This window comes from Bacillus sp. m3-13 (genome assembly GCF_000175075.1).
Classification (GTDB): Bacteria; Bacillota; Bacilli; order Bacillales; family Bacillaceae_I; genus Sutcliffiella_A; species Sutcliffiella_A horikoshii_C.
Genome location: NZ_ACPC01000012.1, coordinates 57,672 through 115,342 on the forward strand (window position 1 = coordinate 57,672; position 57,671 = coordinate 115,342).

Consider the following 57,671-nt stretch of genomic DNA (forward strand, 5'->3'; position numbering starts at 1 on the left):
AACGACAGTACGGTAGAAGGTGTCAAACATAAAGATTATCCAGTATTCACGGTCCAATACCACCCGGAAGCAAGTCCAGGACCAGAAGATGCAAACTACTTATTTGATCAATTCATGGAACTCATCAAGGAAGCGAAAAAGGAGGAACTTGTATGCCAAAACGTCTAGACATCCAATCCATCTTAGTAATCGGGTCCGGTCCAATCGTGATCGGCCAGGCAGCAGAATTTGATTATGCAGGTACGCAAGCGTGTATTGCACTTCGAGAAGAAGGGTACCGCGTTATATTAGTAAACTCCAATCCTGCAACCATCATGACAGACCAAGAGATGGCGGACAAGGTATACATGGAGCCATTAACCGTAGAATTTGTGAGTAGAATCATTCGCAAGGAACGACCTGATGCCATCCTTCCAACTCTTGGTGGTCAAACAGGTTTGAACCTTGCTGTGGAGCTGGCGGAAGCAGGGGTTTTGGAAGAGTGTAACGTTCAGATCCTTGGTACAAAACTTTCTGCAATACAAAAAGCAGAGGACCGCGACCTGTTCCGTACCTTGATGAATGAGCTGGGAGAACCGGTACCGCAAAGTGAAATCATCACAAATCTTGAAGAAGCTTATGAGTTTATAAATGAAGTAGGATACCCGGTGATCGTAAGACCTGCTTATACGCTTGGCGGTACAGGCGGAGGAATTTGTTCGGATGAAGAAGAATTGATTGAAATTGTGACTAGTGGTCTGAAAAATAGTCCGGTAACACAATGTCTATTGGAAAAAAGCATCGCAGGATTCAAGGAAATTGAATACGAAGTGATGCGTGACAGTAATGACAATGCAATTGTGGTCTGCAACATGGAGAACATCGACCCGGTTGGTGTACATACCGGAGACTCTATCGTTGTGGCGCCAAGTCAGACGCTAAGTGACAGGGAATACCAGTTGTTACGAAATGTCTCCCTGAAAATCATCCGTGCCCTGGAAATTGAAGGCGGGTGTAACGTACAGCTTGCGCTTGATCCACACAGTTTCAACTACTACATTATTGAAGTAAACCCGAGGGTAAGCCGTTCATCTGCACTTGCTTCTAAGGCAACAGGTTATCCAATTGCGAAGCTTGCAGCGAAAATCGCAGTAGGTTTGACGCTGGATGAAATGATGAACCCTGTCACAGGAAAAACATATGCATGCTTTGAGCCGGCACTTGATTATATTGTAACAAAAATCCCTAGGTTCCCATTTGATAAGTTCGAATCCGCCAACCGCCGACTTGGAACTCAAATGAAAGCAACCGGAGAAGTAATGGCAATCGGAAGAACGTTTGAGGAGTCTCTTCTTAAAGCCGTTCGTTCATTGGAATCCAACATCTCCTACCTTGAGCTTGAAGGAAGCGAAGGGTTTTCAGATGAACTAGTGGAAAAAAGAATCAGAAAAGCTGGAGATGAAAGATTGTTTTATATCGCTGAAGCAATAAGAAGGGGCGTTACCATTCAAACTATCCATGACTGGTGCGAAATAGACCTGTTTTTCCTGCAAAAGTTGCATAAAATTTTGGCGATGGAAGAGTTCATCACTAGCAATAATGGTTGCCTCTCCACGTTGATTGAAGCGAAAGAAATGGGATTCAGCGACGAGACGATCGCTAAACTATGGTCTACAACCGAAAGAGATATCTATGAACTACGTCTTCAAGAAACAATAGCACCTGTATACAAAATGGTGGATACTTGCGCGGCTGAGTTTGAATCCAGCACCCCTTACTACTATGGGACGTATGAAGATGAGAATGAGTCAGAAGTTACCGAAAAAGAAAGCATCGTCGTACTGGGCTCTGGTCCAATCCGAATCGGCCAGGGAGTTGAGTTCGACTATGCAACAGTCCATTCAGTTTGGGCCATTAAGGAAGCGGGTTATGAAGCAATCATCATCAACAACAACCCAGAAACAGTATCAACAGACTTCAGTATTTCTGACAAGCTTTATTTTGAGCCGTTAACAATCGAGGATGTCATGAATATCATCAATCTCGAAAAGCCAAAAGGAGTCGTCGTGCAATTTGGCGGCCAAACGGCAATCAACCTTGCAGCGGAATTAGAAGCAAGAGGAGTAAAGATACTTGGTACTTCATTAGAAGATTTAGATCGTGCAGAAAACCGAGATAAATTCGAACAAACTTTAAACACCCTTGAAATACCACAACCAAAAGGGAAAACAGCTATCTCTATCCCAGAGGCAATTGAAATTGCCGAAGGAATCGGCTATCCAGTGCTTGTGCGTCCATCCTATGTCCTGGGCGGTCGTGCAATGGAAATCGTCTACAAGTCGGAAGAACTTTTACACTATATGAAAAACGCGGTAAAAATTAACCCTGAACATCCTGTCCTGATTGATAAATACATGACAGGTAAAGAGATTGAAGTTGATGCGATCTCAGATGGAAAAGATGTATTCATTCCAGGAATCATGGAACATATCGAACGCGCCGGTGTTCACTCAGGTGACTCCATTGCGGTTTATCCTCCGCAAACATTGAGTGCGGCTATCAAAGAACAAATCATCGACTACACAAGAAGATTGGCACAAGGCTTGAACATAATTGGACTACTAAACATTCAATTTGTCATCTACAAAGAGGAAGTCTATGTAATCGAAGTAAACCCAAGATCAAGCCGTACCGTTCCATTCTTAAGCAAAATAACCCATGTGCCGATGGCCAAAGTAGCAACCAAAATTATCTTGGGAGAAAGTCTTGCCGCTCAGGGCTACGGTTCCGGACTTCAACCAGAAACAAAAGGAGTTTTCGTGAAAGTACCGGTGTTCTCTTTTGCAAAACTGCGAAATGTCGACATCACGCTTGGACCGGAAATGAAATCTACTGGGGAAGTCATGGGGAAAGACATTACTCTTGAAAAAGCACTATATAAAGGTCTCGTTGCATCAGGAATATCCATTAAAACATACGGCTCTGTGTTGTTCACCATTGCCGACAAAGATAAAGAAGAAGCACTTCAACTGGCAAAAAGATTCCACCGTATCGGGTATAAACTTTTGGCAACAGCCGGAACTGCCGAGTTCTTCGGCGAGTCGGACATCCCGGTAACGGTTGTTAATAAAATTGGTGGAGAATCACCGAACCTAATTGATGTCATCAGAAAAGGGCAAGCACAATTTGTCATCAACACGCTGACAAAAGGAAAGCAGCCAGCACGAGACGGATTCAGAATCCGCCGAGAGTCAGTGGAAAACGGGATCCCTTGCTTGACTTCACTTGATACAGCAAAAGCAATCCTGAGAGTACTAGAATCGATGACTTTCTCTATCGAATCGATTGAAACGTTAGAAAGCACAGAAAAAGAGGCGGTGTACAGCTAATGAAAAAAGCTTGGATGACCATCATCTCTCAAACTACTATTGCGCGTAACATCTATGAAATGACCTTAGAAGGAGAACTCGTCGATCTGATGAGTTCCCCTGGTCAGTTCGTTCATATCCGTGTGACAGAAGGATTTGACACCCTTTTAAGGCGTCCGATCAGTATCTCTTGCATCGATAAAGAGAATAGACAATGTAAGATCACCTACAGAGCTGAGGGTAAAGGAACCATGCTTTTGGCTTTGAAACAGCCCGGGGAAAAGCTGGACGTATTAGGCCCGCTCGGGAACGGTTTTACTGTGGATGAATTACAACGCGGCGATCATGCATTAATTGTTGGGGGAGGAATCGGTGTCCCTCCACTGCTAGAGCTGACCAAACAATTAAACCGCAGAGGAGTAAGTACCACCCACGTACTTGGCTTTCAATCAAAAGAAGACGTTTTTTATAAAAATGAATTTGCATACTTTGGCGACACTTATGTGGCGACGGTTGATGGGACTTACGGAACAGAAGGCTTCGTGACAAATGTGCTGGAGGAGATTCAACCACCTTTCACGACACTTTTTGCATGCGGACCAACCCCGATGCTTGGCGCACTTGAAAACTTATATCCTAATAAAAACGTCTACCTCTCTCTTGAAGAGCGGATGGGCTGTGGCATCGGCGCTTGCTTTGCATGTGTCTGCCATCTTCAAAATGATCCAGAAGGGTATTCTTACAAAAAAGTTTGTACAGATGGTCCGGTATTCCGAGCAGGGGAGGTTGTACTATGAGTTGTTTATCTATTAAATTACCAGGACTAGACTTGAAAAATCCAATTATGCCTGCATCCGGATGCTTTGGCTTTGGCAGAGAGTATGCCAAGCTCTATGACTTGAATGTACTTGGAGCAATCATGATTAAAGCTACTACTGCAGAGCCTAGATTTGGTAATCCGACCCCAAGAGTGGCCGAAACGAACGCGGGGATGCTGAATGCAATCGGCCTGCAAAACCCCGGATTAGAAAAAGTTCTTTCTGAAGAGCTACCATTCTTAGCAAACTACAATGTTCCCATCATTGCTAATGTTGCTGGTTCCTTAATTGAAGACTACGTCAAGGTGGCAAAAGAAATTTCCGCGGCCCCAAATGTCCATGCTCTGGAATTAAACATTTCCTGTCCCAACGTAAAAACAGGGGGAATCGCGTTTGGAACGGACCCTGCAGTAGCCTTTGAAGTAACGAAGGCAGTAAAGGAAGTTGCAGAAGTACCGGTTTACGTAAAATTGTCCCCAAACGTTGCAAACATTTCAGAGATTGCTGTGGCTATTGAGCAGGCTGGAGCAGATGGCTTGACGATGATCAACACATTGCTCGGAATGAGAATCGATTTGAAAACAGGACGTCCTGTATTGGCAAACAGTACAGGTGGATTATCCGGTCCTGCAATCAAGCCGGTAGCAATACGTATGATTCATGAAGTCAGCCAAAAGGTTTCCATCCCGATCATTGGTATGGGAGGGGTACAATCTGCTGAAGATGTTTTAGAGTACCTCTTTGCAGGCGCAAGTGCCGTTGCAGTCGGAACCGCAAATTTTGTGGATCCATTTATATGTCCTACCATCATCGAAGAACTTCCTTATAAAATGCACGAATTAGGATTTGAGCATATTTCAGAGTGTATCGGAAGGAGCTGGAAGCAACATGCAAAAATCGCTTATAGTCGCACTTGATTTTCCTGGTAGAGAGGAAGTATCAGGGTTTCTTGCACAATTCGATGAGGAGAAATTATATGTAAAAGTAGGAATGGAACTGTTTTACCAAGAAGGTCCTGGGATTGTTGAATATCTAGTTGCAGAAGGTCACGATGTATTTCTTGATTTGAAGCTTCACGATATTCCCCATACCGTTTATCAAGCAATGAAAGGTCTTGGTAAGCTAGGAGTGACGATGACCAATCTCCATGCTGCTGGTGGCAATGAAATGATGAAGGCCGGGTTGGAAGGTTTGATGGAGGGGGCGGGTGAACGACGCCCAAACTTGATCGCTGTCACTCAGCTTACTAGTATGACGGAAAAACGCATGCAAAAGGACCTTAAAATTAGTGCTTCGCTTGATGAAGTAGTTATGCACTATGCGCGGAATGCGTTTGAGAGCGGCTTGGATGGTGTGGTGTGTTCCTCACTAGAGGCAACTATGCTGCGTGATGCCTTGGGAGCGGAATTCAAAAAAGTGACGCCAGGGATTCGATTAAAAGAAGACAGTGTGGATGACCAGAAGCGAGTGGTTACTCCATTAGAGGCACGCCAGTTTGGTGCAACAGAAATCGTGGTAGGGCGCAGTATCACCCGTGCTACCGATCCACGCAAGGCTTATGAAGCAATCTTACAACAATGGCAGGGAGTGGAAATAGGATGAACGAGCTTATGAACAGAACAGTGGCAGAAGACTTATTGGAAATTAAAGCGGTATTTTTCCAACCAAATGACCCTTTTACATGGTCTTCAGGAATTAAATCACCGATTTATTGTGACAACCGTTTGACCATTTCTTATCCACGAGTGAGGAAAAACATTTCTGAATCTTTGTCACGTTTAATTGTTTCAAAGTTTCCAGATGTGCAGGTGGTAGCAGGCACAGCCACAGCAGGGATTCCACATGCTGCATTGGTGAGCAATGAACTGAACCTGCCGATGTGCTATGTTCGAAGCAAGGCGAAAGCACATGGAAAAGGAAATCAGATTGAAGGAAGAGTAGAAGCCGGGCAGAAGGTAGTTGTCGTGGAAGATTTAATTTCCACAGGCGGGAGTGCCATCGCGGCAGTTGACGCACTAAGAGAAGCCGGATGCGAAGTGCTTGGTGTGGTCGCCATTTTTACATACGGTCTGGAAGTAGCCGATGATAATTTATCCAATTACGAGATTGAAGCCCATGCATTGTGTGATTATCAGACTTTGATGGATGTTGCAATCGAAAAGGAATACATTGGAGAAGGTGACCGCAAGAAGCTTTCAAAGTGGGTGGAGAACCCGACAAGCGAGACTTGGATGGAGTTTTAAGGATTGTTTTTGAGGCTCCCTCAGACGGATATGGTCTGGGGGATTTTTTGTGTTGGGGTTAGATTAATGGAATAGAAGATTACTTATTTTTAAAAATTAGGTAGCTGAAGTTGCAAAAATGTAGGATATGAGAGTTTAGAGGTAGTAGGAAGGATGGGAAATGTACAAGTGGATCCGGGAAATGTAGAAGTTCACACCAAAAGTGGTAGAAGGTTGCGATTTAATTGTAGAAGGTGGATTTTTAGGAAGGGAGGTTGCTGTTGGTAACTTGGGAACCCCCTGATGTCCCAATCGTGAGGTCCCATTCCATTGCCAGAAGCTTGTCGGAGTCACCAAAAAACTAGAAGGTTACGTACTTTTGAAATTAGGTAGCTGAAAAGCAAAAGTGTAGAATATGAGAGTTTAGATGTCGAAGTGCGATTGGGAAATGTACAAGTGGTTCCGGGAAATGTAGAAAGTCACCCCAAAAGTGGTAGAAAGTTGCGATTTAACTGTAGAACCTCCACGAAAACCCCCACTTAGAAGCCCAGCCGTTTAGTAAACCCAATAATTAAAATATAAAATTCCCAAAAATCTCCAAATAAAGCAGGAAACCCACCAATAAATGTCGAAAAATGTAACTAAACCAAAAAAGAAAGGTGTGAAGTATTGAATAAACAAACATACCGTCGTTCCATCATGCAGTGTAAGCTTGATGCCTTACATAGAAGGCTGTCACCTCAACATGAAAAACCCCCCCAGATTGAGAGTGAATTAGGCAAAAGACGTTCTGGAGATTTTGGTGAAAACTCCATAGATTATTATTTGTCACAATTAAGTGGAATTCAAGATTGTATAGTAGTAAAAGGGGCAAGGCTACTCCTTAATAAACATCATTTCCAAATGGATACTCTTCTACTGTTTCCTTCATTTTTTATCATCTTAGAAACCAAACACTTAACTGGAACACTTCTTTTTGATCCTGATTACCAACAACTCATTCAAATTAAGAAGGAAGATATTAACCGTGAAATCTCTAGGCAAGACCCAATCCTCCAAGTGAAAATGCAATATAATCAATTTAAGCGGTGGTTAGAAAACCAAGGGATAGAAGGGTACCCAGGGTATTGTTTTGTAGGTGTGACAAATCCAAACGCTATAGTTAAAGCCCTATCTAACCCTGCTTTAGTGCAGGAATTCGTGGTAAGAAGCCCTGCCCTGACATTTAAAATCAACGACATTCAAGAAAACCAGCAGCACCCAAGCTCCACCCTTCATCCTCCAAGAGAGATATCCTCACTGATTACCAAACACCATGCTCCAAGAAACATAAATATCCTCAAAGAGTTCAATATAAATCCTACAGAGATAATGACAGGTGTTGCTTGTCCTGACTGCAACAAACTGGCTATGGAGAAGCACCTAAGAAAATGGAGCTGCCTTTATTGCAACCACCAATCAAAGAAAGCACACATTCAAACCCTGATTGATTATTCTTTTTTGTTTGGCACATCGATCTCCATTCGAGAGGTGTGCAGACTTTTACACATAAATAATGTACGCAGTGCAAGAAGAATGATAAAAGAGTTATCACTCAAGCAAATCGGAACTACTAACAATGCCAGATACTGCTTGAAAAGCCTCCAAGAACAACAAAACGCACCCAGTTCAGAGGGTGCGTTTGTTCACTTCATCATATTAGATTAGCTTTTCAATTTCGCTGTCTTTTTTAAGATCTTCTACAAGAGTTTGTAGTTTCTTTTGTGTTTCTTCTTGTTCAAGTTGACCGCGAATTTGGTCTTCCACTTCCGCAAGTTCTGGGAATTCGTTTGCAGGCGCTTCTTCTCCTTCAGGAGCTTCCGCTTGTTGAGCTTCATTTTGCTCTTTTGCTTGGTTATAGTATTCTTTAATCTGCTCGTCCGTTACTTTTGTTTCAGGAAATTCTTTTTCCATATATTTTTGAAGAGCTAATTCTTCAGAGATTTGAGCCTTCAAAGTTTCCATAGTCAGTGGGCTTTCTTCTAGAGCCTCTTCGAATTTTTCTTCGCTTTCGTAATTAGCTTTGATGTCCTTGATGTAATCTTCAATTTCTTTTTCGCTTGTTTTATATCCTTTGCTTTCAACTTCTTGAGAAAGGACTTTTTGATCGATTAATGCGTTCAATGTTTGGTCTTTCATCGCTTTAGCGTCTCCGCCTTGACCGAACTGCATCATCATCATTTGAGTTTGTTGAAGCATTTCATTATATTCCTGGCCTTTGATTTCCTGACCGTTAACTTTGGCCACAACTTTTTCAGGATCCACTTCTTCGACTTCAGGGGTTTGTTGTTCTTGTCCTTCTTGCGCTTCTTTGTTTTCATTTCCTTCTTTAGAAGCATTGTTCCCATCAGAACCGCATGCAGCTAATAGAACAGCTGTTAACATTGCTACTAGAAAAATCGTCAATTTCTTTTTCATGTTGTTACCCTCCATTTGAAAAACATTTGAAACTATTTTTCCATTTAAACATGGTTTTTATGAGGAAGCAAATAATTACCCTTCTTTTTGTTAAAATAAACCTGAATTGTGATTATATTTAAACTAATTTAAGAGAAAAGCACCCGCATTCTAAGCCGGTGCTCTTCCTTATTTCCTCAATCCAATAATTATTTCCTCATCCGGTGTCACATAAACAGTCTGTTGTTGTTCGTAGATGACAAAACCCGGTTTGGAGCCGGACGGTTTTTTTACATGCCTTACTTTTGTAAAATCAACCGGTACAGAACCGGAATGGCGCGCTTTACTGAAATAGGCAGCGATGGTCGCTGCTTCTTTGATGGTCTCTTCAGAAGGCTCATCACTTCTAATGACAACATGAGACCCAGGGATGTCCTTTGTATGCAGCCATACGTCATCCCTGCGTGCAACACGGTTGGTCAGGTGATCATTCTGTTTGTTGTTTTTCCCGACTAGAATCTCTGTGCCGTCACTTGCCTGGTAGGTTTCAAGTACAGGTTTTTGAGGTTTAAGTTTCTTGCGCTTTTGCTTCATGCGCAAATAGCCTTCTTCCATCAGTTCTTCCCGGATTTCCTGGATATCCTTTGGAGAAGCGGTTTCTACTTGTTGGTTCAGCATTTCAAAATATTGAATTTCCGACTTGGCTTTTTCAATTTGTTCTTGCACGATTGCTAGTGAGTTTTTCGCTTTTTGATATTTGTTAAAGTAGCGTTGTGCATTACTTGAAGGGGAACGCTGCGGATCCAGGGTAATGGAGATGGTTCCGGCATTCTCATCATAATAATTCACCACAGTTACTTCAGTATCTCCCCGTGATATTTGATAGAGGTTCGCTGTCAGAAGTTCACCGTAAAGTTGAAATTTTTCAGCGTCCCGGGCATCGTCTAACGTCTTCTCTAGTTTCACAATTTTCTTTTCATTTTTTTGAATTTCATTTGTGATAAATCTCTCCAAGTCATATGCTTGCTGTTTGACTCTGTCTCTTGAGGCTTTCCCGAAGTAGAAGCGATCAAGGGTTTCGCTGAGTGTGGAGAAAGATTTGCTTTCCCCTTTTATGTGTTCCAAATCAAGTAAGTAAAATACCTCTTTGTTTCCATCTGTTATGATTTGAGGGGAGAGGTCCAAAGCTGTTATTTTTTCCACTAAAGTCATAAAGCTCTTCGGTAAAGTGTCCCTATTGGCAAGGCCAGCTCTGAAAACAGCTTCTTTAGCAAACAAAGGAGAAATTCCGGCAAAAGTGTTTACTAACTGTTTATCAAGTCTTCCTCCGATATAATCAAGTTTTCTTTGTACGGTTTCTTCGGTAGCTTCAAGTGGATTAAGTTTATCCTGAACGGGCGGTAGTACATAGGTCTGGCCAGGTGTCAGGCTGCGATGTCTGTTTTGTGCCATTGGGACATGTTTGATGCTGTCTAAAATCATCTGTTTTTCTTTACCTACAAAAATGATGTTCGAGTGGCGTCCCATAATTTCTACAATAAGCTGCTTATAGGAAACATCCCCAATTTCATTTCGTGCTTTCACATCAAAAACGATGATTCGGTCCATTTCAATTTGGTGGATCTGGGTGATGATACTGCCCTCTAAATGCTTTCTAAGCAGCATGCAAAACATCGGTGGTTCTGAAGGATTATCATAGGATTCCTCTGTCAAATGCATTCTTGCATAGCTTGGGTGCGCACTAATTAGCAGCTTATGATTGGTTCTTCCAGAGCGAATGGTTAATATAAGCTCATTTTTATAGGGCTGATAGATTTTCGTAATTCTCCCGCTTTCTAGCTTTTCCTTCAACTCTGCGGTCATTGCATATGTAAAAATACCGTCAAAACTCATATATGTAAACTTCCCTTCTTATTACAAAACTAATAAATTTCTCTTTTATCATTATATCTTAACAATCTCGATAACACCCAAAAAGTATATCATTTTTTTGGACGAGTCCGAATAGACTTTCTTAGATAGATTTTGTGCAAAGGTTGTGAGGTGGAACAGATGAAATGGCATGAAATGAGAGCAGAAGAAGTCGAAGAACAGATCAATTCCGATTTTGAAGCGGGCTTAAGTGAATCAGAAGCAAAAAATCGTCTGTTGCAGTATGGGACGAATGAACTTCAGGAGGCGGAGAGACCGAACGCCTTTTTAGTGTTTTTAGAGCAATTTAAAGATTTTATGGTGGTGGTGTTGCTTGCTGCAACACTGATATCCGGTTTGCTAGGGGAATACATCGATGCAGTTGCCATTATTGCCATTGTGATCATTAATGCATTTTTAGGATTTTTCCAGGAACGAAAAGCAGAAAAGTCCTTACAGGCATTAAAAGAACTCTCGGCACCACAAGTAACGGTTCTTCGAGAAAAAGAATGGCGAAAAGTGGCCTCAAGAGAAATAGTGGTAGGGGATATTATCAAATTTGGGAGTGGAGACCGTATAGGGGCGGATCTTCGAATTGTACAGGCCAGTTCCCTTGAAATTGAGGAGTCTGCTTTAACAGGGGAATCCGTTCCAGCTGTAAAAAGTGATAAACCTGTACATGGCTCGGATATATCAATTGGAGATCAGGAAAACATGGCCTTTATGGGGACGCTTGTGACCCGTGGTACAGGTGTGGGTGTCGTAGTTGCAACTGGTATGAATACTGCAATGGGACAAATTGCCGACCTTTTGCAGACTGCAGAGACAACCATTACTCCGTTGCAGCGGAAATTAGAGCAGCTTGGGAAGATTCTGATTACCGTTGCGTTGATATTGACAATGTTAGTAGTTGTGGTTGGAGTTCTACAAGGCCACAGTCTATATGAAATGTTCTTGGCTGGTGTGTCATTAGCAGTCGCGGCCATACCAGAAGGATTGCCGGCTATTGTGACCGTTGCACTTTCGCTTGGGGTTCAGCGGATGATCAAAAAGAAATCCATTGTCAGAAAGCTTCCTGCAGTAGAGACTCTAGGGTGTGCTTCTGTTATTTGTTCCGACAAGACGGGAACGCTGACCCAAAACAAAATGACCGTTACGCATGTTTGGTCAGGTGGAACCACATGGAATGTGAGCGGTAATGGATATGAACCAAAAGGGGAATTTATATCAGAAGGCCCTGAAAGCAACAGTAAGAATAAATCCTTGCATCAATTGCTGACATTCGGTCTGTTATGTAATCACGCCAATATAATTCAGAAAAAAAACCAATACATCCTTGATGGAGATCCGACAGAAGGTGCGCTTGCGGTTGCAGCCATGAAGGCTGGGTTTACTCGGGATGGCTTATTAAGTGAGTTTCAGATTGTAAAAGAGTACCCGTTTGATTCGGAGAGAAAGATGATGAGTGTTGTCGTGAAAGATAAGCAAGGGAAATTGTTTGTCATCACGAAGGGTGCTCCGGATGTCATCACAAATGTGAGTGACTCTTTATTATGGGAAGGCAAGCGCGAAATGTTTTCTTCCAAATATGAAAAGGTTGTAGCTGATATGGTCCATAGCCTGGCTTCACAGGCTTTGAGAAATATCGCGGTGGCTTTTAAACCGATTACCAACTTTCACGATGGCATGCAGGAAAGAGAGATTGAAAAAGACCTTGTTTTTATTGGAATTCAAGGGATGATTGATCCACCTCGCCCAGAAGTAAAACAGGCAGTCCGTGAATGTAAAGAAGCAGGAATCAGGACAGTGATGATCACAGGGGATCATATTGTCACTGCAAAAGCGATTGCAGCCGAAATTGGCATCCTTCCAATGGGAGGAAAGGTGTTGGAAGGAAAAACACTTCAAAAAATGAGTCAAGAAGAGTTGGAAGACATGGTGGATGACGTATATGTGTTTGCAAGGGTATCTCCTCAGCACAAACTTTCCATTGTAAAAGCACTGCAGAAAAAAGGTCATATTGTCGCCATGACAGGAGATGGAGTGAATGATGCCCCTGCAATAAAAGCTTCTGACATTGGTATTGCGATGGGGATTACCGGAACGGATGTTGCCAAGGAAGCAAGTTCACTTGTATTATTGGATGACAATTTCGCCACTATTAAGTCAGCTATTAAAGAAGGGCGTAACATTTATGAGAACATAAGGAAGTTCATCCGATATTTATTGGCTTCGAATGTAGGGGAAATTCTTGTAATGCTGTTTGCGATGTTATTGGCTTTGCCGCTCCCACTTGTACCGATTCAAATCTTGTGGGTGAACCTTGTAACGGATGGCTTGCCGGCAATGGCGCTTGGACTTGATCAAGCCGAAGGGGATGTCATGAAGCGTAAGCCAAGGCATCCAAAGGAAGGTGTGTTTGCCAGAGGACTTTGGTGGAAAATTGTCTCGCGCGGTTTTCTGATTGGAATTGCCACGCTCCTTGCATTCATCATTGTATACAAACAACATCCAGATAACCTCATCTATGCGCAAACAGTGGCATTTGCAACTCTTGTCATGGCGCAGCTTATACATGTGTTTGATTGCCGAAGTGATAGATCTATTTTCCATCGTAACCCGTTTCAGAACATGTATCTTGTCGGCGCAGTAGTCTCCAGTATCATTTTAATGCTGGTCGTAATTTACTATCCACCATTACAAGGGATTTTCCACACAGTGGCACTTGCTCCGAAAGAGTGGTTATTGATTATGGGGATGGCATCGTTACCGACCTTTTTGTTGGTGGGAACCCTTTTCACGGGAAAAGTAAAAAAAAATATGGTATAATTTATTAAAGGTAGTAGAGGTGGACTCTATTGCCTTTTCTTCTTTACCCGCCAACAATAATGCCGCCTCTTAAATTTCTGTAAAAATAGCTTTCAAATTAGGGGAAACAATGCTAATATAGTGGTTGCTTAGCATCAAGAATGGCCAGTTTTCCGGCTCTTTTCTATACTTAAGAACGGAAGTGAGTATAATATGGTGAAAAGTATGACAGGCTTTGGCCGGGCAGAGGCAAAACAAGGTTCCTATCAGATTCTTGTCGAGATGAAATCTGTCAACCATCGCTTTTGTGAGATTAATATCCGGATGCCTAAGCAGTTCCTAGCAATGGAAGAGAAAATGAAAAAAGTCGTTCACTCTTATTTGCAAAGAGGAAGAATAGAAATGTTCATTACGATTGAGGGCCAAGACATACATGATAAGCATTTGAATGTGGATTGGGAGCTTCTTTCGGCATACATAGATACTATACATAAGGTAAAAGATAGATACCAAATTTCCGGTTCCATTGAGATTAATGATATACTTAAATTAGAAAATGTGTTTACCATCATGGAAACACAAACAGGGATGGAAGCAATAGAAGAAATATTGCTAGACCAAGTCCATTTAGCGTCCAAGCAATTGGTTGCCATGCGAAAGGCTGAAGGCGATCAGTTGCAAAAGGATATTATCACCCATCTAACTTTTATCGAAAACATGTCGGAGCAGCTTGCAAAACTCGGTCCGACCGTTGTGGAAGCGTATCGGTTGCGTTTGGAGAAAAAACTGAAGGAATATTTAGGTTCCCAGATCGATGAACAACGTATACTGGCAGAAGCCGCTATTTTTGCTGATAAGGCTGACATTAACGAAGAGTTAAAAAGAATTAACAGCCACCTTGGTCAATTCACTCAAACCTTGCAATCTGCAGATCCTGTAGGCAGGAAGCTTGATTTTCTTGTTCAGGAATTGAACAGGGAAGTGAATACCATCGGATCCAAGGCGAACGACGCAAATATCGCAAATCTGGTAGTCGAGATGAAAGCTTGCCTGGAAAAAATTAAAGAACAGGTGCAAAACATTGAATAATCATTGATTACTAACCTGTGAACACGGTTAGAATAGAGTTTGTAACTAGAGGTGGGAACCATGAGCATAAAGTTGATTAATATTGGCTTTGGTAATATCGTATCAGCAAATCGTATCATATCTATTGTTAGTCCTGAATCTGCTCCGATCAAAAGAATTATCCAAGATGCAAGGGATCAGGGTATGTTAATAGATGCAACCTATGGAAGACGCACAAGAGCAGTACTAATAATGGATAGCGATCATGTTATCTTATCGGCGGTGCAACCTGAAACAGTGGCACAACGCTTGGTAAATAAAGATGATATGTCTGATGAAGGGTAGGTATTTGTAAATATAATGAGAGATAGAGGATTATTGATTGTCCTTTCCGGGCCTTCCGGTGTTGGGAAAGGGACAGTAAGAAAAGCGTTATTTTCAAAAGAAGATGTCAGTTTGCATTATTCCATTTCCATGACGACACGTAACCCGCGTGAGGGGGAAGTGGACGGAACGGATTACTTCTTTAAGTCTAGAGAGGTATTTGAGCAGTTAATAGAAGAAGATAAATTTATCGAATGGGCAGAGTATGTTGGTAATTACTACGGCACTCCTGTTGATTATGTAGAACAGTGTTTAGCAGAAGGAAAGGATGTCTTCCTTGAAATTGAAGTCCAAGGTGCCATTCAAGTTAAGAGCAAATTCCCTGAAGGTGTTTTCATCTTCTTGATGCCGCCAAGCCTTTCTGAACTAAAGAATAGAATCACAACAAGAGGTACAGAGACAGAAGACTTAATCAATAACCGCATGACAGTTGCCAAAGAAGAAATCGAAATGATGGACGCTTATGACTATGTGGTAGAAAATGATCAAGTGGACCTTGCTTGTGACAGAATTAAAGCAATTGTTCAGGCAGAACATTGCAAACGTACAAGATTGCGTGAAAAATATAAGCAAATGCTGGAGGCTGAATAATATGCTATACCCATCTATTGATTCCCTAATGCAAAAATTAGATTCAAAATATACGCTTGTAACCGTGTCTGCACGACGCGCTCGTGAACTGCAACAAGTAAACGACCAAATGATTGAAAAAACGGTTTCCTACAAATTTGTCGGAAAAGCCCTTGAAGAGATTGATGCAGGCTTACTATCTGCAAAGACAATCAAAACTGCTGAAAGAAGCGAAGGCATCCTAAATCACAAGTAAAGATAACAACCTAGAAATAGGTTGTTATTTTTTTAAAAAGAAAGAAAGTCTATAGTACGGTTGATTTCATTTACTTAAGGGTTTATGAAAGGCACCTAACCGAGTTAACTGAAAATGAAGTAACCCTTCGTTAAAGTAACTTCTAGCTGTGGATTGGAGCAAAAGGCGAAGACTCCTGAGGGAGATAGCGGTAGCTTGAGACCCCGCAGTGAAGCGAGGAGGCTCAAGCACCGCCCCTAGGAAAGCGAAGCCATTTGCGGAAAGGAACAGCGGTGATTAACCAATCCGCCTAAATTTTAGAATTAAAAGGACCGGGCGGATTTTGCACGGTTTTTCTTAATGAGGCAAGTGCCTTTAGGCAAAAGATATTTATCGGGGTTAAGTGGATTTTCAAGTACATGACGGGGGTTGTGAAATGAAAAATAAAAAAATCCTATTGTGTGTGACAGGTGGAATAGCTGTCTATAAAGCGGTTGCTTTAACAAGTAAGCTCATTCAGCAAGGTGCCGAAGTGAAGGTGATTATGAGCCAGTCCGCCTGCAAATTTGTTACACCATTGTCTTTTCAAGCTTTATCAAGAAACGAAGTATTTACCGATACATTCGAAGAAAAGAATCCTGCCGTTATTTCACATATTGACCTTGCAGACTGGGCCGATGTGGTACTGGTTGCACCCGCAACTGCAAATGTAATCGGCAAGCTTGCGAACGGTATTGCAGATGATATGATCACGACAACTTTATTGGCGAGTCCCGCCCCTGTTTGGATCGCACCAGCTATGAATGTACATATGTATGACCATCCTGCGGTAAAACATAATATGGAGAGGCTAGTTACTTTCGGATATCGTTTCATTGAGCCTGGAGAAGGTTTTTTGGCATGTGGCTATGTTGGAAAAGGAAGATTGGAAGAACCTGAAACGATTGTGGAAGGACTCAAACGTTATTTCCAGAAACAAGATGAGATGACGCTTAAAGGGAAAAAGGTACTTGTAACCGCAGGCCCGACTGTTGAAAAAGTAGACCCTGTACGTTTTTTCACCAACCGTTCAACAGGAAAGATGGGGTATGCCATTGCAGAAGCAGCAGCAAGTTTAGGAGCGGATGTTATCTTGGTATCAGGCCCGACCAACCTTCCTGATCCGCCGACAGTACAAACAATCCGAGTGGAATCTGCTGAAGAAATGTTTCATGCTGTGATGGAACACTATGAAAAGACAGATGTTGTCATTAAATCAGCTGCCGTTGCCGACTATCGTCCTAAAATTGTGTCAGACATCAAGATGAAAAAACAGGACGGAGACAGTGTGCTTGAGTTAGAGCGAACGAAAGACATTTTAAAAACTCTAGGAGAAAGAAAAGAATCACCAGGTGCTCGTGGGATTTGCGGCTGAAACGAATAATGTAGAGGGATACGCCAAAGGTAAGCTTGAAAAGAAAAAACCTAGATTATGTGGTTGCAAACAATGTAACCGTTTCTGGAGCAGGATTCGGCACGGACACGAATCTGGTTACCATTTATAAAAAAGACGGTACAAGCATTTCTCTGCCGATGATGTCAAAACAAGGATGTCGCTTATGCACTTCTTGAGGAAGTTGCAATAGCCCTAGAGGAAAAAACAATGACCTACTATGCCAGTGTGATCGTTGATGTCCCTGCCAAACAAACGGACAGAGCCTTTGATTATGAGATTCCGACAAAATGGCATGGATTCATTCAACCCGGTATGAGGGTGAATGTACCTTTTGGCCCAAGACAGATTCAAGGTTTTGTAGTGGAAGTGAAAGACAATACCACCGTACCAAAGACCCGTCCCTATTACATCATTGATTGATATCCAGCCAATCCTTACACCAGAGCTTATGCGATTGGCAGACTGGCTTAGAGATCATACGCTATGTTTTACCATTTCTGCCTACCAGGCAATGTTACCGGCAGCTTTAAAGGCGAAATATGAAAAATAGGTTAATTGCCACAGACCTAGGGGGAGTCCCTGCGGAACTTCAGCCTTTTTTTCACGCATCAAACCGCGTTAAGTTTGAAGAGATGGCAGGAACAAGTCACTTTAAAACAATCAAACAGCTGATCGAAGAGGACGTGTTGGAGGTTTATTATGAAGTAAAAGATAAACTTTCCAAGAAAACGAGAAAAGTAATGGAATTACAAATGTCAAAAGAAGCCCTACTGGAAGCAAAACAGAAAATTTCTGCTCGCGCTGCCGCTCAGCATAAACTGTTGGACTTTTTTTTAGAAACAAATACGGAAAAGATCGATAAAAAAACATTGTTAGAAGAATTGCAGATTGGAACAAGTGCAATCGGGGCTTTAGTGAAACTTGGTATTTTAAAAGAAAAAGATGAAGAAATTTATAGGGATCCTTATGAAAACAGGGAGTTTAAAAAGTCTCAAGCCCTTTCATTAACTCAGCAGCAACAGGAAGCCATCATTCCCATTCTTCATTCAATCGAACAACATACACATGAAGCATTTGTTATGTTTGGCGTCACAGGGAGCGGTAAAACAGAAGTCTATATGCAGGCTGTAGATGCAGTATTAAAGCAAGGGAAAGAAGCGATTGTCCTTGTTCCTGAAATTGCCTTGACTCCACAAATGGTCAACCGTTTTAAATCAAGATTCGGTTCAGATGTGGCTGTGATGCACAGCGGGCTTGGAATGGGTGAGAAATACGATGAATGGAGAAAGATCCATCGAAAGGAAGTAAAGGTTGTTGTTGGCGCGAGGTCCGCTATCTTTGCCCCTTTTGAAAACGTAGGTATCATCATCATTGATGAGGAACATGAAACAAGCTATAAACAAGAGGACACCCCGCGTTATCATGCCCGCGATATTGCTTTAGAAAGGGGCAGATATCACCAATGCCCTGTTGTTCTTGGCAGTGCCACCCCCACACTTGAAACCTTCGCCCGAGCATCCAAAGGGGTGTATAAGCTTCTGACGATGGACAAAAGAATGAGTGAACAAGGAATGCCTTCAGTGGAAATCGTCGATATGAGAGAAGAACTGCGAGAAGGCAACAGATCGATGTTTTCCAGAAGCCTTCTTGAAAAGCTTCAAACTAGACTAGAAAGAGGAGAACAATCTGTTTTATTTTTAAATAAAAGGGGTTATTCTTCTTTTGTAATGTGTCGAGACTGTGGATATGTGGTGGAATGTCCTCATTGCGACATTTCATTAACCTACCATCGAAGCAGCAATCAAATGAAATGTCATTATTGCGGATACGAAGAACCTGTCCGCTTTACATGTCCTTCCTGTGACAGTGAACATTTCCGTTTCTTTGGCACAGGTACCCAAAAGGTAGAAGAAGAATTAACAAAGCTCCTTCCACACGCAAGAGTCATAAGGATGGATGTGGATACAACAAGCAGGAAGGGTTCTCATGAAAAACTTCTCCAGCAATTCGGGGACAGGAAAGCAGATATTCTGCTTGGCACCCAGATGATTGCCAAGGGACTTGATTTTCCGTATGTGACGCTTGTTGGAGTATTGACGGCGGATACGATGCTTAATGTTCCTGATTTCCGTTCTTCTGAAAAGACCTTCCAGCTACTCACACAAGTAAGCGGAAGAGCGGGCAGGCATGAATTGGCAGGTGAAGTGGTGGTCCAGACATACAGTCCTGAACATTACAGTGTGGAACTTGCCGGAACGCATAATTACCTGGACTTCTACCAAAAAGAAATGCAAATTAGAAAGCTGCATCAATATCCGCCATTTTACTTTTTGGCGCTTGTTACCGTGACACATCACGAATTAACGAAAGTGGTTACAGTTACAGAAAAAATCACCAATTTCTTAAACATGCAATTATCAGATGAGGCTGTTATACTTGGACCGGTTGCTTCCCCTATAGCGAGAATAAAGGACCGCTACAGGTATCAATGCATCATTAAATATAAACGAGAACCAAACTTACACGAAGCATTAAAAACGGTCATTGAAAAATACCAAACACAAATGGATCAAGAAAAGTTAGCTGTTCATATTGATCTAAATCCTTATATGCTCATGTAACTGATGGAGGAATCAAGATTGACTATATTAGATATTGTGAAATACCCAGCTCCAGTGCTGGAGCAAAACTGTGAGGCGGTTACCGTATTTGATAAAAGGCTAATTCGACTCTTATCCAATATGTATGATACGATGCTCGAGGCAGACGGGGTCGGACTTGCAGCACCCCAGATAGGCATCGCAAAAAGAATCGCTATTGTAGATATTGATGATAAACATGGAAAGATAGAACTAATCAACCCTGAAATAGTGGATGAAGAAGGGGAACAGGTCGGACCTGAAGGCTGTTTAAGTTTTCCCGATTTGTACGGGGAAGTGAAACGCGCTGATTATGTGAAGGTACGTGCTCAAAACCGAAAAGGGAAATGGTATGAGCTGGAGGCACGAGGATTCCTTGCCCGTGCTATTCAACATGAAATTGACCATTTGAACGGTGTATTGTTCACATCTAAAGTGTTAAGATATTTTGAACCAGATGAGTTGGAAGTAGAAGGGTGATAGTGATGAAAAAGAAAATTGTATTTATGGGAACGCCTGATTTTGCAGTACCTGTATTGCAACAAATTATCCAAGATGGATATGAGGTAATTGCGGTGGTAACACAGCCTGACCGTCCTAAAGGCAGAAAAAAGGTGTTAACGCCACCTCCTGTAAAAGTAGAGGCGGAAAAACATAACATCCCAGTGTATCAACCGGAAAAAATTAAAGAGGCTGCAGAGTATGAAAAAATCACTTCATTAGAGCCGGATTTAATTGTAACTGCAGCATTTGGACAAATTTTACCTAAGCCCTTGCTTGATGCACCGAAATTCGGCTGTATCAATGTCCATGCTTCTTTGCTACCAAAACTGCGAGGTGGTGCACCCATTCATTACTCTATCATCCAAGGGCATGAGAAAACTGGTGTAACCATCATGTATATGGTCGAAAAACTGGATGCAGGTGATATGTTAACACAAGTGGAAGTGAGAATAGATGAGCGTGACCATGTCGGTACCTTGCATGATAAATTAAGTGTTGCTGGATCTAAATTGCTCTCAGAAACCCTTCCGCAACTTTTTGATGAAAAGCTGCAAGCAGAAGTACAAAATCATGAAGAAGCAACATTTGCATCCAACATCAAGCGTGAACAAGAAAAAATCGACTGGACGAAGGATGGGGAGCAGATCTATAACCATATTCGCGGGTTGCACCCATGGCCGGTTGCCTATACCACCATGGAAGGGCAAGTGATGAAAGTTTGGTGGGGGGAGAAAACCCAAATTACCTATGAAGCTGTACCTGGAACCATCATTGGAATCGAGGATGATGGATTCATCGTCAAAACAGGCAATTCTACAGGGATTAAAATAACAGATTTGCAGCTGGCTGGTAAGAAGAGAATGACTGGAACGCAATATTTGAACGGCGCAGGAGCTTCATTATCAGAAGGCACAAAGCTAGGAGACTAAGATGAAAAATGTAAGAGAACTTGCTTTAGAGGCATTGTTAAATGTGGAAAAGAAGCAAGCATACAGTAACTTATTGTTAAATAACTATCTGGATTCAGGTAAGTTATCCAAAAAAGATGCCGGGCTTTTTACAGAAATTGTGTATGGTACCATTCAAAGAACGATAACCTTGGACTATTATTTGGCTTCCTATATAGAAAAACAAAAAAAGTTGCAGGATTGGGTAAAAGTCCTGTTAAAGATGACTTTGTATCAGATGTTGTATCTAGACAAAGTTCCGGCACGCGCCGCTATTTATGAAGCGGTAGAAATTGCCAAAAAAAGAAGGACACAAAGGTGTTGCATCCGTAGTCAATGGCGTGTTAAGGTCCATTCAGCGTAACGATGTCCCTGATTTAGAGAAAATAGAAAATGATGTGGAGCGCATTTCCATTTCGACAAGCCATCCTAAATGGTTAGTGGAAAAATGGATTGAACAATATGGCGTGCATGATACAGAAAGAAATGTGTGAGATGAACCTTGTCCCTCCACATCAATCAGCCAGAGCAAATACTGCAAAGGCTGATGTGGAAGAAGTTTTGCAAATGCTCACCACTCAAGGATTTAATGTGGAAAAAGGCGAGCTTGCAGAAGAAAGCATTGTCTCTTTAAAAGGAAATATGGCCTATTCTAATGCCTTTAAAAATGGCTATATGACCATTCAAGACGAGAGTTCCATGCTTGTAGCCCGAGCGCTTGGTGTAGAAAAAGACGATTTTGTTTATGATTGCTGTGCAGCTCCTGGAGGGAAAACAACACATATTGCCGAATTATTGAAAGATAGTGGTAGAGTCATTTCAACCGACCTCCATGAGCACAAGGTGAAACTTATTAAAGATCAAGCAGAACGCCTGCAACTTTCCAATATAGAAGCACAGGCCCTTGACAGCCGAAAGGCACAAGAAATTTTTAAGGAAGAACAGTTTGATAAAATTCTCGTAGACGCACCATGTTCAGGTTTTGGTGTTATCCGCAGGAAGCCAGATTTGAAATACACGAAGTCGATGCAAGATATCAAGCAACTAGCATCTATTCAATTGGCTATACTAAAGGAAGTGGCACCTCTTGTAAAAAAAGGTGGAACTTTGGTATATAGTACATGTACAATTGATAAAGAAGAAAATGCTGATGTAGTACAAGCATTTCTAGAAGCAAACAAAGAGTTTGAAATAGATTTCAACATTAAAGAATTACTGCCAGAAAAGGTAAACAGCTATGTTAAAGAAGGTATGCTCCAACTATTGCCTCACTATTTTGGTACGGATGGATTTTTTATTGTTAGACTAAAAAGGCAGGTGTAAAAAGATGGAACATAATACAAAAGAACAAATCAAACAAGAAGAAGCAACGCGTAAACCGTCCATCTATTCTCTACAATTGCACGAATTGGAAGAATGGTTACTAAGTATCGGAGAAAAAAAATTCAGAACAACACAGATCTTTGAATGGCTCTATCAAAAGCGTGTGACATCATTTGAAGAAATGTCCAATCTCTCTAAAAGCTTGAGAGACAAGTTAGAAGAGACGTATGCCTTGACAACGTTGAAAACGATTGTTCAACAAACATCTTCTGATGGAACGATGAAATTCCTATTTGAACTTCATGATGGATATTCCATTGAAACGGTCCTAATGAAGCATGAATATGGTAATTCTGTTTGTGTAACGACACAAGTAGGCTGCCGAATCGGATGTACATTCTGTGCTTCTACTCTGGGCGGATTAAAACGTAACCTTGAAGCAGGAGAAATTGTTGCGCAAGTAGTGAAGGTACAACAGGCTCTTGATGAAATGGATGAACGTGTCAGCCACGTTGTTATCATGGGGATTGGTGAACCATTCGATAATTTCGACGAGATGCTCGACTTCTTGAAAATTATTAACCATGACCAAGCGCTTAATATTGGTGCTCGTCATATTACTGTTTCCACAAGTGGCATCATCCCGAAGATTTATAAATTTGCAGATGAAAATATGCAAATTAACTTTGCTGTTTCCCTGCATGCACCAAACACAGAAATACGTTCAAGACTGATGCCTATCAATAGAGCATATAAACTTCCAGATCTAATGGAGTCGATCCGTTATTATATTAATAAAACGGGACGTCGTGTGAGTTTTGAATATGGCTTGTTCGGTGGGGTCAATGACCAGGTAGAACATGCTGAGGAATTGGCACAGCTGCTAAAAGGCATGAAGTGTCACGTGAATTTAATTCCGGTGAATTACGTTCCAGAGCGTGACTATGTGAGAACGCCAAAAGAACAAATTAACTTATTTGAAAAAACGTTGAAAAATCTTGGTGTCAATGTAACGGTTCGTCGTGAGCAAGGCCACGACATCGATGCTGCATGCGGACAGCTGCGTGCGAAGGAGCGGAAAGAAGAGACGAGGTGACAATGTTTAATGGTCTTTTTAACAGATAGAGGGAGAGTTCGTTCACATAATGAAGACAATGGGGGAATTTTTGTTAATAAAGACGGCACAAAGCTAGCAGTGGTTTGTGACGGAATGGGGGGCCATCAAGCAGGTGAAGTGGCAAGCGAAAGAGCAGTAAGCCACATCAAGGAAGTGTGGGAAGAGACAACCAACATCTCTTCCCCTGAACCTGCTGAGATCTGGTTGAAAACGTTCATTCTTCAAGCTAACCAAACACTCTTTGACCATGCAAATTCCCATGAGGAATGCAATGGAATGGGGACTACAATCGTCGCTGCCATTATTGGCGATGGTTTTGTTACCCTTGCACATGTCGGTGATAGCAGGATTTATCTTGTTTCAGAGGAAAGTGCCAAGCAATTAACGGAAGATCATACTTTTGTTAATGAACTTGTAAAAACAGGGCAAATATCAAAGGAAGATGCAGAACATCATCCTAGAAAAAATGTTATACTACAAGCTTTAGGGACAGAAAAAACAGTGAAAATAGATATAAAAACCATTACATATGATGACCCAGGGTATATTCTCCTTTGTTCAGACGGCTTGAGTGACAAAGTGAAAGACCGGGAACTGGTGGAGGTTTTAAACAACGGGAACCATGCTTTGTCTGAAAAGGCAGAGGAATTAATAAGACGCGCCAACCATTACGGTGGGGAAGATAATATCACGGTTGCCATCTTGGAATTATCTGTCTCCGAAGCTGGGAGTGGGTGAAATAGGTGTTAATAGGTAAAAGATTAAATGATCGCTACAAAATTAAGGAAGTCATTGGTGGCGGTGGAATGGCGAATGTTTACCTTGCCCATGACATGATTTTGGATCGTGACGTAGCAGTAAAAGTATTACGTTTAGATTTTGCGAATGATGAAGAATTTATTCGCCGCTTTAGAAGAGAGGCGCAATCTGCAACAAGCTTGGATCATCCGAATATAGTAAGCATTTATGATATCGGAGAAGAAGATGATATTTATTATATCGTGATGGAGCATGTGTCAGGAAAAACATTAAAACAGTACATTCAACAATATGCACCTGTGGAACAATACAATGCAGTGGAGATTATGAATCAGCTGACATCCGCTATTTCTCATGCCCATGAAAACGGTATAATCCACCGGGATATTAAACCGCAGAACATTTTGATTGATGATTACGGCACCATAAAAGTGACTGATTTTGGTATTGCCATGGCCTTGAGTTCAACAACCATCACTCAAACTAATTCCCTTTTAGGTTCTGTTCATTATTTATCTCCTGAACAGGCTAGAGGAAGTTTGGCAACAAAAAAATCTGATGTCTATGCACTAGGTATTGTGATGTTTGAATTGTTAACAGGAAGATTGCCGTTTTCCGGGGAATCTGCTGTTTCGATTGCTTTAAAACATTTGCAATCACAAACACCATCTCCAAAGCGTTGGAATCCTACTTTGCCTCAAAGTATGGAGAATGTTGTATTAAAAGCGATGGCAAAGGATCCACTTCACCGCTATGAATCTGTAGAAGAAATGCAGGCAGATGTCATGACGGCACTTGAACCAAGCCGTATGAATGAACCTAAATTTTATATTCCAGATGACGATGAAGAGGCGACAAAGGCCATTCCGATTATAAAAGGCAGCTTAAACAATCTGTCTAATGAGGATGAAACTAGAATTAGGCCACCAGAGAATAAACCTGTAAGCGAAAAGGCTGAAGAACCACCGCCTCCTAAAAAGAAGAAAAAGAAAAAATGGGTTATCGGATTGTTACTCTTACTTTTACTGCTTGTTGGTGGTGGAATTGCTGCATTTACACTATTACCTTCCATGCTTCTTCCTAAGGATGTAACAGTCCCTGATGTGTCAGGTAAAGAGTATGACGATGCTGTCAAAGACCTCATCGATTTAGGTTTTGTTTTAGAAGAACCAAAAGAGGAACCTAGTGATGAGATAGAAGAGGGTAGAGTGACGAGAACTTTCCCTGAAGCAGGAGAGGTAGTAAAAGAAGGCAAAGCTATTACCATATTCCAAAGCTTAGGAAAAGAAAAAGTTGAAATGTCTGATTACTCGGGACTTCCAGTTAATGAAGCTATCAATAGGATAAAAGCAGCCAACTATGACGACCATGATATTGAGGAAATTCATTCTGATGACGTCCCCGAAGGAGAGGTCATCAATCAAGAACCTGAAGCCGGGGAAAGTGTTGTTCCGGAAGAAACAGTTGTAAAACTTATTGTTTCTTTGGGTTCAAGTCCTATTGAACTGGCCGATTTTCAAGGATCATCCATTGAGTTTGCTCAACGACATCTTGCTAACTTAGGGTTAGAGCCAGAAGTTACAAGGGAGTATAATGATTCTGTATCTGAGGGGAATATTATAAAACAGGAGCCTGCACCGGATTCTCAAGTGAAAAAAGGGGATACCATTAAACTTATCGTTTCTGATGGGCCACAGCCCGGAGATAAGACGGAGGATATACCACTTGAAGTAACATATGACCCGGAAGAAGAAGGCGCAGAGCAGACAGTAGAATTATATATAGAAGACCTTAATAACACCATGGATGGTGAACCAAAGGAAACCTTCATAATTACGGAGGACTTAATCACCAGTTTCACGGTGACAATCGCTTATAAGCAACAGGCCAAATACAAAATTGTTGTAGATGGAAAAGAAGTAGAAACTAAAACCATCAACTATGACGATATCGAGTAATTATTAAGGAGTGAGTGTATGCCAGAAGGCAAGATTGTCAAAGCATTGAGCGGTTTTTACTATGTTTTGACGGCGGATGGCAAAATTACCCAATGTAGAGGAAGAGGGGTTTTCCGTAAAAATAAGATAACCCCTCTTGTTGGGGATTCCGTTGTATTCCAAGCGGAAAACGACCAAGAAGGATACATCATGGATGTACTTCCTCGGAAAAACGAGCTGGTTAGACCGCCAATCGCTAACATTGATCAGGCAATACTTGTGTTTTCTGCGATGGAACCTGAATTCAGTACGGTTCTTTTAGATCGATTTCTTGTGCTGATTGAATCCAAAGGGGTCAGTCCATTGATTTGTATTTCTAAAATGGACCTTCTTGATGAAGATGCCAAACTACTGGGGTTTGCCGATTATTATCGTTCCATAGGTTATGAAGTGTTGTTAACTTCCACCAAGGAACCTGAGCAGCTTAAAGAGATACTCCCATATCTGAAAGAAAAGTCCTCCGTCATTGCTGGACAATCAGGAGTTGGAAAATCATCTCTTTTAAACGTGTTACGCCCTGAACTAGAATTAAAAACAGATAATATTTCTTCCCACTTAGGACGTGGAAAGCACACAACCAGGCATGTCGAGCTGATGGAAATCAACAACGGTTTTGTTGCGGACACACCTGGTTTTAGTTCACTAGAGTTCCTTGAAATGGAAGCGGAAGACGTAAAAGATTGTTTTCCTGAATTCGTTGAAAAAAGCCATGACTGCAAGTTTAGGGGATGTACGCACCTTAGAGAACCAAAATGTGCGGTGAAAGAAGCGGTTGAAAACGAAGAGATTGCGTCATACCGCTATAAACATTACGTTTCTTTCGTTGAAGAAATAAAAGACAGAAAGCCGAGGTACTAAATATGATAAAAATCGCCCCTTCCATTCTAAGTGCGGATTTTGCCAACTTAGGAAAAGACATATTAGATGTGGAACAAGGAGGAGCAGACTATATTCATATTGATGTGATGGATGGTCATTTTGTGCCAAACATCACCATTGGCCCTCTAATCGTGGAAGCAGTTCGTCCTATCACAAAGCTGCCACTAGATGTGCATCTGATGATTGAAAACCCCGATGCCTACATTGCTGATTTTGCAAAAGCGGGTGCCGATATTATTTCCGTTCATGTGGAAGCATGTCGTCATCTTCACCGCACCATCCAGCATATTAAATCACAAGGCGTTAAAGCTGGGGTTGTTATCAATCCTGCCACACCGGTAGAAAGCATCATTCCTATTTTGAATGATGTGGATTTGGTGCTTTTAATGACAGTCAATCCTGGATTTGGCGGTCAAGCTTTCATCCATGATGTTTTGCCGAAAATTAAGCAGGTCGCATCCTTGGCGGAAGAAAGAGGATTGTCCATTGATATCGAGGTTGATGGTGGCGTGAATCCTGAAACAGCAAAGCTTTGTGTAGACGCAGGTGCAAACGTTTTGGTTGCCGGATCTGCCATCTACAACAAAGAAGACCGTAAACAGGCAATCTCCTCCATCAGAAGTAACTTGTCATAATTTTGCTTTTGTGCGGAAAGCTATTGGTAAATGGTGAGGGAGGAATTTCTAAGATGAATATTTCGAAGGATGACCAGGCAATACTTGAACAAGCGTTGCATTCCGCATTGACCAATAGCACCGATTATAACGAAATAGATATGTATGAACAGCTGCTAAAGAAATTTTCTGGAGTTGAAGTGGAAAATAAACAACTGGACGGATTCCGTTACGATTATGACGACTCCTCCAGCACGTAAAAAGTCTTCGTTAATGAAGGCTTTTTTACGTTAAAAAGAAAGGGGAGAGGCAAATTGATTATACATATTGTTGCAGGGGGACCAATTGAGCGGATACCTAAGCTGTATGATTGGCAAGCAGAAGATGTGATGTGGGTAGGCGTAGATAGAGGGGTTGCTTATTTACTTGAGCAAAATATCGTCCCAACCAAAGCTTTCGGAGACTTTGATTCCATTACAAGAGAAGAACTTTATAACATAAAAGCACAGCTCCCTCACGCAGAAGTATTTCCAAGCGAAAAAGATGAAACAGACACGGAAATTGCCGTAAACTGGGCGCTTGAACAAAATCCAGCACTCATCAGAATTTTCGGAGGAACGGGTGGAAGACTGGATCACTTTTTAGGAAACGTACAGCTTTTGTTGAAAGGGCTTGAGAGAGAGGTGTTAATTGAGATACACGATATTCAAAATAAACTTTTTGCCCATAGAGAGGGTACATACTTTATCAAGAAAGATGAGTCTTTGCCATTTATCTCCTTTATGCCCATCACCCCTGATGTAAAAGGCATCACGCTTAAGGGATTTAAATATCCTTTAGAAAAAAAGCATATTCGCTTTGGGGACACACTATGTATTAGTAATGAACTTGAAGTGGAAAGTGGTACTTTTTCATTTGATGAAGGCATATTAATGGTGATAAGGAGCCGTGATTATCATCCATTATCTTAAGACGGTCCCAGCGATCCGCTAATTTGCAACCTGATCTAATAAAAAGGTAAAAGTTCGGAGGAGGGAATGTAATGAAATTTTATACAATCAAACTACCTAGGTTCTTGGGGGGAATAATCCGGGCTATGCTTGGGTCGTTTAAAAAGGAGTAAGGCACCTCGAAAGGGTGCTTTTTTTATAAATGTATGGTGTTTTGGTTGGAAGGTTTGGCTGATTGAGGGTCGGCAACGTGGGCAAACTGGGCAAATGTCCGAAGATTTGTTGATTTTGACCGAAGTTTTTAAAAAGTTGACCGAAGATTTTGTGAAGTTGACCGAAGTTTTCAGATAAATGACCGAACCAATTTTTCAATTGTCCGAACAACACGGTGAAATTGACCAAACATTTAATTGATTTGTCCGAACCCCCTTGAAAATAGAAGTCATAATGACCGAACATGAAAAAAAATTGACCGAACCAATTTTGACATGCTAAAAAAGCACCAATAACTTAAAAATTACAACCATATTAGACTATTTTCCAATATTGTATACGGTAAAATAGTTATGTAAACATCACTACTGAAATCACATCGATCAACTTGCACCAAATCTCAACCCAAAGTAAAAAGCGACAGGGATTATCTCCCTGTCGCTTCTTTATGTGCGCAACTATTAATTAAACGCGCTCAACTTTACCTGATTTTAAAGCTCTTGCAGAAACGTATACACGCTTTGGCTTACCATCTACTAAGATGCGAACTTTTTGAAGGTTTGCACCCCAAGTACGACGAGTAGAGTTCATTGCGTGAGAACGTGCGTTTCCAGAACCAGTCTTTTTGCCTGTAATTACACATTTACGTGCCATGTTCAATTCCCTCCTAACTACAAAGAAACATCATTCAATATTTTCATTAGTAATAAGAAAGTACCTTCTTATTATTGCGAGAAGAACCATACATAAGGTCTACGTCCAAAGAAGTACCCTTCTGCATCGTTTTTCTTTACCAAAATAATCTCTTGAAAATACTTATATAATTTAACATACAACCCCACACATTGCAATAGTTCTAAGGAAAGCTTTCAAGAAAAAAACCTTGACATACATGTTTTTAGCATTCAGTATAATAATAGTATTATTAGAATAGTACCCGCCTGCTTTTAAATTGAACGTTTTTATAGTAAAATAGCGTGTAGACAAGGTGAAAAATCCAATTGAAGGGGGAACCTTTATGTCCATCGAACTAAAAACATCCTATGGTCAAATAGATATTTCTAACGATGTAGTTGCTACTATCGCTGGTGGAGCTGCAGTTGATTGTTATGGAATAGTAGGCATGGCCTCTAAAAGCCAATTGAAAGATGGGTTATCCGAAATACTTAGAAAAGAGAATTTTACAAAAGGTGTCATCGTGCGCCAAGAAGAAGATCAGTTACATATCGATATGTACATCATCGTAAGCTACGGGACAAAAATTTCCGAGGTGGCTCACAACGTACAAACGAAAGTGAAATATACCCTGAATCAAATGCTCGGTCTTTCCGTTGATTCTTTAAATATTTATGTACAGGGAGTTCGAGTTACGAACCCGTAATAAGGAGGAAATTTTAGTGTCAGTAAAAGTTCTAAATGGGAAACGTTTTGCACAAATGGTTATCCAAGGTGCAAATCATTTATCAAACAACGCCAAAACAGTAGATGCGTTGAACGTTTTTCCGGTTCCGGATGGAGATACGGGAACAAATATGAATCTTTCCATTACCTCAGGAGCGAAAGAAGTAAAAGGTAATGTTTCTGAGCATATCGGAAAGGTTGGTTCTGCTCTGGCTAAAGGCCTACTTATGGGTGCAAGAGGTAACTCAGGGGTTATTTTATCCCAATTATTCCGAGGATTCTCTAAGCATATTGAAGCTAAAGAAACAATTACAAGCAAAGACTTTGCACAAGCTTTGGAGGCAGGAGTACAAACAGCTTACAAGGCTGTTATGAAGCCTGTGGAAGGTACCATTCTTACTGTAGCGAAAGATGCTGCAAAGAAAGCTGTTGCTGTTGCGAAAAACGAAGAAGACATCATTGTTTTGATGGAAGAAACGTTAAAAGAAGCAAATGCTTCCCTTAAGCGCACACCAGACCTTCTTCCTGTCTTGAAAGAAGTAGGAGTAGTGGACAGCGGCGGACAAGGTTTAGTATATATTTATGAAGGATTCCTTGCAGAACTTAAGGGGCAAAGTATTGAGGACATCGTTCCTACTACTACGATGAACGAGCTTGTAAATGCAGAACACCATAAAAGTGTTCACTCTGCAATTAATACAGAAGATATCGAATTTGGCTACTGTACAGAGTTCATGGTCAAGTTTGAAGATGATAAAGTGAAAGCTAATCCTTTTACAGAAGAAAACTTCCGTAACGACCTGTCTGAATATGGGGATTCTCTTTTGGTTATTGCTGATGAGGAAATCGTTAAAGTTCATATTCATGCCGAGCAACCTGGTGATGTTTTGACTTATGCTCAAAAATACGGAAGCCTAATCAATATGAAGATTGAAAATATGAGAGAACAGCACAGCAACCTTCTTTTTGAAGAAGATGCTTATCCTGCTCCAAAACCTGAAGTAAACAAAAAGCGCGAGAAATTTGGAATCATCACTGTTGCAATGGGGGAAGGAATTGCCGAGCTATTCAAGAGCATCGGAGCGAAGGCAGTTATTGAAGGCGGCCAAACGATGAACCCGAGCACAGAGGATATCCTTAAAGCAATCGATGAAGTGAATGCTGATAACGTAATCATCTTGCCAAATAACAGCAACATCATTATGGCGGCAAAACAGGCCGCAGAAGTTGCGGAGCAAAATGTGGCGGTTGTTGAAAGTAAAACAGTTCCACAAGGGATGGCGGCAATTCTTGCATTCAACCCGACAGGAGAGCTTGCTGACAACGAAGCGACAATGAAAGAAGCTCTAGGTTCTGTTAAGACAGGTCAAATCACATTTGCTGTCAGAGATACAAACATCGATGGAGTTGAAATCCAGAAAGATGATTTCATGGGAATAGCTGACGGTAAGATTGTCCTTACTAACAAAGACAAAAAATCAGCTGCAAAGGAACTTCTTACATCCATGATGGACGAAGACTCCGAAATCCTTACTGTCATCTACGGTGAAGATGTATCAGAAGAAGATGTAGAAGAGCTTGTCAGTGATTTAGAAGAATCCTATCCTGACGTGGAAGTAGAAGTGCATAACGGAAAACAGCCACTATATTCCTTTATCTTTTCGATCGAGTAAGCTAATATAATATTTGAAAACAAAAGAAGGGGTAACACCCTTCTTTTGTATGTGAACAAATAAGAAAGAATACTGGGGTATGTAACAGTAAACCGACATAGGGGAGTGGGCAGGCATGAAATATAAAAGCGTATTTGATATTATTGGCCCCATTATGATAGGACCATCAAGTTCCCATACAGCTGGAGCCGCAAGAATCGGACGAGTGGCAAGAAGTCTGTTTGGCAGGCAGCCAAAGTGGGCGAACATTTCTTTTTACGGCTCGTTTGCTAAAACATATAAAGGGCACGGTACAGATGTAGCGATTGTCGGGGGGTTACTAGATTTTGATACTTTTGATGAAAGAATCAAAACCTCTCTTCAAATTGCAGATTCTTTAGGAGTTTCCGTTTCATTTCATGAAGAAGATGCCATTACAGACCACCCCAATACGGCAAAAGTGGTAATCGGTGATGACGATGGTGAATTAGAGCTTGTCGGCATTTCGATAGGCGGAGGAAAAATTGAAATTACGGAACTGAATGGTTTTGCTTTAAAGCTTTCAGGAAACCATCCGGCATTGCTTGTCGTGCATGATGACCGTTATGGTGCGATTGCAGGGGTTGCGAATGTGTTAGCGAAGTTTGCCATAAACATTGGCCATATGGAAGTTTCCCGCAAGGAAAAAGGACAAAAAGCCTTGATGACTATAGAGGTGGATCAAAATATTGATGAAGCAGTGATCCAAGAACTTTCAGCACTTCCTAACATCACGCAAGTTACAAAAATTGTGGACTAGCTTTTAGAATAATAATGATAGCGCTTTCATCTGATGTATAGCTCTTAAGGGGGAAAAATCATGTTTCGTAATGTTGCAGAACTGATTGAAATAGCACAAAGCAGTAATAAGAAGATTTCAGAGATTATGATTGAACAGGAAATGGAATTTACGGGCAGAACACGTGAGGAAATTTTCGAACAGATGGACAAAAATCTTACCATCATGGAGCAGGCTGTTGAAAGAGGTCTTGAAGGTGTGAGATCTGTTTCCGGTTTAACGGGCGGAGATGCGGTACTGTTACAAAAATATATTGAAAAAGGGAATTTCCTTACAGGGAAAAATATTTTAGATGCAGTGAGTAAAGCAGTTGCTACAAATGAAGTAAATGCTGCGATGGGTACAATCTGCGCCACCCCAACAGCCGGTTCTGCAGGGGTCGTTCCCGGAACGCTTTTTGCCGTGAAAAATGTGCTTAACCCAACAAGAGAAGAAATGATCAACTTCTTATTCACGTCAGGAGCATTCGGATTTGTTGTTGCTAATAATGCCTCTATCTCTGGTGCCGCTGGCGGATGTCAGGCTGAGGTAGGGTCTGCTTCCGGAATGGCAGCAGCTGCCATCGTGGAAATGGCTGGCGGAACTCCCGATCAATGTGCACAAGCAATGGCCATTACGCTTAAAAACATGTTAGGATTAGTATGTGACCCTGTTGCAGGGCTTGTAGAAGTACCCTGCGTAAAGCGTAATGCAATGGGTGCAGCAAATGCAATGGTCGCAGCAGACATGGCACTTGCCGGAATCACTAGCACCATTCCGTGTGATGAAGTGATCGACGCAATGTACAAAATCGGCTTGACGATGCCTACTGCACTTAAAGAAACTGCACAAGGAGGGTTGGCGGCAACACCAACTGGTCGTGAATTAGAAGCGAAAATATTTGGTGTTCCCTTACAAAAAGGTGACTAATTTATCCGAAACGACAGTAACATCCTTAAAAGGCATTGGGGAAGAAACCGCAAACTCCCTGCACGCAATGGGAATTTACTCAGTTGAAGATCTGCTGATGCATTTCCCGTACAGATATGAAGATTATCGGCTTAGAGATATATCAGAAGTAAAACATGAAGAGAAAATAACGGTTGAGGGGAAGGTTCATGGAGAGCCTTCTCTTATGTATTTTGGCAAAAAGAAATCCAGGCTTACTTTTCGTTTCTATGTTGGACGTTTTTTAGTGAAGGCAGTATGTTTCAACCGGCCATATTACAAAAACAAACTTTCCATCAACGATACCATCACCATTACTGGAAAATGGGATCAGCATCGTCAAACGATCACTGTCATGGAGATTCACTTTGGTCCATTCATGAAAGAAAGTGAAGTGGAACCAGTATATTCGGTTAAAGGGAATATTACAGTCAAACAGATGCGTAAGTTTATCGGAAACGCGCTGCAAACATATGGAAGCGCGTTGGAAAGTGCACTTCCTGTTTCTATTTTGCAAAAATACAAACTGCCATCTAAAGGTGATTCAGTTAGAGCGCTACATAATCCAGTTAATCAAGAAACGCTGAAACATGCACGACGCTATTTTGTTTACGAGGAATTTTTGCTTTTTCAACTTAAGATCCAGGCGTTAAGAAAATATAAGCGCGAGCAAACAGAAGGGCTTGTACATGAATTTCCTAAAAGCAAGCTTGAACGTTTCATCGCTACACTTCCATTTCCTCTGACAGGTGCACAAAATAGGGTATTGGGAGAAATCTTAGGTGATATGACATCACCATACCGTATGAATCGCCTGTTGCAAGGTGATGTAGGATCAGGGAAAACGGTGGTGGCGGCAATATCTCTATATGGTGCACATCTTTCCGGTTACCAAGGAGCCTTAATGGTGCCAACAGAAATACTTGCTGAACAACACGCCCATTCGTTAACAAGCCTGTTTAGTGGAACAGAGGTCAACATAGAATTGTTAACAAGTTCAGTAAAAGGCAAACGACGTAGGGAGCTCTTGGAGAGATTGGCTAATGGGAAAATTGATATTCTTGTCGGTACACACGCTCTTATTCAAGGAGAAGTGAACTTCAAAAGCCTCGGCCTTGTTATTACAGATGAGCAACATCGTTTTGGGGTCGAACAACGAAGGGTACTCCGTGAAAAAGGATCCAATCCGGATGTGCTGTTTATGACGGCGACGCCGATCCCAAGGACACTTGCTATTACAGCTTTTGGAGAAATGGATGTATCCATTATAGATGAAATGCCAGCAGGACGAAAAGCGATAGAGACATATTGGGCAAAACATCAAATGATTGACAGAGTATTGGGGTTCGTCGAAAAGGAACTTCAAAAAGGCAGGCAAGCATATGTGATCTGTCCGCTTATAGAAGAATCGGAAAAGCTTGACGTGCAAAATGCGATAGATGTTCATGATATGCTTACCCATTACTATCGTGGAAAATGGAAAATCGGGTTAATGCATGGCAGGCTGAGTTCAGATGAAAAAGAAAAAGTCATGGAAGCTTTCAGCGAAAACGAAGTGCAGCTACTTGTTTCCACAACCGTTGTGGAAGTTGGGGTCAATGTCCCGAATGCGACTATGATGGTGATTTATGATGCAGAGCGTTTTGGACTTTCACAGCTGCATCAGCTTCGCGGCCGTGTTGGCCGTGGAAGTGAACAATCTTATTGCATACTGCTTGCAGATCCCAAGTCAGAAGTCGGAAAAGAACGGATGAAAATCATGACAGAAACGAATGATGGTTTTGTGCTATCAGAGAAAGACCTGGAACTGCGGGGCCCTGGTGATTTCTTTGGGAGAAAACAAAGCGGTGTCCCGGAATTTAAAGTTGCTGATATGGTGCATGATTACAGGGCCCTTGAAGTAGCAAGGCAGGATGCTCATGATTTACTTTATTCTGACAGCTTTTGGGTGGATGAGGAGTATAAAGGATTAAGAGAAATGATCGAACACTCAGGGATTTTAGACGGTGACAAGTTGGATTAACAGAGGCAGTGTGAAGCCGTTTAACGGGCTTTCTCTGCCTTTTTGTAGCTTTATCAGGAAATTTTGTCTTGCAATATGCTTTTTATGTATATATACTACTATTAGTACCTAGTCATAATAGTTCGGATGGTGTGTAATATGAGACGAAACAAAAAGGAGCGCCAGTTATCTTTAAAGGATAAGATACAGGAAAACCCTTTTATAACAGATGAAGAACTTGCAGATTTTTTTCAAGTCAGCATCCAAACAGTCCGGTTGGATCGTCTGGAATTAAATATCCCTGAATTACGGGAGAGAATTAAAAACGTGGCTGCAAGGACTCTTGAGAAAGAAGTGAAATCTCTGCCTCTTGATGAAGTAATCGGTGAGATTATTGATCTTCAATTAGACGAGAGCGCAATTTCCATCTTTGATGTTCAAAGTGAACATGTTTTCAAACGAAATCAAATTACACGGGGGCATCACTTGTTTGCACAAGCCAATTCTTTGGCAGTGGCCGTCATCAATGATGAACTGGCGTTAACTGCAAAAGCTACCATTCGATTTACACGACCTGTTAAATTGGGCGAAAGAATTGTTGCAAAAGCCTTCGTTAGTAAAGTGGATAAAGAAAAAGGTAGAACAACTGTAGAAGTGAAAAGCTCTGTCGGAAGCGAAAAAGTATTCCATGGTGAGTTTGAAATGTTCCGCTCTACAAGTTCTTGATTAAAGGCAGGTTATAATGATGAGAATTGCCATTGATGCAATGGGTGGCGATCATGCACCAAAGTCTATTGTAGAAGGTGTCATGAAAGCTGTTGAGAAATATAATGATGTTACGTTTACCCTTGTTGGGGATGAAAATAAAATACGACCATACTTAACAAATGAAAAACAAATAACGATTTTACATACAGATGAGGTTATATCAGGAGATGAGGAGCCGGTTCGGGCTGTACGCCGTAAAAAGAACGCCTCTATGGTCTTGATGGCCAAAGAAGTAAAAGAAGGACGAGCAGATGCCTGCATTTCAGCAGGGAACACGGGTGCCTTGATGACAGCAGGACTATTGATTGTTGGCCGCATTAAAGGGATTGAACGACCTGCGCTATCACCGACTTTACCAACCGGTGACGGTAAAGGATTTGTCATGATGGATGTAGGTGCCAATGCAGATGCGAAACCAGAACATCTATTTCAATATGCCTTGATGGGATCCATCTATGCAGAAAAAGTTCGTGGTGTAAAAGCTCCTCGTGTAGGATTATTGAACGTGGGAACAGAAGATAAAAAAGGAAATGAACTGACTAAAGCTGCTTTTGAATATATCAAAGAATCTAATGCAGTTCACTTTGTCGGAAATGTAGAGGCAAGGGACCTTTTAAATGGTGTAGCAGATGTTGTGGTGACAGACGGATTTACCGGAAATATCACGTTAAAAGCAATTGAAGGAACAGCTCTTTCTGTCTTTGACATGCTAAAAGAGGCGCTGACAAGTGACTTAAAAAGCAAGCTTGCAGCTGCTGTGTTGAAACCAAAACTAAAAACGATCAAAAACAAAATGGATTACTCTGAATACGGCGGAGCTGCTTTATTTGGACTAAAGGCGCCAGTTGTTAAAGCGCATGGTTCTTCAGATGACAATGCAGTGTTCAATGCCATCCGTCAAACACGTGAAATGCTTCAAAAAGATATGGTTGGTACCATTGCAAACACTATCGAGAAAATGGAATTTGTGACTACACAAGAGAACGGAGGAGAATAATGGGGAAGGTTGCATTTGTTTTTCCAGGACAAGGTTCACAGATTGTAGGCATGGCACATGAATTAGCCACTGAATATAAAGAGGTTCAAGCGGTAATTGATCAAGCAGACGAGAAATTAGGTTACAAACTTTCATCCTTAATGTTTGAAGGGCCACAGGAAGAACTTACGCTGACTTACAATGCCCAACCTGCTCTCCTTACGTCAAGCATCGCAATCCTGCAACTGCTTAAACAATCAGGGATCAAAGCAGATTATACAGCAGGACATAGCCTTGGTGAATACTCTGCTCTTGTAGCAGCAGACGCCATCAGCTTTGAAGATGCTGTCTATACTGTACATATGCGCGGAAAGTACATGGAAGAAGCAGTTCCGGCTGGTGTTGGATCCATGGCCGCTGTACTTGGTCTTGAAGAGAGATTATTGAAAGAAGCTTGTGAAGAGTCATCTTCAGAAGCTGGACCTGTTCAACTTGCAAACTTAAATTGTCCAGGTCAGATTGTTATTTCCGGGTCAGCAAAAGGTGTGTCGCTCGCGTCTGAAAAGGCGAAGGAAAAAGGGGCCAAAAGAGTAATTCCCCTTGTAGTCAGCGGACCTTTTCATTCCAGTTTGATGAAACCTGCAGCATCCAAGCTTGAAGATACTTTGACCTCCATTTCTATTAAAGACTCAAAGATTCCTGTCATTGCAAATGTGGATGCGAATGAAATGACAAGCGCATCTGAAATTCCAGTAAAGCTAGTCGAGCAGCTTTACTCTCCTGTACGTTGGGAGCAATCTGTTGAAAAGCTGATCGAACTTGGCGTTGATACGTTTATCGAAGTTGGTCCGGGTAAAGTGTTATCAGGTCTTATTAAAAAAGTGAATCGCAGAGCAACAACGATTCCGGTATACGATAAGGAAACACTGCAAAAAGCGATTGATCACTTTAAAAGGGAGGACTCTACAAATGCTTAAAGGAAAAACAGCCGTTGTAACGGGGGCGTCGCGCGGAATTGGGCGTGCCGTTGCACTTGAACTAGCAGAACAAGGTGCAAATGTAGTAGTAAACTATTCAGGAAGCGAAGCAAAAGCCCATGAAGTAGTGGAAGCTATTAAAGAAATGGGTAGCGAGGCTATTGCTGTACGTTGTAATGTCGGGAACATGGAAGACGTTCAAGCAATGATGAAAGAAGCGCTCACTCAGTTCGGTACAATAGATATTCTTGTGAATAATGCCGGTATCACCCGTGATAACCTCCTAATGCGCATGAAGGAAGACGAGTGGGATGATGTGATCAACATCAACCTAAAAGGTGTGTTTAATTCGACAAAAGCAGTAACCCGCCAAATGATGAAACAACGATCCGGACGAATCATCAATATTGCGTCCATCGTTGGGGTAATGGGGAATGCAGGGCAAGCAAACTATGTCGCGGCAAAAGCCGGTGTCATTGGTCTTACTAAATCAACGGCACGCGAGTTAGCTTCTCGCCATATCACTGTAAATGCAATTGCCCCTGGATTCATCACAACGGATATGACGGATAAACTAACAGAAGAAGTGAAGGCGGAAATGCTCAAGCAAATCCCTCTAGCTAGATTTGGAGAAGCAAAAGACATCGCCTCTGTCGTATCTTTTCTAGCATCTGAAAAAAGTGCCTACATCACCGGCCAAACCCTCCACGTAGACGGCGGAATGGTGATGTAATGAGGATGAACTACCCAGTTGACTGAAGTGCAAGGTGTGAGACTCCAGTGGGGGAGTAACGGTTGGTTGAGACCCCGCAGGCTTGCCGAGGAGGCTCCAGCAGCGTCCCGCGGAAAGCGAAGCCATTCGCGGAAATCACCAGCGGTGTCTAAACAATATCTAAAAATCAAAGACTTTTCAGTGGTCTCGGCAGAACCGAGGAGGACCAAGCATCGTCCCGCGGAAAGCGAAGCCGTTCGCGGAAATCACCAGTGGAGTTTTATGGAACTCTCTATTGAGTAATCAGGGAGTCCCAAGATACAACTAACACTAGTTTTTTAAAGTTAAATTCACTATAATACTTGAGGGGAGGTGAAAGTTATGGCAGATGTATTAGAGCGTGTAACAAAGATCATTGTTGATCGTTTAGGTGTAGACGAGTCCGAGGTGAACCTTGACTCCAAATTCAAAGACGATTTGGGTGCTGACTCTCTTGATGTAGTTGAACTAGTAATGGAGCTTGAAGACGAGTTTGATATGGAAATTTCAGACGACGAAGCAGAAAACATTACAACAGTTGCCGACGCGGTAAACTACATAAAAGCAAACGCTTAATCTTTCTTGATTGTCCCACTAAGGTGGGACTTTTTGTTTTTATGGGCATAATAAACCTTGAAATTTAGGATAAAATTCCTTTTAGCAATAAAAGATTACGGAATATACATAATTTCAAGCAAGTTGCTATTTGTATCCTCTAAATAATTTGTTAAAATAGTAATGTTATACAACTTTCATCATCAAAAAGAAGAACGTTGCCATCTTAGTGAAAGAAGATTGTATGTTGGAGGCTCCTTTACATGACCAGAAGCAGAAGTAGAATAAATGAAATGAAAAACGAAGCAACAAAAAAGAATTTTGTTATGCTTCAAGAAAAATTAGGAGTTAAGTTTCATAATGAGAAACTTTTATATCAAGCTTTCACCCATTCATCCTATGTGAATGAGCATCGCAGAAAGCCTTACGAGGACAATGAGCGTTTGGAATTTTTGGGTGACGCTGTTTTAGAGTTGACCATCTCACAATTTTTATATAAAAAATATCCAATGATGAGTGAGGGTCAATTAACAAAACTTAGAGCGTCTATTGTATGTGAACCTTCTTTGGTTTCATTCGCCAATGATCTTTCGTTCGGACAATATGTACTGCTTGGTAAAGGAGAAGAGATAACAGGTGGAAGAGCGAGACCAGCACTGCTTGCCGATGTATTTGAGGCATTTATCGGCGCCTTGTATCTGGATCTTGGTCTAGAGACTGTTTTTCAATTCCTTGAAAAGTATGTGTATCCTAAGATTAATGAAGGTGCTTTTTCTCATGTGATGGATTTTAAAAGTCAACTGCAAGAGATGATACAAAGAAATGCACTAGGAGTAATTGAGTATGAAGTACTAGAAGAAAAAGGCCCGGCCCACAACCGTGAATTTGTGTCTAAGGTCTCCTTGAACAAAGAAGAGATGGGGATTGGAGTCGGCCGTTCTAAAAAAGAAGCAGAACAACATGCCGCTCAATTTGCTCTCCAGAAATTAAAAAAAGTCAGAAAATGAAGGTAGGCGATCCTCTGGTGTCTCAATATACCTTAAGGATCGCTTACTTTTCTGTTACATAAGGTCCGCAAAATAGTAAACACTTCTAGCTGTTAATTGGATCAAAAGGCGAAGACTCCTGAGGGAGATAGCGCTAGGTTGAGACCCCGCAGGCTTGCCGAGGAGGCTCCAGCAGCGCCCCTAGGAAAGCGAAGCCATTTGCGGAAATTAACAGCGGTGTACCATGGAATCATTATTTTATTAGGTTAAGAAACTAAACGAGGTGAGGAATATGTACCTCAAACGATTGGAAGTAGTAGGGTTTAAGTCGTTTGCTGAAAAAATATCCGTAGATTTCGTACCAGGTGTCACAGCCGTCGTAGGTCCGAATGGAAGCGGAAAAAGTAATATTATCGATGCCATCAGATGGGTGCTGGGAGAACAATCAGCCAAATCCCTTCGCGGTTCCAAAATGGAAGATATCATTTTTGCCGGCAGTGATAGCAGAAGAGCATTAAACATGGCAGAGGTTACACTGACACTTGATAACAGTAATCGCATCTTGCCGATAGATTATATGGAAGTGAGCGTTACACGAAGGGCGCTAAGGTCCGGTGACAGTGAATTCCTGATAAATAAACAAACTTGCAGATTAAAAGACATTGTTGACCTTTTCATGGATTCGGGTCTTGGGAAGGAAGCCTTTTCCATCATCAGCCAAGGTAAAGTGGAAGAAATCCTGAGCAGTAAATCAGAAGAGCGTCGAAGTATTTTTGAAGAAGCGGCCGGTGTGCTTAAATACAAATCCAGAAAAAAGAAAGCCGAGAGTAAACTTATGGATACCCAAGAGAATCTGAACCGGGTATCAGATATTTTGCACGAGCTGGAAGGACAAGTGGAGCCTTTAAAAATACAAGCATCCATTGCCAAAGATTATCTGGAGAAAAAAGAAGAGCTTGAACAAATAGAAGTAGGCGTGACGGTGCACGAAATAGAAGAACTTCATCAAAAATGGGAACAAAATTCTCTCGAAGTTAAAAACAGCACCGAAAAAGAACTTGTTCTATCTTCTGAATTGAGCCAAAAAGAAGCAACACTTGAAAAGTATAAGGACCAAGTGGCGGCGTTGGATGAATCCATTGATTCTTTGCAACAAGCCCTTTTAGTGGCGAGTTCAGAGCTGGAGAAACTTGAAGGAAGAAAAGAAGTTTTGAAGGAGCGGAAGAAGAACGCTACGACTAACCGTGCCCAATTGGAAAGTTCATCGGTGGAGCTTGCTGAATTTATTGATGGGCAAAAGAAAAGATTGGAAAGCGAAAAACTTCTTTTGGATACCCTCCGTCAAGAATTGGTATTAACAGAACAACAACTCAAGGATAAACAAGTGATCAACGAACAGTTTGACCAAAATATCGAAGGGAAAATAGACGCTTTAAAAAGTGATTATATTGAACTTCTAAATAAACAGGCAGCAATCCGTAACGAAATTTCCTACTTGGAGCAGCAAGAAAAGCAAGAAGGCATGAAAGTAACCCGTCTGGACGAGGGAAACAGGAAGTATGTCGATTTAAGGGCTAATACCCAACAGAAGAAAGATAAGGTGCTCACTGACCATAAACAGGTACAGGAAGAGTTGAATCAAACTGTTGACCGTTACAGGGCTGAGCAAGCTAATCTGGAACAATTTAAGCAGTCCTATCAGAAAAAAGAAACAACCTTGTATCAAGCGTACCAATTCTTACAGCAAACACGTGCTCGAAAAGAAATGCTAGAAACCATGCAAGGAGATTTTACAGGATTCTTTCAAGGTGTTAAAGAAATTCTGAAAGCCAGGGATGAGAATAGGCTTACTGGGATTAAAGGGGCTGTTGCAGAACTTATCCAAGTAAATCAGGATGTGGAGACAGCAATTGAGATAGCCCTTGGCAGTGCGACACAGCATATCGTGGTGGACAATGAGCAAAATGCGCGAACATCCATCCAATACCTGAAAAAGAACGGTTTTGGCCGTGCGACGTTCCTGCCAATGACGGTCATGAAACCTAGGACATTATCAGACTATCAAGTGAATCAGATTAGTCAACATGAAGCTTTTGTGGGAATAGCTGCTTCGCTTGTGGAGTACGACAAAGCTTATGAAAATATCGTCAATAACCTCTTGGGGACCATTGTCATTGCTAAAGACCTAAAAGGAGCCAACTCGTTGGCAGGCATCCTTCAGCACCGTTACCGCATCGTGACATTAGAAGGGGATGTGGTAAATCCCGGTGGATCTATGACAGGCGGAGCCGTTAAGCAAAAATCGAATTCTCTCTTGAGTCGAGGTCGTGAACTTGATTCTATTTCAGCTAAACTAGAAGAGATGGAGAATAAGACAGCCCTGCTTGAAGATCAGGTCAAGACACTTAAGAAGAAAATAGAAGAGAAAGAGTCTCAAGTTATAGAACTTAAGGGAACTGGCGAGGAACTAAGATATAAAGAACAGCAGGTTGCAAGCTTACTTCGGGAAGTGGAACTAGAAGAGAAAAACGTCAATGAACATTTAAGTTTATATGACTATGAAAAGCAACAGCTCACCATTTCCATGAAGGATGCCCTCAACAAAAAAGCAAAGTTAGATGTTGAATTGAAAACGGTGGGAATGCAGATTGCTGCTCTAGACAAAGAGATTGCCGAGCTAAACTCCTTAAGGTTGGAGCAACATGCAAACAAAGAAACCGTACAAAATGAGCTGACTCAATTAAAAGTTGATTATGCGGGTAAAAAAGAAAAGCTTACTAATCAATCAGAAAAAGTGGATACTATTGAAACAGACCTTAAACAAGCCACAGAAAGGTTGACCGACATTAAAGAAGATCTTTCTCTTTTACAAAGTGAAATGAATGATAATTCTTCAGGTGAACAAAAACTGGAAGTGGCTGCGGCTGAAAAGTTACAAGACAAAAATACCACTATGAAGCTTATAGCGGAACGTCGTGCAGAAAGGCTTTCTTACCACGAAAAGGTGGAACAAGAAGAGCTTGAATTGAAAGATTTAAAAAGACAGTATAAACAACTTTCTGAAGTCTTGAAGGCGGAAGAAGTGAAAATGAACCGCCTGGATGTGGAATTAGATAATAGACTTCACCATTTAAGGGAAGAGTATATGCTATCCTTTGAAGCGGCAAAAGCAGATTATCCACTTGAGATGGAGTTAGAAGAAGCGCGTAAAAAGTTGAAACTGATCAAGCTTGCCATCGCGGAGCTTGGCACAGTCAATATCGCTGCAATAGAGGAATATGATCGAGTAAGCGAGCGATATACATTCCTTAAGGAACAAAAGGACGATCTTCAAGAAGCAAAAGACACCTTATTCCAGGTTATCGGTGAGATGGATGAGGAAATGAAAAAACGCTTTGAGACGACCTTCACCAATATCCGTGCGCATTTTCACGATGTGTTCCGCTCTTTATTTGGAGGGGGAAGGGCAGATCTTGTGCTAACAGATCCGTCAGACATGCTGAATACTGGCGTAGATATTGTGGCACAACCTCCTGGTAAAAAACTGCAGAATCTTGGTCTTTTGTCAGGGGGAGAAAGAGCCTTAACGGCAATTGCTTTGTTATTCTCAATATTAAAAGTGAGACCTGTGCCGTTCTGCATCCTTGATGAAGTGGAAGCGGCGCTTGATGAAGCCAACGTACACCGTTTTGCCCAATATTTAAAGCAGTTCAGTCAAGAAACACAGTTCATCGTCATCACCCACCGCAAAGGAACGATGGAATTCAGTGATGTCCTTTACGGAGTAACGATGCAAGAATCCGGTGTCTCTAAATTGGTCTCTGTCCGGTTAGAAGAATCCAAAGAACTTGTTAAATAGAGAGGAAGAGAATGAGAAAATGAGTTTCTTTAAAAAGTTGAAAGAAAAGCTTACCACCCAAACAGATTCCGTAACGGAAAAATTCAGAGAAGGATTAACGAAAACTCGTGATTCCTTCTCTGGTAAAGTAAATGACCTTGTCGCTCGTTATCGCAAAGTCGATGAAGATTTCTTCGAAGAATTGGAGGAAATCTTAATCGGAGCGGATGTTGGCGTTAACACCGTGATGGAATTGATTGATGAGCTTAGAATGGAAGTAAAACGGCGCAACATCCAAGATCCCCGCGAGGTTCAAAGTGTCATTTCTGAAAAGTTGGTGGAGATCTATCAAGCAGGAGAAGACGTGTCTCCGACCATCAACTTTCAACAAGACGGCTTAACGGTTGTTCTGGTTGTAGGGGTAAACGGAGTAGGGAAAACTACGTCTATAGGAAAGATTGCTAAGAAACTGAAGCAAGAGGGAAAGAGTGTTCTTCTTGCAGCGGGAGATACATTCCGTGCCGGCGCGATCGACCAGCTTGAAGTATGGGGTGAACGTGTTGGAGTGGATGTGATCAAGCAATCAGAGGGTTCAGATCCTGCAGCTGTTATGTATGATGCACTCCAAGCGGCTAAAGCTCGTAAAGTTGACGTGCTTCTATGTGATACAGCAGGTCGACTTCAAAACAAGGTCAATTTAATGAAGGAACTGGAAAAGGTGAAGCGTGTAATTGAGCGCGAGGTTCCGGGTGCACCGCATGAAGTTCTGCTAGTACTGGATGCGACGACAGGCCAGAATGCATTAAGCCAGGCGAAAATCTTTTCTGAAGCAACGAATGTTACGGGAATCGTTTTGACGAAGCTTGACGGCACCGCAAAGGGCGGAATCGTTCTTGCTATCCGAAATGAAATGAAGATTCCGGTCAAGTTTGTCGGTTTAGGGGAAAAAGCAGAAGACTTGCAGGAGTTCAATGCAGAGCAATATGTGTACGGATTATTTGCAGATATGATGGAAAAAGAAGAAGCACAAGAAAGCTAAAAAAATATCATCACTTGCCGCCCCTCCACTCTGACGGGCGGCTTTTATATAGAGAAGAAAGTGTGGGAACCTGTTGATTTCCGTTTCGGGCGCTTTGTTTGCCTGCGGGGTCTTCCCTGTCCCTTCCTCCCGCGGGCGTCTGCGCGCCTTCCACTCCAATCAACAAGAAGGTTTCATTAATTTAAGGGTCTATGAAAAAGCATCTAACCGAGTTAACGGGATAAGCATTAACGTTACATCTACTCAATTTTCAGCTGTGGATTGGAGCAAATGGCGAAGACTCCAGGCGGGGGAGTAACGGTAGGTTGAGACCCCTGAAGCGTTGTGAGGAGGCTCAAGCACCGTCCCGCGGAAAGCGAAGCCATTTGCGGAAAGGAACAGCAGCAATTCACCAATCAACAAAAGAGATTAATAGTATTGTGGTCTTCGATCTTCGAAGATTGGTATTCTTTTTCTTACTTCCGCCACCTTATCTAAATCTATTTCAGCTGTAATGATTTCTTCCGTTTCGCCAGCTTCGGCCACAATTTCTCCCCAAGGATCGATAATCATCGAGTGTCCTGCGAAAGCATTCTTCGGATCAGCACCAGAACGGTTACATGCAATGACATAGCACTGGTTTTCAATGGCCCTCGCAATGAGAAGTGTACGCCAATGATCAACCCTAGCCAAAGGCCACTCTGCCACAACAAATATCGCTTTTGCATCTTTTGTAGTATGCGCGCGTATCCATTCAGGAAAACGGATATCATAGCAAATGAATCCTGCACAAGTTTCTCCGTCAAGCTCAAACATCCCATCCGTTTTTCCTGGCTGAAGGAAGTGATGCTCGTCCATCAAGCGAAAAAGGTGCAATTTGCTATATTCGCCGGCAACTTCGCCATCTTTATTGACGGTAATCATCGTATTATAAATTCCTTTGTTCGTTTTTTTGGCGACAGAACCACCCACAATGTGGGTTTTAAGTTCTTTTGCAGCAGATTTAAGGAATTTGGTAGTGACAAAACCGCCGGAATCTGCAATTTTATCAAGGCGTTCGAGGTCATAACCTGTGGACCAAAGTTCAGGAAGGACAATGATATCTGGTCGATCCTTACCTGACAATGTCAGTAGTTCACATGCTTTTTCTATATTTGCTTTGGGATCTCCAAAGGCTACATCAAATTGAATACAAGCTATTTTCCATTTCATAATTTTATCCCCCCGTTGAAAAAATACTTTACAAGTTGAATCTAACAATATATGATTTGTGACTAGGATTTCAAGAATTTTTTAAGTAGGTGAAAAAGGTGAAACACTTTCAACAATCTGAATTATTAAATACACTGCCTAAACAGTTCTTTGCTTCATTGGTTGAAAAAGTGGGAAAGGTTGTTGCACAAGGTCATGATGTTATTAATCTTGGACAAGGAAACCCTGACCAACCGACTCCTGAACATATTGTAAAGTCGTTACAGGAAGCAACCGAAAAACCGAATCATCATAAATATTCCCCTTTTCAGGGTCATCATTTTTTTAAAGAAGCGATCGCAACTTTTTATAAACGAGAATATGAAGTGGACATAAATCCAGAAACTGAAGTGGCCATACTCTTTGGTGGCAAAGCTGGGCTGGTAGAAATCCCCCAATGTTTATTGAATGAAGGGGATACCGTGCTTGTCCCAGACCCGGGTTATCCTGATTATTGGTCTGGTGTGGCATTGGCCAGAGCGAAAATGGAATACATGCCTTTAAAAGAAGTATATCATTTTTTACCAAACTATGAAGATATCAATCCGGAAGTCTTAAAAGCGGCTAAGCTTATGTTCCTCAATTACCCCAATAATCCGACAGGGGCTGTAGCGAATTCTGTATTTTTTAAAGAAACGGTAGACCTTGCAAATGAGCACGATATTTGCGTGGTTCATGATTTTGCATATGGTGCAATCGGATTTGATGGAAAAAAACCACTTAGCTTCTTACAAACTCCTGGTGCGAAAGATGTCGGGATTGAAATCTATACATTGTCGAAAACTTTTAATATGGCCGGATGGCGAGTGGGGTTTGCAGTGGGGAATGAAAGTGTGATCAAAGCGATCAATCTATTGCAAGACCATATGTATGTCAGTATTTTTGGCGCGATCCAAGAGGCGGCTGCCACTGCCTTGTTAGATAAACAAACCTGTGTTCAAGAATTGGTAGATTTGTATGAGGAGAGACGAAACATCCTTATTCATGGATTACAGGAAATTGGTTGGGAAGTAAAGGCGCCAAAAGGTTCTTTTTTTGCATGGTTAAAAGTTCCGGAAAGATACACATCTGAGGAGTTTGCAGACAAACTGCTTGAAGAAGCCCATGTGGTGGTGGCACCTGGTATTGGCTTTGGATCCTTTGGGGAAGGTTATGTGCGCGTCGGTTTATTAACCAGTACAGAAAGATTACAAGAAGTAGTTCAACGAATCAGAGGGTTAAAGATTTTCTGAATAGTCTGTTGACATAAACTCAAAATGATGGCATAATCTCAACTAGAATTTAGTATTTAGATAATTTGAATTTTATATATAATCCAATCTTATCAAGAGCAGGTGGAGGGACTAGCCCGATGAAACCCGGCAACCGACTTATTCAGTTAAGCACGGTGCTAAATCTTGCAGCAAAAAGCTGATAGATAAGAGGACGTTAGATAGACTAACCTCTTCTTATGGAAGGGGTTTTTTGTTTTTTTATCATCGTTAGAAAGGGTGTACATAATGTCAGAAATTCTAGCAACCTATTTGGTTCATGATCATAACGGGAATCTCGAAAAAAAAGCGGAAGGGATCGCACTTGGACTTACCATCGGGTCCTGGACTGAACTTCCGCAGCTTGAACAGGAGCAATTGAGAAAGCATAAAGGCAGAGTCGTAAGCGTGAAAGAGCTCTCGTCAAATGACAGGGTGAATTCTTATTTAGGGAATACGGTGACACGTGGCATTATCCAAATTGCTTATCCTAGTTTCAATTATAGCAATGACTTGCCGGCGATTTTTAACCACGGTATTTGGCAAGTTGTCATTAGATGGGGAAATTAAGTTGATTGATCTTGAGTTCAGCAATGACTTGAAGCTAGCATATCCTGGACCGAAATTCGGAATAGAAGGGCTTCGCTCCATTACTGGCGTACATCATAGACCATTTGTGATGAGCATTTTCAAAGGGGTGATTGGCAGGGACCTTGATTATTTAACGGATCAGTTGAAGGAACAGGCTCTAGGGGGAGTTGATTTCATCAAGGATGATGAAATATTGTTTGAAAACGACCTTACCCCTTTTGAAAAAAGGATTAACGAAGGCAAAAAGGATTCTAGAGGAAGTGAAGGAAGAGACAGGACATCGTGCAAGATATGCGGTTAATCTGACAGGTCGTACGTTAGAGCTTAAAGATAAAGCAAAAAGAAGCGGTAGAATTAGGTGCTGATTTTCTGCTATTCAATGTTTTTGCTTATGGGCTTGATACACTTCAAAGTTTGGCTGAAGACAAGGAAGTATCCATTCCGATTATGGCGCATCCGGCGGTTAGTGGGGCGGTTACCCCATCAGAATTTTATGGCGTTTCCAATGAGTTGTTGTTAGGAAAACTTTTACGCTATGCAGGTGCTGACTTTTCTTTATTCCCATCTCCTTACGGAAGTGTGGCATTGCCGAAGGAACAGGCGCTCGGTATCCGGGACGCTCTGACAGTAGCAGACAATCAGTTTAAATCGACACTGCCTGTCCCTTCAGCTGGAATACACCCTGGACTCGTACCACTACTTTATCAGGATTTTGGCAACGATGCGGTCATCAACGCAGGAGGCGGGGTGCACGGGCATAAGCTTGGTGGGGCTGCCGGAGCAAAAGCTTTTCGTCAGGCAGTAGATGCGGTAAAAGCTGGGGAATCATTGACATCATACGCACAAAAGCATCCGGAGTTAGAGGTGGCCCTCAAGCAGTGGGGAAGTGTGGAGGTTACAACATGAATGCCAATAAACAAATGATTTTTTGTGACTTTGATGGAACCATCACCAATAGTGACAATATCATTGCCATTATGAAAAAGTTTGCTCCAAAAGAATGGGACGAAATAAAAAATCAGGTATTATCTCAAGAAATCTCCATCAAAGAAGGGGTAGGGAAAATGTTTTCCTTGCTTCCTTCTAAGAAAAAGGAAGCAATTACTGAATATATACTAGGTCACGCTGAGATACGGGAAGGCTTTAATGAGTTTGTGGCTTTTACAAAAGAAGAAGGAATACCCCTTTATATTGTTTCTGGCGGTATTGACTTCTTTGTGGAACCACTTTTGGAAGGAATGATAGAAGAGGAGAACATCTATTGCAATGGCTCTGATTTTGATGGGGAAACCATAAACATCCTTTGGCCTAATGAGTGTGATGTGGACTGTGACAACGATTGTGGTTGCTGCAAGCCATCGATTATCAGAAAACTTGTCAAATCTGATACTTATAAAATTGTGATTGGCGATTCCATCACAGATTTAGAAGCGGCAAAGCTTGCGGATCAAGTGATAGCGAGGGACTTTCTGATTAAAAAGTGTGAGGAGCACTCCATTGCCTTTTCTCCGTTCGAAACGTTTTATGATGTGATGGATATCTTGAAAAAACGGAAGGTGACAGCATGAGTCATTTTTTAAAGAAATGGACAGAGCTTTCTGAGGTTAAGGAGGAGTTGGCTTCTCGGGATTGGTTCTTTGGCACCAGTGGAAACCTTTCTATTAAAGTATCAAATACCCCGTTGCAATTCTTGGTTTCCTCAAGCGGCAAGGATAAAAGAAAGATAACCTCAGAAGATTTTCTGCTTGTGGATGAACTTGGGAACGCGGTCGAAAGCACTACCTTGAAGCCTTCTGCAGAAACATTGCTACACCTCGAAGTTTACCGGAAGACGAACGCAGGTTGTTCCTTGCATGTTCATACCGTTGATAACAATGTCATCTCTGAGCTATATGGTGACTACGGCGAGATTAGATTTAAAGGACAGGAAATCATCAAAGCATTTGGTATATGGGAAGAAGATGCGGAAGTAAGCATCCCAATCATAAGAAACCATGCAGACATTCCAGCTTTGGCAGATGAATTTTCTCAATATATAGATGGAGATGCTGGCGCTGTTCTGATTAGGAATCATGGAATTACCGTTTGGGGAAGGAACGCCTTTGAGGCGAAAAAACACCTAGAGGCCTGGGAATTTCTATTCTCCTATCATTTGAAATTATTAAGTGTAAAAAACTTGGTTCAACCAAAAATATCTATTTAAATCTTATATAGAAAAGTTATTTCAATAGTTTCCCTAGCTGTTGATTGGAGGAACGGGCGAAGACTCCGGCGGGAGGTAGCGGTAGCTTGAGACCCCACAGCGGAGCGAGGAGGCTCAAGCACACGCCCCGCGGAAAGCGAAGCCCGGTACGGAAATCAACAGCGGTGTTAATAGTGATATAAAATAAGGAGGAATATAACATGGCAGAAATCAGATTACACGAAACAGATGAAAGAATCAGTGGGAAAGAACAGGTAGAAAGCTTCCTGAATGATAATGAAGTAATCTACGAAAATTGGGATATTGCAAAACTCCCTCAACATCTACAGGAAAACTTTTCTTTGACTGCTGAGAACAAGGAAGAAATTCTTACAGTTTTTAAAGATGAAATTACAGCAATTTCCTTAAAAAGAGGGTACAAGGCACAAGACGTTATCTCGTTATCTGATACAACACCGAACTTGGAGCAACTTCTACAAAATTTCAATAAAGAGCACCATCATACAGATGATGAAGTGCGTTTCATTGTCAGTGGCCATGGGATCTTCGTTATTCAAGGAAAAGATGGTTCTTTCTTTGATGTAGAGTTAGAGCCGGGCGATTTAATCTCTGTCCCTCCCAATGTGCGCCACTATTTCACCTTGATGGAGGATCGTAAAGTAGTTGCGGTTCGAATCTTTGTTACTACAGAAGGTTGGGTACCGATTTATGAAAAAGAAGAAGTAAATAACTAATAAAAACTGATGACCTTGCGCTGGCAGGGTCATTTTTTTATGAAATTTAGAAATCGTAAAATCCGGTTGATTTCCGTTCCAGGCGCTTCGCTTGCCTGCGGGCGGTCCGTGAGCCTCCTCGACTTTGTCTGCGGGGTCTCACCTGTCCCTTCCTCCCGCGGGCGTCTGCGCGCCTTCCACTTCAATCAACAAGGTTATCCCATTCATCGAAAGGTTAAAAGAAATCTATGAATTGAAATTATTAACCTTTCTTTAACACAATTTCTAGCTGTGGATTGGAGCAAATTGGCGGAGACTCCAGCGGGGGAGTAACGGTAGGTTGAGACCCCGCAACGAAGTGAGGAGGCTCAAGCACCGTCCCGCGGAAAGCGCAGCCATTTGCGGAAAGGAACAGCGGTGAATATCCAACCAACTAATTTTTTTCTTTATGTTGGATGACTAATTTATCTCTCCAGAGGGAATATAATGGTATGAAAACAGAGATAGACTTAGGAGGAAAAGGTTATGGAGCATGTGGTGATAATTGGGGGCATTGCAGGGGGAATGAGTGCGGCCTCTAAGCTAAGAAGACTAAATGAAACGATAAAAATCAGCGTATTTGAAAAAGATGAACATGTATCTTACGGAGCGTGCGGATTGCCATATTACATATCTGGTGTGACAGAATCTCATGAGGATCTGCTAGCAAGAACGGTAGAAGAATTTGAAGAACGAAACATCGCCGTCCATATTCATCATGAGGTAACAAAAGTAGATCACTCAAACAAAAGGGTAAAGGTGAAAAACCTTAAATCAGGGGAAGAAACATTTGTTCAATATGATAAACTTTTGATTGCAACAGGAGCCAAACCAATCGTGCCGCCTTTTATCCCGAAAGAGGCAAGCAATGTTCATACATTGAAGACACTGAATGATGGAATAGAAATGCGTAAGTACTACCAAGATGAAAAGATCAAAAAGGTAGGCATCATAGGTGGGGGATATATCGGGATGGAGCTTGTCGAAACCATGGTAGAGCTTGGCAAAGAGGTATTCGTCATAGAGCTGCAAAATCAGATTCTGCCAAATTATGATGAGGATATGGCTAATATTATTGCGGATTCCCTGCAAGATAGAGTGGAAATTCGAACAGGTGAAGAAGTAAAAGAATTGAAAATGTCACAAGGAAAAGTGATAAGCATTGTGACAGACAAAAATGCGTATGAAGTAGATGCGGTTATTGTAAATATAGGAATTAAACCGAACACACAATTTGTAAAAGAGTTAGGCCTAGATATGCTGGAAAACGGCGCAATCATTGTTAATTCCCATCAAGAAACAAGTATCCCATCTATTTATGCAGCGGGAGATTGTGCAACAAGCAATCACCTTCTCTTAAATAAACCTGTAAACATAGCTCTCGGAACAACAGCCAATAAACATGGGAGGGTCGCTGCTGACAATCTTGCCGGTATTCCAACTAAATTTGATGGCATTCTCGGAACAAATGTGGTGAAAATTCTAGAATGGACGGCAGCAATGACTGGAATCACAGAAAAACAAGCACAAGAGGAAAACTTGGATGTTGAAACAGTGGTGATTGAAACAAATAACCATGCCTCCTATTATCCTGAAGCAGAAAAGATTCATATAAAGCTTGTATATGAAAAAGAATCACAAAAGCTCCTGGGCGCTCAGCTGATTGGAAAAGATAAATCCATTGCGAAAAGGCTTGATGTTTATGCGACAGCTATTACTTGCGGATTGTCGACAAGCCAAATTGCCATGTTGGATTTGAGTTATGCCCCTCCGTTTGCTACAGTATGGGATGCAGTCCAAGTGGCCGCTAATGCTGCAAAATAGTTTAAACTTTTATAAATAAGTTGTGTTAATATTATGAATTTTCTTTACCTTAGAAAAGGAATATGCTACTGTTATAGTAGTTTTATAACTTACATATTCTAGAGAGAAACTGCCTAAGGAGTGAGAGAGATGAAGGTGCGTTATAATTTTGTACCAAAGCATGATGTGGAGTTTTGCGAACCAACTTACACGGTTAAACAAGCTTATGAGAAAATAAAGGATACCGGCTACAGGTGCATCCCCATTCTTAGTAATGACGGGAATACATTCTTAGGTTTGGTATATAAAGTGCATTTATTAGATTATCTTTATGAACAAAAAGGAAGTCCCGACGATTCAATAGAAGTGCTGGTAAAAAACCAAGATGCTTATATATATGAGGAGGATTCATTCTTCAAAGCATTCTTCACGATTAAACGACTGCCGTTTATCGCTGTATTGAATGAGGAAAATGAATTTCTCGGGATACTGACACATGCAAACGTCATGGATGTCCTGGCTGACTCATTTGGAATGAAAACTGGTGGGTATACCCTTACTATCGCTACCATCGAGCACAAAGGAGCGATTAAGGATCTTGTTTCTATGTTAAAGGACGTTAACATAGACGGAATGCTTACACTTGATAACGGAGAAAAATATTTACGCAGAATTATTGTCAATCTGCCGGCTGAATTGCCAGAAGAAAAACTTAACAAGTTAGTAAAAAAGCTCGGAGAAAAAGAATTCCGAGTCACACATGTGGATCAAATTGATGTGCAAAAATAAGACAGAGAGCAGCTTCCAAATTGGAGGCTGCTCTTTCCTCATGAGAATCATTAGTGGAGCAAGATTTCTTTATCAATTAGAATGTTAGACAATGTGACTATCTCCGCTTTTTCTTGCAATTTAGGGATATATTGCTTTAGCACCCCTGCAGTCTTTTCTCCAACAACACCCACATGACCAATAGCAATGATAGAATCATCCACTTCTGTCTTTTTGATGAGGTGATTGGTTTGCTTTACGATATGATTTGTTGAGTAGACTTCGTCAAAGAATAATTCATTTTCTAGAAAAGGAACACCCAATTCGGTAGCTAATTCTGCAACAACACTCTTCTTGGTTGTTTTGCTGTCTAAATAATATAGATTTCTCTCTTTGCAGATTCCTAAAATAATTCTCATGATTCGCTTGTCGGCAGTAATTTTTGATCCCATATGGTTATTTATTCCTACTGCATATGGAACAGAATCGATAGCATCATTCACTCTTTTATAGATTTCTTTATCAGTTAGATTAGAAGTAATCGCACCTGGTCCTAGCCAGCTACTTTTTCCCTTTAATGGTTCCATTGGAAGATGAAGAATAACTTCATGACCTAAGCGATGAGCCATTTCAGCGTCTTGTTCAGTGGTCGATAGAAAAGGCATGACAGCAACAGTCAACGGAACGGGTAAATGAAGAATTTCCTCGGTGCCTTTCATGTTATTGCCAAAATCATCAATGACAATAGCCACCTTATTGCTAGAATGAACTTCAGCAGAAGACTTTACAGAAGGGAGATAAAGAATAAACACGCTACTCAACAGTACAACTAGTATTACTTTCATTACTGCACCCACTTGTCTAATGATATATTCTGTGATTTCGACAAAATTTGCACCGGATAATTTTATAGAAGAGAATCAAACGCTACTCTCCCTAGATACTTTGTCCTATTTTCCGCATATTCTTAAAAAATAATTCCTTGAAAAATATGTCTAACTTTGCGATTCTATTTACATTTATAGAAATTATTGTAATAATTTCTATTGTGGAAATTGATGGAGAAGGGGCGAGTCACATTGTCTTATGAAGGGTATGTGGATCAACTGTTATTACTTATCAAAGAGAAAAGGGATACGATGATGGCAGTAGCCAATAAAACTGGTTATATAAGTGAACAAACGGTTAAATGCAGCCAGGATTTAGATAAGTTGATTTATCAATACCAAGAAATAATATACGAGAAAAAATAATACATAAAAAAAACCGCCCAAAGGGAACGGTTAGAAAATCTGTGTTAAAAAGATCATAAATAGTAGACCGACAATGAAGGAGTAGGTGGAGGTCGTTTCATTGCCATCACCATGACTTTCAGGAATCAGTTCTTTATAGATGATATAAAGCATTGCTCCTGCTGCAAAGGCAAGCCCATATGGGACAAGAGATGAGACCACCGAAGTGAGATAGAATCCTAATAAAGCCATTGGTATTTCAACTGCCCCGGTTAAGGTGGCTACAATAAATGCCTTCCATTTAGTAATCCTTTGGTTCATTAAAAATAAAGCTACCAAAAACCCCTCTGGTGCATTTTGTAAACCTATTGCAAAAGCAATTAAGTTCCCTGTGTCTGCTGCATCTGATGCATAACTTACTCCGACAGATAGTCCTTCGGGTATATTATGAAGGGTAATCGCAGAAACAATAAGCATCGCTTTTTGGTCAAAAGCAATACCTTTACGATTATGCTCCAAATCAATATGGGGAATGGACCTTTCTAAAAGGGTCAAAGTAATTACCCCCAAAAGCAATCCAATTCCTAAAGGAACAAATCCCCCATATGAAAGTGCCTCGGGTATTAAACTCATGGTAGCTGCTGCCATCATGATACCAGCAGTAAATGCAAGGAGTGTATCTCTCCATCTGTGAGTCAATGTATTTTTTAAAAATAAAATTGGTAATGCACCTACACCCGTTGACATAGCTGCCAACACACTGCCTATTAATACTTGTGACATCGCATATATCCTTTCTCATCCTTATAAGGAAGATCTCTAATAGAGGTCTTTCATTTTTTATGTAACTAAGGATATTGTACCAATATTATTCTTAGAAACAAGTAAGTCGATTAGAAGAGTTGTTAAATGACATTCATGACAGGACGTCTCTCATCTATCGTCAGACATCTAAAGCGGATTTGGAGAAAAAATATTAATTTATTGTAAATTTTAATATGAAATTAGCGGTTTAAAAGCAAAAAAAATGCAATGAAAAGTAAATATTTTTAACATTTTGTAAAAAAACAGAAAAAATTGTAGCCGTACCCAACTTCAATTCGTTATACTTTTAATTGTGAGAGAAACACCATCATAATATCTTAGGGGGAAAAAGAAACATGAAAAAGTTTTTAACAATCTTTTTGGTTGCAATCCTTGCAATCAGCCTTGCTGCATGTGGCAGTAACAATTCTAGCGGAGAGAACACAAACAACAATTCAGGTTCAGACTCTGCTACTGGCGGAGAGCAAATCACTCCAGAAAAAATTGTAATGGGATTTGTACCATCTCAAGAATCCGATACAATTGCTGACACTGTAGAGCCATTGGCTGATCGTTTGGGAGAAGAGCTTGGAGTGGAAGTGGAAGGTCGTGTAATGACTGACTATACTGCTTTAATTGAAGCTATGGGTTCAAATGAAGTTCATGTTGGTTTCATTCCTGCATTTGGTTATGTTTTAGCTAATGAGCAATATGGTGCAGAAGTAATCTTGAAGTCTATCAGATATGGCAGTGGTACATACAAGGCTCAGTACATCGTAAGAGCAGATTCTGGAATTGAATCACTTGCTGACCTTGAGGGTAAAATTTGGGCATACCCTGATGCTGCTTCTACATCTGGATTCCTATTCCCAGCATCTCAATTAATGGACGAGTTTGACATTGCAAGTGCACAAGATTTACAAACTACCTTTTTCTCTGACACGCTTCAATCCGGTGGACATGATACAGCTGCAATCGCAGTATACGAAGGAGATGCTGATGTAGCAACGACTTTCGATGATGTTCGTACTGGATTAGAAGAAGAATATCCAGACATTATGGAAAAAACAAAAATCCTTGGTTACACGGATGAAATCCCTAACGATACAATCTCTGTAACAAAAGAATTAGATGATGAATTAGTTCAAAAAA

General features: G+C 41.3%; 49 protein-coding genes, 4 pseudogenes and 1 riboswitch (2 of these 54 cut by a window edge). Of the genes and pseudogenes, 47 read left to right on the top strand and 6 right to left on the bottom strand.

What is annotated here, in order from left to right; genetic code table 11:
• From M313_RS0105135 to M313_RS0105165, 7 genes are all read left to right on the top strand, one after another.
• Positions 1–168: the end of a carbamoyl phosphate synthase small subunit gene (locus M313_RS0105135; RefSeq protein WP_010193091.1), read on the top strand. It extends 930 nt beyond the left edge of the window; 168 of the gene's 1,098 nt are visible here — the last part of the coding sequence; its start codon lies beyond the left edge, outside the window; its stop codon occupies positions 166–168.
• Positions 153–3,368 (top strand): carbamoyl-phosphate synthase large subunit, encoded by a 3,216-nt coding sequence (gene carB, locus M313_RS0105140; RefSeq protein ID WP_010193093.1) that lies wholly within the window; start codon positions 153–155, stop codon positions 3,366–3,368. Before M313_RS0105135 ends, carB begins: the two co-directional genes overlap by 16 nt.
• Complete coding sequence (locus M313_RS0105145; RefSeq protein WP_010193094.1) at positions 3,368–4,144, top strand: dihydroorotate dehydrogenase electron transfer subunit; 777 nt, start codon at positions 3,368–3,370, stop codon at positions 4,142–4,144. The genes carB and M313_RS0105145 overlap by 1 nt, the downstream gene beginning before the upstream one ends.
• Positions 4,141–5,082 carry a dihydroorotate dehydrogenase gene (locus tag M313_RS0105150; protein ID WP_010193095.1) on the top strand — a complete coding sequence of 314 codons (942 nt, stop codon included), beginning with the start codon at positions 4,141–4,143 and terminating at the stop codon, positions 5,080–5,082. The genes M313_RS0105145 and M313_RS0105150 overlap by 4 nt, the downstream gene beginning before the upstream one ends.
• Positions 5,054–5,767, top strand: a complete 714-nt coding sequence (gene pyrF, locus M313_RS0105155; protein WP_029326349.1) for an orotidine-5'-phosphate decarboxylase — start codon at positions 5,054–5,056, stop codon at positions 5,765–5,767. Before M313_RS0105150 ends, pyrF begins: the two co-directional genes overlap by 29 nt.
• Positions 5,768–5,775: 8 nt before the next feature.
• A complete protein-coding gene (pyrE, locus tag M313_RS0105160) occupies positions 5,776–6,408 on the top strand; it encodes an orotate phosphoribosyltransferase (protein ID WP_010193097.1) in 633 nt (210 codons plus the stop codon).
• A gap of 648 nt (positions 6,409–7,056) precedes the next feature.
• Entirely contained in the window at positions 7,057–8,094 is a 1,038-nt protein-coding gene (locus M313_RS0105165; RefSeq protein ID WP_010193098.1) for a nuclease-related domain-containing protein, read from the top strand.
• Here the strand turns inward: M313_RS0105165 and M313_RS0105170 are convergent.
• Positions 8,086–8,844 carry a SurA N-terminal domain-containing protein gene (locus M313_RS0105170; RefSeq protein WP_010193099.1) on the bottom strand — a complete coding sequence of 253 codons (759 nt, stop codon included), beginning with the start codon at positions 8,842–8,844 and terminating at the stop codon, positions 8,086–8,088. The genes M313_RS0105165 and M313_RS0105170 overlap by 9 nt on opposite strands.
• Positions 8,845–9,012: 168 nt before the next feature.
• A complete protein-coding gene (locus M313_RS0105175) occupies positions 9,013–10,716 on the bottom strand; it encodes an Rqc2 family fibronectin-binding protein (protein ID WP_010193100.1) in 1,704 nt (567 codons plus the stop codon).
• Positions 10,717–10,875: 159 nt separating this feature from the next.
• On the opposite strand from M313_RS0105175, the gene M313_RS0105180 reads away from it, so the two are divergent.
• The 18 genes and pseudogenes from M313_RS0105180 (at position 10,876) to spoVM (ending at position 29,136) form a co-directional block, all read left to right on the top strand.
• On the top strand, positions 10,876–13,563 hold the full coding sequence (locus M313_RS0105180) for a calcium-translocating P-type ATPase, SERCA-type (RefSeq protein ID WP_010193103.1): 2,688 nt from the start codon (positions 10,876–10,878) through the stop codon (positions 13,561–13,563).
• A 192-nt stretch (positions 13,564–13,755) separates the two neighbouring features.
• On the top strand, positions 13,756–14,631 hold the full coding sequence (locus tag M313_RS0105185) for a YicC/YloC family endoribonuclease (RefSeq protein ID WP_010193106.1): 876 nt from the start codon (positions 13,756–13,758) through the stop codon (positions 14,629–14,631).
• Positions 14,632–14,691: 60 nt separating this feature from the next.
• On the top strand, positions 14,692–14,955 hold the full coding sequence (remA, locus tag M313_RS0105190) for an extracellular matrix/biofilm regulator RemA (protein WP_010193107.1): 264 nt from the start codon (positions 14,692–14,694) through the stop codon (positions 14,953–14,955).
• Positions 14,956–14,970: 15 nt separating this feature from the next.
• The gene (gmk, locus tag M313_RS0105195; protein ID WP_010193108.1) at positions 14,971–15,585 is read left to right on the top strand and encodes a guanylate kinase; all 615 of its coding nucleotides are present in this window, start codon (positions 14,971–14,973) and stop codon (positions 15,583–15,585) included.
• Position 15,586: 1 nt separating this feature from the next.
• Entirely contained in the window at positions 15,587–15,820 is a 234-nt protein-coding gene (gene rpoZ, locus M313_RS0105200; protein WP_010193109.1) for a DNA-directed RNA polymerase subunit omega, read from the top strand.
• 415 nt (positions 15,821–16,235) lie between these two features.
• Positions 16,236–17,432 (top strand): annotated as a pseudogene (gene coaBC / locus M313_RS22755) (bifunctional phosphopantothenoylcysteine decarboxylase/phosphopantothenate--cysteine ligase CoaBC); the annotation flags it as partial.
• A 9-nt stretch (positions 17,433–17,441) separates the two neighbouring features.
• A pseudogene (priA, locus tag M313_RS22760) lies at positions 17,442–19,855 on the top strand (primosomal protein N').
• Between the two features lie 18 nt (positions 19,856–19,873).
• A complete protein-coding gene (gene def, locus M313_RS0105215) occupies positions 19,874–20,353 on the top strand; it encodes a peptide deformylase (RefSeq protein WP_010193111.1) in 480 nt (159 codons plus the stop codon).
• Positions 20,354–20,358: 5 nt separating this feature from the next.
• Positions 20,359–21,306 (top strand): methionyl-tRNA formyltransferase, encoded by a 948-nt coding sequence (gene fmt / locus M313_RS0105220; RefSeq protein ID WP_010193113.1) that lies wholly within the window; start codon positions 20,359–20,361, stop codon positions 21,304–21,306.
• A 1-nt stretch (position 21,307) separates the two neighbouring features.
• Positions 21,308–22,647: pseudogene (rsmB, locus tag M313_RS22765) on the top strand (16S rRNA (cytosine(967)-C(5))-methyltransferase RsmB).
• Between the two features lie 4 nt (positions 22,648–22,651).
• Complete coding sequence (rlmN, locus tag M313_RS0105230) at positions 22,652–23,743, top strand: dual-specificity RNA methyltransferase RlmN (protein WP_010193120.1); 1,092 nt, start codon at positions 22,652–22,654, stop codon at positions 23,741–23,743.
• Positions 23,744–23,752: 9 nt separating this feature from the next.
• Entirely contained in the window at positions 23,753–24,502 is a 750-nt protein-coding gene (locus M313_RS0105235; protein WP_010193121.1) for a Stp1/IreP family PP2C-type Ser/Thr phosphatase, read from the top strand.
• A 5-nt stretch (positions 24,503–24,507) separates the two neighbouring features.
• Positions 24,508–26,481 (top strand): Stk1 family PASTA domain-containing Ser/Thr kinase, encoded by a 1,974-nt coding sequence (gene pknB, locus M313_RS0105240; protein WP_010193124.1) that lies wholly within the window; start codon positions 24,508–24,510, stop codon positions 26,479–26,481.
• A gap of 18 nt (positions 26,482–26,499) precedes the next feature.
• Positions 26,500–27,378: a ribosome small subunit-dependent GTPase A gene (gene rsgA / locus M313_RS0105245; RefSeq protein ID WP_010193125.1), complete on the top strand. Its 879-nt coding sequence runs from the start codon at positions 26,500–26,502 to the stop codon at positions 27,376–27,378.
• Positions 27,379–27,380: 2 nt separating this feature from the next.
• On the top strand, positions 27,381–28,034 hold the full coding sequence (gene rpe, locus M313_RS0105250) for a ribulose-phosphate 3-epimerase (RefSeq protein ID WP_010193126.1): 654 nt from the start codon (positions 27,381–27,383) through the stop codon (positions 28,032–28,034).
• Positions 28,035–28,087: 53 nt separating this feature from the next.
• The gene (locus tag M313_RS0105255) at positions 28,088–28,273 is read left to right on the top strand and encodes a hypothetical protein (RefSeq protein WP_010193128.1); all 186 of its coding nucleotides are present in this window, start codon (positions 28,088–28,090) and stop codon (positions 28,271–28,273) included.
• 54 nt (positions 28,274–28,327) lie between these two features.
• Positions 28,328–28,984, top strand: coding sequence for a thiamine diphosphokinase (locus tag M313_RS0105260; RefSeq protein WP_010193130.1), 657 nt, complete (start codon positions 28,328–28,330; stop codon positions 28,982–28,984).
• 71 nt (positions 28,985–29,055) lie between these two features.
• Entirely contained in the window at positions 29,056–29,136 is an 81-nt protein-coding gene (gene spoVM / locus M313_RS25010) for a stage V sporulation protein SpoVM (RefSeq protein ID WP_060665857.1), read from the top strand.
• A gap of 505 nt (positions 29,137–29,641) precedes the next feature.
• Here the strand turns inward: spoVM and rpmB are convergent.
• A complete protein-coding gene (rpmB, locus tag M313_RS0105270) occupies positions 29,642–29,830 on the bottom strand; it encodes a 50S ribosomal protein L28 (RefSeq protein ID WP_010193132.1) in 189 nt (62 codons plus the stop codon).
• Positions 29,831–30,194: 364 nt separating this feature from the next.
• Between rpmB and M313_RS0105280 the strand changes: the two genes are divergently transcribed.
• From M313_RS0105280 to ftsY, 13 genes are all read left to right on the top strand, one after another.
• On the top strand, positions 30,195–30,557 hold the full coding sequence (locus tag M313_RS0105280) for an Asp23/Gls24 family envelope stress response protein (RefSeq protein ID WP_010193134.1): 363 nt from the start codon (positions 30,195–30,197) through the stop codon (positions 30,555–30,557).
• Positions 30,558–30,573: 16 nt separating this feature from the next.
• Positions 30,574–32,250: a DAK2 domain-containing protein gene (locus tag M313_RS0105285; RefSeq protein ID WP_010193135.1), complete on the top strand. Its 1,677-nt coding sequence runs from the start codon at positions 30,574–30,576 to the stop codon at positions 32,248–32,250.
• A 115-nt stretch (positions 32,251–32,365) separates the two neighbouring features.
• Positions 32,366–33,028, top strand: a complete 663-nt coding sequence (sdaAB, locus tag M313_RS0105290) for an L-serine ammonia-lyase, iron-sulfur-dependent subunit beta (protein WP_010193136.1) — start codon at positions 32,366–32,368, stop codon at positions 33,026–33,028.
• Positions 33,029–33,088: 60 nt separating this feature from the next.
• Positions 33,089–33,976 carry an L-serine ammonia-lyase, iron-sulfur-dependent, subunit alpha gene (gene sdaAA / locus M313_RS0105295; RefSeq protein WP_010193138.1) on the top strand — a complete coding sequence of 296 codons (888 nt, stop codon included), beginning with the start codon at positions 33,089–33,091 and terminating at the stop codon, positions 33,974–33,976.
• Positions 33,969–36,017, top strand: coding sequence for an ATP-dependent DNA helicase RecG (gene recG, locus M313_RS0105300; protein ID WP_010193139.1), 2,049 nt, complete (start codon positions 33,969–33,971; stop codon positions 36,015–36,017). The genes sdaAA and recG overlap by 8 nt, the downstream gene beginning before the upstream one ends.
• A gap of 138 nt (positions 36,018–36,155) precedes the next feature.
• A complete protein-coding gene (fapR, locus tag M313_RS0105305; RefSeq protein WP_010193141.1) occupies positions 36,156–36,722 on the top strand; it encodes a transcription factor FapR in 567 nt (188 codons plus the stop codon).
• 19 nt (positions 36,723–36,741) lie between these two features.
• Positions 36,742–37,761 carry a phosphate acyltransferase PlsX gene (plsX, locus tag M313_RS0105310; protein ID WP_010193143.1) on the top strand — a complete coding sequence of 340 codons (1,020 nt, stop codon included), beginning with the start codon at positions 36,742–36,744 and terminating at the stop codon, positions 37,759–37,761.
• Positions 37,761–38,717, top strand: coding sequence for an ACP S-malonyltransferase (fabD, locus tag M313_RS0105315; protein WP_010193145.1), 957 nt, complete (start codon positions 37,761–37,763; stop codon positions 38,715–38,717). Before plsX ends, fabD begins: the two co-directional genes overlap by 1 nt.
• Positions 38,710–39,450, top strand: a complete 741-nt coding sequence (gene fabG, locus M313_RS0105320) for a 3-oxoacyl-[acyl-carrier-protein] reductase (RefSeq protein WP_010193147.1) — start codon at positions 38,710–38,712, stop codon at positions 39,448–39,450. The genes fabD and fabG overlap by 8 nt, the downstream gene beginning before the upstream one ends.
• 360 nt (positions 39,451–39,810) lie before the next feature.
• Positions 39,811–40,044 (top strand): acyl carrier protein, encoded by a 234-nt coding sequence (gene acpP, locus M313_RS0105330; RefSeq protein WP_010193151.1) that lies wholly within the window; start codon positions 39,811–39,813, stop codon positions 40,042–40,044.
• 272 nt (positions 40,045–40,316) lie between these two features.
• Complete coding sequence (gene rnc / locus M313_RS0105335) at positions 40,317–41,030, top strand: ribonuclease III (protein ID WP_148979042.1); 714 nt, start codon at positions 40,317–40,319, stop codon at positions 41,028–41,030.
• A 271-nt stretch (positions 41,031–41,301) separates the two neighbouring features.
• Positions 41,302–44,868, top strand: a complete 3,567-nt coding sequence (gene smc, locus M313_RS0105340; protein ID WP_010193154.1) for a chromosome segregation protein SMC — start codon at positions 41,302–41,304, stop codon at positions 44,866–44,868.
• 19 nt (positions 44,869–44,887) lie between these two features.
• Positions 44,888–45,886, top strand: a complete 999-nt coding sequence (gene ftsY / locus M313_RS0105345; RefSeq protein WP_010193156.1) for a signal recognition particle-docking protein FtsY — start codon at positions 44,888–44,890, stop codon at positions 45,884–45,886.
• Between the two features lie 408 nt (positions 45,887–46,294).
• Here the strand turns inward: ftsY and M313_RS0105350 are convergent, their stop codons facing one another.
• Entirely contained in the window at positions 46,295–47,077 is a 783-nt protein-coding gene (locus M313_RS0105350; RefSeq protein ID WP_010193158.1) for a carbon-nitrogen family hydrolase, read from the bottom strand.
• Positions 47,078–47,175: 98 nt separating this feature from the next.
• On the opposite strand from M313_RS0105350, the gene M313_RS0105355 reads away from it, so the two are divergent.
• From M313_RS0105355 to cbpA, 7 genes and pseudogenes are all read left to right on the top strand, one after another.
• Entirely contained in the window at positions 47,176–48,348 is a 1,173-nt protein-coding gene (locus M313_RS0105355) for a pyridoxal phosphate-dependent aminotransferase (RefSeq protein WP_010193160.1), read from the top strand.
• 86 nt (positions 48,349–48,434) lie between these two features.
• Positions 48,435–48,540, top strand: a riboswitch (SAM riboswitch).
• A 75-nt stretch (positions 48,541–48,615) separates the two neighbouring features.
• Positions 48,616–49,863, top strand: a pseudogene (gene mtnW, locus M313_RS22770) (2,3-diketo-5-methylthiopentyl-1-phosphate enolase).
• Positions 49,860–50,525, top strand: a complete 666-nt coding sequence (locus M313_RS0105365; RefSeq protein ID WP_010193164.1) for a 2-hydroxy-3-keto-5-methylthiopentenyl-1-phosphate phosphatase — start codon at positions 49,860–49,862, stop codon at positions 50,523–50,525. Before mtnW ends, M313_RS0105365 begins: the two are co-directional and overlap by 4 nt.
• Complete coding sequence (locus tag M313_RS0105370) at positions 50,522–51,160, top strand: methylthioribulose 1-phosphate dehydratase (RefSeq protein ID WP_010193167.1); 639 nt, start codon at positions 50,522–50,524, stop codon at positions 51,158–51,160. Before M313_RS0105365 ends, M313_RS0105370 begins: the two co-directional genes overlap by 4 nt.
• A gap of 200 nt (positions 51,161–51,360) precedes the next feature.
• Positions 51,361–51,894, top strand: a complete 534-nt coding sequence (gene mtnD / locus M313_RS0105375; RefSeq protein ID WP_010193169.1) for an acireductone dioxygenase — start codon at positions 51,361–51,363, stop codon at positions 51,892–51,894.
• Between the two features lie 504 nt (positions 51,895–52,398).
• Positions 52,399–53,736, top strand: coding sequence for a CoA-disulfide reductase (locus tag M313_RS0105380; protein WP_010193171.1), 1,338 nt, complete (start codon positions 52,399–52,401; stop codon positions 53,734–53,736).
• 129 nt (positions 53,737–53,865) lie between these two features.
• Positions 53,866–54,504: a cyclic di-AMP binding protein CbpA gene (gene cbpA, locus M313_RS0105385; protein ID WP_010193173.1), complete on the top strand. Its 639-nt coding sequence runs from the start codon at positions 53,866–53,868 to the stop codon at positions 54,502–54,504.
• Between the two features lie 50 nt (positions 54,505–54,554).
• Here the strand turns inward: cbpA and M313_RS0105390 are convergent, their stop codons facing one another.
• Positions 54,555–55,328 carry a divergent polysaccharide deacetylase family protein gene (locus M313_RS0105390; RefSeq protein ID WP_010193175.1) on the bottom strand — a complete coding sequence of 258 codons (774 nt, stop codon included), beginning with the start codon at positions 55,326–55,328 and terminating at the stop codon, positions 54,555–54,557.
• A gap of 234 nt (positions 55,329–55,562) precedes the next feature.
• On the opposite strand from M313_RS0105390, the gene M313_RS22775 reads away from it, so the two are divergent.
• Positions 55,563–55,736: an aspartyl-phosphate phosphatase Spo0E family protein gene (locus M313_RS22775; protein ID WP_010193176.1), complete on the top strand. Its 174-nt coding sequence runs from the start codon at positions 55,563–55,565 to the stop codon at positions 55,734–55,736.
• A 30-nt stretch (positions 55,737–55,766) separates the two neighbouring features.
• Here M313_RS22775 and M313_RS0105400 read toward each other — a convergent pair whose 3' ends face one another.
• Entirely contained in the window at positions 55,767–56,498 is a 732-nt protein-coding gene (locus tag M313_RS0105400; RefSeq protein ID WP_010193177.1) for a ZIP family metal transporter, read from the bottom strand.
• Between the two features lie 377 nt (positions 56,499–56,875).
• On the opposite strand from M313_RS0105400, the gene M313_RS0105405 reads away from it, so the two are divergent.
• Positions 56,876–57,671, top strand: the 5' portion of a protein-coding gene (locus tag M313_RS0105405) for a phosphate/phosphite/phosphonate ABC transporter substrate-binding protein (RefSeq protein ID WP_010193180.1). Its footprint extends 155 nt past the window's final position; the window shows 796 of its 951 coding nt (coding positions 1–796); the start codon lies at positions 56,876–56,878; its stop codon lies beyond the right edge, outside the window.

What these genes read in the sequence shown, in the direction of transcription:
- carB (WP_010193093.1), top strand. Translation starts at nt 153, where the DNA reads ATGCCAAAACGTCTAGACATCCAATCCATCTTAGTAATCGGGTCCGGT.
- M313_RS0105145 (WP_010193094.1), top strand. Translation starts at nt 3,368, where the DNA reads ATGAAAAAAGCTTGGATGACCATCATCTCTCAAACTACTATTGCGCGT.
- M313_RS0105150 (WP_010193095.1), top strand. Translation starts at nt 4,141, where the DNA reads ATGAGTTGTTTATCTATTAAATTACCAGGACTAGACTTGAAAAATCCA.
- pyrF (WP_029326349.1), top strand. Translation starts at nt 5,054, where the DNA reads ATGCAAAAATCGCTTATAGTCGCACTTGATTTTCCTGGTAGAGAGGAA.
- pyrE (WP_010193097.1), top strand. Translation starts at nt 5,776, where the DNA reads ATGAACAGAACAGTGGCAGAAGACTTATTGGAAATTAAAGCGGTATTT.
- M313_RS0105170 (WP_010193099.1), bottom strand. Translation starts at nt 8,844, where the DNA reads ATGAAAAAGAAATTGACGATTTTTCTAGTAGCAATGTTAACAGCTGTT.
- M313_RS0105175 (WP_010193100.1), bottom strand. Translation starts at nt 10,716, where the DNA reads ATGAGTTTTGACGGTATTTTTACATATGCAATGACCGCAGAGTTGAAG.
- M313_RS0105180 (WP_010193103.1), top strand. Translation starts at nt 10,876, where the DNA reads ATGAAATGGCATGAAATGAGAGCAGAAGAAGTCGAAGAACAGATCAAT.
- M313_RS0105185 (WP_010193106.1), top strand. Translation starts at nt 13,756, where the DNA reads ATGGTGAAAAGTATGACAGGCTTTGGCCGGGCAGAGGCAAAACAAGGT.
- remA (WP_010193107.1), top strand. Translation starts at nt 14,692, where the DNA reads ATGAGCATAAAGTTGATTAATATTGGCTTTGGTAATATCGTATCAGCA.
- gmk (WP_010193108.1), top strand. Translation starts at nt 14,971, where the DNA reads ATGAGAGATAGAGGATTATTGATTGTCCTTTCCGGGCCTTCCGGTGTT.
- rpoZ (WP_010193109.1), top strand. Translation starts at nt 15,587, where the DNA reads ATGCTATACCCATCTATTGATTCCCTAATGCAAAAATTAGATTCAAAA.
- fmt (WP_010193113.1), top strand. Translation starts at nt 20,359, where the DNA reads ATGAAAAAGAAAATTGTATTTATGGGAACGCCTGATTTTGCAGTACCT.
- rlmN (WP_010193120.1), top strand. Translation starts at nt 22,652, where the DNA reads ATGGAACATAATACAAAAGAACAAATCAAACAAGAAGAAGCAACGCGT.
- M313_RS0105235 (WP_010193121.1), top strand. Translation starts at nt 23,753, where the DNA reads ATGGTCTTTTTAACAGATAGAGGGAGAGTTCGTTCACATAATGAAGAC.
- rsgA (WP_010193125.1), top strand. Translation starts at nt 26,500, where the DNA reads ATGCCAGAAGGCAAGATTGTCAAAGCATTGAGCGGTTTTTACTATGTT.
- rpe (WP_010193126.1), top strand. Translation starts at nt 27,381, where the DNA reads ATGATAAAAATCGCCCCTTCCATTCTAAGTGCGGATTTTGCCAACTTA.
- M313_RS0105255 (WP_010193128.1), top strand. Translation starts at nt 28,088, where the DNA reads ATGAATATTTCGAAGGATGACCAGGCAATACTTGAACAAGCGTTGCAT.
- spoVM (WP_060665857.1), top strand. Translation starts at nt 29,056, where the DNA reads ATGAAATTTTATACAATCAAACTACCTAGGTTCTTGGGGGGAATAATC.
- rpmB (WP_010193132.1), bottom strand. Translation starts at nt 29,830, where the DNA reads ATGGCACGTAAATGTGTAATTACAGGCAAAAAGACTGGTTCTGGAAAC.
- M313_RS0105280 (WP_010193134.1), top strand. Translation starts at nt 30,195, where the DNA reads ATGTCCATCGAACTAAAAACATCCTATGGTCAAATAGATATTTCTAAC.
- sdaAB (WP_010193136.1), top strand. Translation starts at nt 32,366, where the DNA reads ATGAAATATAAAAGCGTATTTGATATTATTGGCCCCATTATGATAGGA.
- sdaAA (WP_010193138.1), top strand. Translation starts at nt 33,089, where the DNA reads ATGTTTCGTAATGTTGCAGAACTGATTGAAATAGCACAAAGCAGTAAT.
- fapR (WP_010193141.1), top strand. Translation starts at nt 36,156, where the DNA reads ATGAGACGAAACAAAAAGGAGCGCCAGTTATCTTTAAAGGATAAGATA.
- plsX (WP_010193143.1), top strand. Translation starts at nt 36,742, where the DNA reads ATGAGAATTGCCATTGATGCAATGGGTGGCGATCATGCACCAAAGTCT.
- fabD (WP_010193145.1), top strand. Translation starts at nt 37,761, where the DNA reads ATGGGGAAGGTTGCATTTGTTTTTCCAGGACAAGGTTCACAGATTGTA.
- fabG (WP_010193147.1), top strand. Translation starts at nt 38,710, where the DNA reads ATGCTTAAAGGAAAAACAGCCGTTGTAACGGGGGCGTCGCGCGGAATT.
- acpP (WP_010193151.1), top strand. Translation starts at nt 39,811, where the DNA reads ATGGCAGATGTATTAGAGCGTGTAACAAAGATCATTGTTGATCGTTTA.
- rnc (WP_148979042.1), top strand. Translation starts at nt 40,317, where the DNA reads ATGAAAAACGAAGCAACAAAAAAGAATTTTGTTATGCTTCAAGAAAAA.
- smc (WP_010193154.1), top strand. Translation starts at nt 41,302, where the DNA reads ATGTACCTCAAACGATTGGAAGTAGTAGGGTTTAAGTCGTTTGCTGAA.
- ftsY (WP_010193156.1), top strand. Translation starts at nt 44,888, where the DNA reads ATGAGTTTCTTTAAAAAGTTGAAAGAAAAGCTTACCACCCAAACAGAT.
- M313_RS0105350 (WP_010193158.1), bottom strand. Translation starts at nt 47,077, where the DNA reads ATGAAATGGAAAATAGCTTGTATTCAATTTGATGTAGCCTTTGGAGAT.
- M313_RS0105365 (WP_010193164.1), top strand. Translation starts at nt 49,860, where the DNA reads ATGAATGCCAATAAACAAATGATTTTTTGTGACTTTGATGGAACCATC.
- M313_RS0105370 (WP_010193167.1), top strand. Translation starts at nt 50,522, where the DNA reads ATGAGTCATTTTTTAAAGAAATGGACAGAGCTTTCTGAGGTTAAGGAG.
- mtnD (WP_010193169.1), top strand. Translation starts at nt 51,361, where the DNA reads ATGGCAGAAATCAGATTACACGAAACAGATGAAAGAATCAGTGGGAAA.
- M313_RS0105380 (WP_010193171.1), top strand. Translation starts at nt 52,399, where the DNA reads ATGGAGCATGTGGTGATAATTGGGGGCATTGCAGGGGGAATGAGTGCG.
- cbpA (WP_010193173.1), top strand. Translation starts at nt 53,866, where the DNA reads ATGAAGGTGCGTTATAATTTTGTACCAAAGCATGATGTGGAGTTTTGC.
- M313_RS0105390 (WP_010193175.1), bottom strand. Translation starts at nt 55,328, where the DNA reads ATGAAAGTAATACTAGTTGTACTGTTGAGTAGCGTGTTTATTCTTTAT.
- M313_RS0105400 (WP_010193177.1), bottom strand. Translation starts at nt 56,498, where the DNA reads ATGTCACAAGTATTAATAGGCAGTGTGTTGGCAGCTATGTCAACGGGT.